This window comes from Pseudomonas sp. (genome assembly GCF_035512415.1).
Lineage (GTDB): Bacteria > Pseudomonadota > Gammaproteobacteria > Pseudomonadales > Pseudomonadaceae > Aquipseudomonas.
In genome coordinates, this window is sequence record NZ_DATKDZ010000038.1 from 114,852 (window position 1) to 172,060 (window position 57,209).

Genomic DNA, 57,209 nt, shown 5'->3' on the forward strand with positions numbered 1-57,209 from the left:
CGGCCCATGTCGGCGCGTCACTGCACCCACTTAACTGGACAGGAAGACAGCGCATGTTACTTGCCACCGATCTCGATGGAACCTTTCTCGGCGGCGATCCCAAGGATCGCCTGAGCCTCTATCAGACCATCGCCGCCCACCCGGAAATCCGCCTGGCTTATGTCACCGGCCGCAGCCTGGAGTCGGTGCTGCCACTGCTGGCAGACCCAACCCTGCCGCAACCGGATTACATCATCTCCGACGTCGGTGCCAGCCTGGTGCATGGCGACAGCCTGCAATCGATTCAGCCGCTGCAAAATGCGGTGGACGCCCTCTGGCCCGGCGAAAGCCAGGTCGCCAGCGCCATCGAGCGTTTTGCCCTGGAGCGCCAGGACGTACCGCAGGTACGCCGCTGCTCCTACTTCTGCAGCCCGGAAGAGGCGGCCAACCCAGCCCTGCTGGAAGCGGCGGACGCCCTGGGTTGCGACCTGCTCTACTCGGCCGAACGCTACCTGGATTTGCTGCCCAGGGGCGTGAACAAGGGCAGCAGCCTGCAAGCGCTGGTCGACTGGCTGGAACTGGACAACGACCAGGTGCTGACCGCCGGCGATACCCTCAACGACCTCTCCATGCTCAGTGGCCAGTTCAAGGGCGTTTGCGTGGGCTCCTCTGAAGAGGGCCTGCTGCAGGCCACCCGCCAGCACTCGCGGGTATTCCATGCCGAGCGCGCTGGTTGCGGCGGCATTCTCGAAGCCTTTGTGCACTTCGGCTTTCTCGGCAAGCAGGGTATCGCCGCCGAAGGCAAGCAAGTCGCCGAGCCGGGCAAGGCCGACCTGGTGATGGTTTACCACCGCCTGCCCTATGAGGAATTCCGCGGTGCCGACGGCAAGCTGCAGCGCCGCCGCCCGACCTCGCCCAACGGCATTATCCCGACCCTGCTGAGCTTTTTCGGCGATGGCCGTTCCGGGTCCTGGATCGCCTGGGCCGAGCATGACGAAAACAGCGGCGAAGCCTTCGACACCCACACCACGGTGGATGCCGAACGCTACCCCAAACTGACCGCCGCGCGGGTGGCGCTGAGCAAGGAAGAAGTCGACATCTTCTACAAGCGCTTCTCCAAGGAAGCCTTCTGGCCGACCCTGCACACCTTCTGGGAGCGCGCGCAGTTTCGCGAGGACGACTGGCAGGTATTCCTCAAGGTCAACCGCGCCTTTGCCGAGCGCACCGCCCTGGAAGCCGCCGAAGGGGCCATCGTCTGGCTGCACGACTACAACCTGTGGATGGTGCCCGGTTACCTGCGCGAACTGCGCCCGGACCTGCGCATCGCCTTCTTCCACCACACCTACTTCCCCTCGGCGGATGTGTTCAACGTGCTGCCCTGGCGCCGGCAGATCATCGGCAGCCTGCTGCAATGCGACTACATCGGTTTCCATATCCCGCGCCAGGTGGAAAACTTCGTCGATGCCGCCCGCGGCGTGATGCCGTTGCAGACCATCAGCCGGCAGAACTGCGCACCGCGCTTTATCACCTATGGCTGCGCCGTGGGCCTGGAGCGCATGACCACCGCCGTGGACACCGGCAGCCGCGTGGTCAAGCTCGGTGCCCATCCGGTGGGCCTGGATATCGAGCGGGTGCGCAACGCCCTGGCTGCGCCGAAGATCAAGGAAATGATGGAGCGCCTGCGCGCCGAACTGAGCGGCGTCAGGTTGATTCTCTCGGTGGAACGCCTCGACTACACCAAGGGCATCCTGGAAAAACTCAACGCCTACGAACGCCTGCTGGAAGAAAACCCCGAGCTGCTGGGCAAGGTCACCCTGGTCACCGTCTGCGTGCCGGCAGCCAAGGAAATGACCATCTATGACGAACTGCAAGGGCAGATCGAACAAGCCGTGGGCCGTATTAACGGCCGCTTCGCGCGCATCGGCTGGACGCCGCTGCAGTTCTTCTTCCGCAGCCTGCCGTTCGAGGAAGTCAGCGCCTGGTACGCCATGGCCGACGTAATGTGGATCACCCCGCTGCGCGACGGCCTCAACCTGGTGGCCAAGGAATTCGTTGCCGCCCAAGGCCTGCTCGGAGGCAGCGGCGTGCTGGTGCTATCGGAATTCGCCGGGGCCGCCGCCGAACTCAAGGGTGCCCTGCTGACCAACCCCCACGACCCCATGGACATGGCCCAGACCTGCTACCTGGCCCTGAACATGCCCAGGGACGAGGCCCAGGCGCGCCTGCGCGAGCTGTTCGATATCGTCAGTTACAACGATATCCGCCGCTGGGGCGACGAGTTCCTCGCCGGGGTCAACGAACTGGGCGAGGACCGGCTGGAACAGGCCCTGGGCCTGGCCAATATGTAGGGTTTCAGGAAGGCTATATACCCGTTACGTGTTGAAGCCTGTGAACCGCAAGATGATGTCTAGAGTGCGCTGACTCGTAGGGTGGGTCGGGCCGCGCAGGTTAGCGACGCCCCAACACCGTCCGAAAATCCACCCGCGAAAGTGGCGCGGCGCGTAACCCACCAGCCAATGCAACGCGTTGCGCCGATGGTGGGTTACGCCGCGTGCCGGGTGATGTGATGCTTGGCAATCCCCACATGCGGCTAACCCACCCTACGAAGGCTGCTTGCAACAAGTAATTGGGACATAGCCTTCAGGAAGGCGTGACGGCCCGCCGTTGTAGGGTGCGCCGTGCGCACCAAGTACCCGCAGTTTTTGACTAGTAGCCGCCTGCACCATAGGAGCGGCGCAGCTTTGCGTATTTTCTGTTTCGACGCGGCATGCCCGCCCAGAAAAGCAGCGGGCACCTCTATCGGCGCAGCCTAGGGGCACTTAGCCCATCTGGCTGTCCACCTCGCAGTTGATCATCCAGGACACCCCGAAACGATCAGTGAACATGGCGAAAAGCGTGGCCCAGAAGGTCTGCTGCAGCTCCATCTGCACCGAGCCGCCAGCCGATAGCGCGGCATACAACCGCTCAGCCTCGGGGACGTTGCCCACCTGCAGGGAAATCGAGCAGCCCTTGATCCCTTCATGGGGGTGCATCGGCAAGCTGTCGGAGGCCATCAGCAACTGGTCGTCCACCTTCAGGCAGGCATGCATGATGCGCTGCTGGTATTCGGCTGGAGCTTCCATATCCTCCGGGCTGTCGGCGTAGCGCATCATTTCCAGGGTGCCGCCCAGGCACTCGGCGTAGTAATTGAAAGCGGCCTCACATTGGCCGTCGAACATCAGATAGGCATGAATCTTCATCGCAACTCTCCTTAGTTTTCGCTGCTAATGCGCGCACGAATACGTTCTTCCTGCTCGCGCAATTCGGGGGTGAATTCGGTACCGAAGTCCTCGGCCTCGAAGATCTGCCGGATCTCGATTTCCGAGTCGCCGGGCATGGGATTGGGGCAGCGCCTGACCCACTCGATGCAGGCCTCAAGCGACGCTACCTGAAAGATCCAGAAGCCGGCGATCAGCTCCTTGGTCTCAATAAAAGGGCCATCGACCACCGTGCGCTGGTTGCCGGAGAACTTCACCCGCGCGCCCTTGGCGCTGGGCTGCAGCCCTTCGCCGGCGAGCATCACGCCGACCTCCACCAGTTCCTCGTTGTAACGGCCCATGGCCGCCAGCAACTCTTCGCTGGGCATCACCCCGGCTTCTGAATCCGCAGTGGCCTTGACTATCACCATAAAACGCATCGCCTTTCTCCTTGTTCGGCTCGAAAAACCGCAAGCAGGGTGCGCTATGCGCCCTACTGCAGACAGCGAACCCGTGGCAGGGTTCTAAACCATAGTCGAGCGAGCGACGGAGGAATCGACAGTCGTCGGAAAAATCTTTCAGGCGAGTTGCAGTGCGGCTTTTAGCGCAGAGAGAAAAGACCCAGGTTGCTCCAGCATCATCAGATGGCCAGCGTCGGCGATCAGCGTATGGCTGACGGCGGCCTGCTCAGCCCATTGCGGTACATGCCAGCCGGCGCGCGAACGCACCCCGGCCAGCAAGTGCACGGGATGACTGACGAAGACCCGGCGCAGGGCAGCCTGATAGCTCGCCGGTGCGGTCAGCTCGACCACCGAGCGCGCCATGGCCTGCAGCGTGCTGGCCGGCTGCTGGGCCAGCCAATGCTCGGCAATCGCCAGGCTGCGAGCATCGGCGTTGACCCCAGCGCGCTCCAGCCAGGCGGCCGGCTCGGCGCGATAACCCTCGAGCATGACGCAGGCTTCGGCCGCCGGCATACGCGCCACCGCAGCCGACCAGAAGGCATCGTCGAGACTGAAGTTACCCTCCACGCTGACCAGGCTGCGCACCTGCTGGCCATGGGCCTGGGCGAACAGCATCGCAACCACCCCACCCACCGAATGGCCAACCAGATGCACCGCCTCGCCGGGGAAATGCCGCTCGATCAGCCGCTGCAGATGCTCCACCTGCGCCGGCAGATCGATAGCCTCAGGCGGCACCTCGCGCTGCGTACCATAACCGAGCAGATCGGGGGCCAGCGCCCGCCCCGGGGCGAAGGCGGCGGTTATATCGGGTAGCTGTAGCGTGCCGATCAGACCGTGGATAAAGACGACGGGGCTAGACATTAGAGAATCCTTTCAGGGCCAGCAGACGAAATAGCGAGCTTACATCCGCAGCCTGCCAGCAGGACACAGAACGCGCACCCAGAATATGCCACGCGGCAGGCGAGACGCTCAGCAGTTAACCCCCATTAATACTGCTGAGCGGCGGCCGCGGAGATCAGCCTCCGCTCCACTCTACCCAGGGCTAAACTCCGAAGTCAGCCCCACTCGTGGAGACTCAGGATGACCAGCAAAAACACGATCTGCCTCTGGTATGACAGCAGCGCACTGGAGGCGGCGACCTTCTATGCAGAGACCTTCCCGGACAGCACAGTGGTGGCCGTCCACCACGCCCCTGGCGACTACCCCGCCGGCAAGCAGGGCGATGTACTGACGGTCGAATTCAGGCTAATGGGCATCCCCTGCCTCGGCCTGAACGGAGGCCCTGCGTTCCAACACAACGAGGCGTTCTCGTTCCAGGTCGCGACCGATGATCAGGCCGAAACGGACCGCTTGTGGGGCGCAATCATCGACAATGGCGGCCAGGCAAGCGCATGTGGCTGGTGCAAGGACAAGTGGGGAATCTCGTGGCAGATCACCCCACGTATCCTGACCGCCGCCATAACCAGCCCAGATCGAGCGGCAGCCAAGCGTGCGTTCGAGGCCATGATGGACATGACCAAGATCGACATTGCAAAGATCGAGGCGGCGCTAAAGCCCTGAACGCCGATGCTTGGAGCCATATGTGCGGGTACGTCGAAAGGCTGACCCGGGCCCGTTCCGGGTGCTTGCAGGTCGGTGACTGGCGAGCCGTTTTGGCCCTTCGTGACGGGTAGAAAGGGGCCAAAAGCAGCCAGTCGTATCTGGTGGTTTCCGGCCAATCGGGTATGACCAACGTTGTTAAAACTAGCCACTGTCCATGGCTACCAGATTCTTTCTCAGGAATTCCAAAAAAGCCCTTACTTGTTTCCGCGTTGTGATTAAAGGGCTCTTAGATCCATTTCGGCCTGCGCCTTTCTGTTAAAGGCAACTTGTAGGCGCTCATTGTGGCGACGCTGTGTGTTGTCGACCCGCGACTTGACGCTCTGGAGCTTGTGCAGCCCGTCTCGCATCTTGCGCTCGATGTCCTGTCGGATCGAAACGTACTTCTGCTGGATCTTGCGCCGGTCCACATCGGTCACGCCGTGAGCTGGATTGAACTTGAAGACCCGCTCTTTCTCCTTGCGCCAGTCGACCAGGGTACGGGTGAGCACTTCGCCGAAGCCGCGAATCTTAATTATCCGGTTCCACTCAATGTCGGCAGCCGTCTCGATGCCGAAGCTGCGCAGGGTCGTCAGTTTCGTCTGCCCTATGCCATTAAGCTTGGCCTTGTCGATGTAATACTTATCGAGAAACTCATTTAGCTGGCGCTGGTGCGCCTGCTTCGGCAAGTCAACCAATGCTCTTTGCTCTTCGGCGGCTACACCATCGAAGCGATTCTTGAGTTTGCCCACCTCTGCGATTATGTGACGCGCCTCTGTAATGCCTGCCTCACGCTCCATTTGCTCGATGATGTTTTTCAGTTCGGCTTCAGCAGCGGAAAGCTCCTGGCGGCGTCGCCGGCGTTCGGCATTTACGGCTTCCTCCCCAAAGTTTGCGATCTGGTAAAGCAGGAACCCGCCAATTATCAGCCATAGCATAATGAGCTTCGGTGCCTCATCCGCAATGGCAAAGAACGCAAAAACCACCCCAGCATAGCCGATCCACTTCAGCGGCTTCTCGATAGCACCCGGGGGCGAAGCTGCGGGTGTAAGCGTTCGCGCATGAGCCGGCGGCGAGAAGATTGACGCTGGAAGCTGTACCGCCTGGATAGCAGCCCAGAGCTTGTTCATATCGCCGGTGAAGATCGGTATCGGACCTCCTGCGGTTACAGCGACGGTGAAGTAGATGACGCCCTGAGTATCAAGGGAACACCAGGGGCAGGTATGTAGATCCTTGTAGTAGTGATGTTGCTTATGGCTAGAACAGACCTTTAGGTTATCTTTGAGATGGTCCATGGCATCGACCCACTCTTTGGCGGTGGGACGACGAGCATTTCGGCCTTCCTCTGTGAAGGCAATATCGAACATCTTAGCGATGCCAGGCGGGACGATGGACAGCGGGATCGATCGCGGTGGCGGTAGCAGGTGGCGATTGTTGGCGCTGGGGGAGTAAGCAAAGCGCAGTTGCTTGATGCTGTCCTCAAGTGAGTCCCCCACACCGTTCTTCTGCGGAACGCCAGCGAACGGGTGACGGCCGCCGAATAAAATATGGAAGATCAGCAGAGCCAGGCCGAAGCAGTCATGGTTCGGCGAACGGACCACGCCCTTGAACGATGAGATGCCCTGTAACTCCGGCGGAGTGAAGTGCGCGACCCCGACTTCACATAAGTGCTTGTGACCTAGGAAATCGATTTGATAGGAGTCACAGTCGATCAGCACCACCTTGCTCTTCGCACTGACGAACGCGTTCCCTTGGTTTACGTCACCTAGGACATGACCGTGTTCGTGAACAGAGTGGAAGGCTGCAGCGAGGTTTCGTGCAACGTAGACTAGGAAGTTCCAGCCCCACTCGGGGTGGTCCTGACGCCTGTGGGCCGGACTATAGACCTCGTGTAGCGGTGTCATACCCGCCACCTTGGGCATGAGAAAACCCGCGACCTTACCGCTCTTCTGCTCGGTCAAGACCTGCATCGGCCAAGTAGCAAAGTTCAGAAGTTTGGCATTACCGCATTTCACCATCTCCCGGATCTTGTTTTGCTTCGAAGTATCCGGCGCTTGGTGGTAGATCTTAGCTACCACATCATTACGGCTGGTTACCTCGAATACCGATCCTTCACCACCTTCCCCTAGCTTGGTGCCAAGGCGTAGCGAGTTTCCTTGAGAGTCTACAACTACTGGAACCATCTCATCCCCGCCAGACAGCAACAACCATCGACTTGTCGTCGTCTGTCCTCATGTTGACTTGCTCGCTGCTGAGGAACCGGACTAGCGCTGGTTCAAGCTGGGATCGTTTGGCCTCATCCATCGTGGTCAACACCCCGAAAAAAGGTGCAAAGAAGGGTTCATGAGGCTTCTGATCAACTAGGTTGATGGCCAGTCGCTGAACCCCATCTGAGAAAACGGCTGCACGCTCAACATGGCCTACAAATGGCTTAGTTTCGAGATGATCAATGGCATCTTCATCAGTCACGAAGTAGGTCATGTTTGCATACTCACCGCCCATAGGGGAGATTGCCAACTCCAGTCCGTTGCCGATATCCAGGACGATGCCGCCGTCACCGATCTGGAAGGTCAGTGTGCCCAAGTCAGAACTGATCAGGCCGAGAAAGGTGCAAGCAAAGTCGCGGGCAGTCTTTCCTTCAGCTGCCGCAGCCGAGTAGATTCGCTCGCGAATGGTCTTAATGAACTCCACGGCTAGAAGGTCGGACAGACCGAACTCTGGCTCATGCATCAGAGTGTCGAAATAGGCCTGCGCCGCTTCGATAGCCATCTCCGCACCTTGCTCGGCGCACTCTGCACTGCCAGCCCCATCGGCCACGAATATTGCCAACCAGGGGCGGGAGTCCTGGTAATTTATGGAGGCAACACATCGATCCTGACAAGGCATATCTGCCTCGATGTGGGACGTGCCTGCTACAGAGGCGCTGACATGTTCCCAGCTCAAACGGAGGCCCACCCGGCCGGTGAGGTCAGAGGCACCTCAGTGCCAGGAGTGGACTGAGAAACGGACTTCATGGAGGCGGACAGCCACTTGAACAAGTCGCGAAACTTTAGGCCCTGCAACTGGAGAGGTTCGCGAACGCTGATTTGGCTTAGAATCTCAATGTTCGCACCCTGTACGCCTACAGCGAAGAAAGCGAACTTTTTGTTTTCCTCACCATCGCGCACACGCTGGGCCGCGGAATGCCACTCATCGGTGGGGCCGCCGTCAGTGATCAGGAACACCCATGGGCGATAAAACGGAACACCGTTGGCACGGTACTCAGACTTACGCTGCTCGATCATGTCTAGGCCCACTCGGATGGCCTCGCCCATTGGGGTCTGGCCCTGAGCATGCAGGGACGGTGCGTTGAAAGCGCCGGCGGCGGTAAAGGGGGTCACCATCTGTACCGGGCCGAAAGTCACGATGCCGACCTCAACGCGCTTCATGGCCAAACTGTCGACAGCCAGCTCATCCTGGAACTGCTGCAGGCCAGCATTTAGTTCATTAATGGGCTGTCCATTCATGGACCCCGAGACATCGAGCAACAGAAGGCAGGGAACGCGGGGCTCCGCGTTCATGGCGAAATCGTTGACATTGAAATCCAGTTGGTCAGTCATGGCTCTCTCCTTGGAAAATCCGGGGAGCACCTATCAAGCGCTCCCTGCTCAGCTGATCGCGGATGGTAGTCATAAATAGAGCGCACGTACATTTCAAATGACTGCCCTACTAGAATTCAGCTCTAAAGGCTGTGGCCATTCATTAAGTGGTTTTTTGGGGGGGGTACGGTAGTAAGCACAGACGCCGTAATTAATGTTTGAGTCGGCCTTAGTTTTTTAGATATGTGTGACAGACCGCTTTTGGCCGATTCTGTTGAAAAAGTCGGTTTCAGAGAGAACTACTTTTCGGGGGCTCAAAAACGCTCGGTTTCGGCGTTGCTACGTGAAAACCAAGACAGCTCCGTCTTCTGCGCGAACCAGATTTCAACGTCGCTAACGCTCTTTCATGGGCAAAAGTCGCGACGGGACTTTTTCAACAGAATCGGCCGCTTTCTGCCTGGCGAGCTCAGCGCAATCTTCAGCGCCCAACCAGATTGGTTCCCGGTAGCTGCCACCCCCAACAGCAAGCAGCACCTCATCCATCGCGCCGATCAGGCCGAGGCGCTGCAGGTGCCGATACCGTGGGGCGCGGCGCGAAAGGACGGCAGGCGTTCGGCGCGTGCCGAGAGCTCGGCCAACGCCGGATACTGCACCGGTTCGATCAGCTCGGGCAGCATCTGCACTGCGAACTGCCAAGCCACCGCGGTGGTCAATACTGCCTGGTCGATAGTCGCCTCGTTCAACTCAGGCACCCGCCCCGCCCACTCATCCTGCAGCGCCTGGCAAGCCGCCCGCAGCTGGCCGACCACCCGATCCAGCCAGGGCTGGTGCAATTTTTCCTGCGGTCGCAGATTGTGCTCGTAAACCACCTGCACGCTTTTCTCACAGGCGGCCAGCGCCAGGCCGATGATGCGCAGCGTTCGCACTCTGTCCGCCAGCCCACTTGGCATCAGGCTTCGGGGAGCGGCCAGGGTTTCGGCGTAGTCGAGAATCAACCCGGAGTCCATCAGCACGGTGCCGTCGTCGCAGATCAGCGTCGGTGCCTTGACCAGCGGGTTGATCCGCTGGAACTCGGCGAAGGTGCTGAACACCGAGAGCGCCCGATGCTCGAAGCGCAGTTCAAGCAACTGCAGGGAGATCGCCACACGGCGGACGTAGGGTGAGTCGAGCATTCCGATCAATTGCATGGTGGCTCCTTGCGCACAAGAGGGTAGCGCCGCAGCTTACCCCGTAGGGCACGCCGCGCGCACCACTGCTCCTGGCCCTGGCACACGCGGTCTCCACGCCCCTGGTCTCAGCCGTAGATCGCCGGCTCGCGGTAGTGCCTTGGGCAGGCCTGGCCGTTGGCGCGGAACAGGTGGCATTTGCTGGCCATCAGGCCGGCGGCGAAGGTCTGCCCGACCGCGACCCGCAGGTTGCCGTCGCCGCGGACCGTGACCATCTCATCGACCCCTTCCAGGGTCAGGTAGATCAGGTTGTGGTCGCCCAGGCGCTCGGCCACGGCGACCTCGCCGTGGAAGGCAAAATCGGCCTGTTCGGGGGCGACGAAGTGCTCCGGGCGCACGCCCAGGGTCATCTCCTCGCCGACTTCCACGGCGCTGCCGTCGACCAGTACCGGCATGCGGTAGCCGCCGGGCATCTCGATCTCCACCGCCTCGCTGCTGGCACTGAGAGCCCTGACCTTGAGGAAGTTCATCTGCGGCGAGCCGAGGAAGCCGGCGACGAACTGGCTCTGCGGATAATGGTAGAGCTGCAGCGGCTGGCCGATCTGGACGATCTCTCCGGCGTTGAGCACGACGATCTTGTCGGCCATGGTCATGGCTTCGACCTGATCGTGGGTGACGTAGACCATGGTGGCCTTGAGGCGCTGGTGCAGGCGCGAGATCTCGATGCGCATCTGCACCCGCAGGGAGGCATCGAGGTTCGACAGCGGCTCGTCGAACAGGAACACCTTGGGCTCGCGCACCAGGGTGCGGCCGATGGCCACTCGCTGACGCTGGCCACCGGAGAGGTCCTTGGGCCGGCGTTCGAGCAACTGGTCGAGCTGCAGGATGCGCGACACCTCGTCGACCTTGCGCTGAATCACGCCCTTGTCGACCTTGGCCAGCTTGAGGCCGAAGGCCATGTTTTCGGCGACCGTCATATGCGGGTAGAGGGCATAGGACTGGAACACCATGCCCACCGACCGGTCCATCGGCGGCAGCTCGTTGACCCGTTGGCCGTCGATCAGCAGGTCGCCGGAACTGATGTCCTCCAGGCCCGCGATCAGCCGCAGCAGGGTCGACTTGCCGCAACCGGAAGGACCGACAAAGACCACGAACTCGCCGTCCTCGATGTCCAGATTGATATCGCGGGTAATCGCGGTGCCGTCGTAGCTCTTGCAGATATTGCGCAGGGTGAGACTAGCCATATGATTTCTCTCGAACAGGGCCCGGCCGAATCGCTTCGGCCAGACCGGAACCCTTTATAAACGTGCTGGAGCCAGCTTGCTGGCGATCTGTCGTTCTGATCGCCAGCCAGGACTAGGCGTCCCCCTGGCTCCTACATACATAGCCGCCATCACCCCAGCAGGCGGGCGAAACCGAAACCGTGAGCCGGCAAGTTTACCCAGCTGCCGAGAAACTCGGCAGCGCTGGCCGGCACCCCTTCCAGGGGTTCGACCATCAACGGCAGGTCGTAACGGCGCGGCGCGGCACTCATATTGAACAGACACAGCCAGGCTTGCTCACCCAGCCGGCGCTCGAACACCAGCAGGCCGTCATCGTGATAGCGCATGGTGATCGAGCCTTCGGTCAACAGCGGCTGCTGCTGACGCCAGGCGAGAAACTGCCGGTAGCTGTTGAGCATCGACTGCGCATCCTGCTCCTGCACATCCACCGCCAGCGCTCGATGACTCTCGGCCAGCGGCAACCAGGGCTGCTGCGCGGAGAAGCCGGCATAGTCGCCCTCACGGGTCCAGGGCATCGGCGTGCGGCAGCCATCGCGGCCCTTGAAGTCCGGCCAGAAGCGGATGCCATAGGGGTCGACCAGGTCCTCATAGGCCAGCTCGGCTTCGCCCAGGCCCAGCTCCTCGCCCTGGTACAGGCAGACGCTGCCGCGTAGCGACAGCAGCAAGGCCATCAGCATGCGCGCGCGCGCCTGGCTTTCCTCGCCGGCCAGCGCCCAGCGGCTGATTACCCGCACCACGTCGTGGTTGCCCACCGACCAGCAAGGCCAGCCGTCGCCCAGCTCGCGCTCGATATTCTCCACCGTGTGGCGGATAAACGCCGGGCTGCACTGGGCGGTCAGCAGGTCAAAGGAATAAGCCATATGCAGGGTGTTGCCGCCGCCGGTGTAGGCGGCCATGGTGCGCAGGGAATTGTCGCAGCCGATCTCCGCCACCGTGGCCGTGCCCGGATATGCCTCCATCAGCGCACGCAGGCGGCGCAGAAAGGAGAGGTTTTCCGGCTGGGTCTTGTCGTACAGATGGCGCTGGTAGGCGTAGGGGTTGTCGGCGCGCACACCGATGCCGCCTTCGCGGATATCCGGGTTCGGCGGATTGCTGCGCAGCTGCTGGTCATGGAAGTAGAAGTTGGCTGCATCCAGGCGAAAGCCATCGACCCCCAGTTCGAGCCAGAAGCGCATATCGTCGAGCAACTGCTGCTGCACCGCCTCGCAATGAAAGTTCAGGTCCGGCTGGCTGGCCAGGAAGTTGTGCAGGTAGTACTGCTTGCGCCGGCCGTCCCAGCTCCAGGCGGAACCGCCGAACACCGACAGCCAGTTGTTCGGCGGCGTGCCGTCCGGGTTGGGCTCGGCCCAGACAAACCAGTCGGCCTTGGCGTTGTTGCGGCTGCTACGGCTCTCCTTGAACCACTCATGCTGATCCGAGCAGTGGTTGAGCACCTGATCGATGATGATGCGCAGGCCGCGCTCGTGGGCGGCGGCGACCAGCGTCTGGAAGTCCTGCAGAGTGCCGAACAGCGGATCGACCCCGCGGTAGTCGCTGACGTCGTAGCCAAAATCCTTCATCGGCGAGGTGAAGAACGGCGACAGCCAGATGGCATCGACATTCAGGCTGGCGATGTAATCGAGCTTGAGCAACACACCGGGCAGATCGCCGACACCGTCGTCGTTGCTGTCGTAGAAACTGCGCGGGTAAACCTGATAGATGACGCCACCGCGCCACCAGTCCTTGCGGATAACAGCCATACATCAAAGCCTTATATGTTCGTAATGACGGCTTCACTCTAGGCAAGCAGGACTTCCGTCACATCCTCCCCGCCGGGCTTTTCACGGGCGTAGCTTGCGGACGCCGAGGGGGAGGAGTTTTTGCCCCGTAGGGTGCGCGCCCCGATGGGAAAATTGCGGTGGGTCCAGAACCCTCATCCGAACGCGGCCCGCCCCAACCCCTCTCCCGGAGGGAGAGGGGTGCCTCTATTACTCGCCCTGAATCTTGCTCAACAAACTGCGCGCCAGCTGCACCGCCTCGCTGCGCTGGGTGATGGCAAGCTTCTGGTAGAGGCTGCGGATATGGGTCTTGATGGTGGTTGGGGCGACGTTGAGGTGCTCGGAGATCTGCTCGTTGGACAGCCCGGCGTGGATCAGGCTGAGCACCTGCCATTCGCGCCGGGTCAGCGGTGAATGGCGGATCAGCTCCGGCACGTCGGGGCGGTTGATGATGTCCTGGATCACCGCCTCGTCGAGGGTGATGCGGATCGCCCGGCTGAAGTCGCGCTGCTGCTGGGCCAGCTGGATCAAGCGGTCGGCGCGCTGGCTTTCCAGCTCGTCGAGCTGGCGTTCGTGCTGCAGGCCCTTGAGCATCGCGATCAGCGGTTTGCCGATGCGCAGGAAGCTGCCTATCACCCCGGTGCTGCTGGCCAGGCGCAGAGCCTGGTGCAGATGGTCGAGGGCCGCCTGGCGCTCTTCGCGCTGCCAGAACAGCTGGGCCTGGAGGATATGGTTGCGGTTCTGGTCCATCACCAGCTGATGGCGTTCGGCATCCACCTGCAACTGGCGCAGGATCGGCAGCGCACGCTCGCCCTGGTTCAACGCCAGGTAGGCGCGCACATGGTTGCGCGCATTGCCCTGGGCGAAGTGGTTGGCCCCAGGTTTGAGCGGCGGCGCGGTGCTCAGCCACTGCTGGATGCTGTCCTTGTCCTGGGTCGAGTCCCAGTAGGTGAGCATCACCGCATGGGCATTGGCCAGCCAGTCGATATGGTAGTTGTCGCCGGCCAGCAGACTCTGGATCTTGCCGATATAGTCGGCGCACACGCTCTGCTGGCCACGGGCGTGGGCGACCCGAGCGAGCAGCACATAGCACTGCAGAAACCAGTGATCGCCCACCGCATCGAGAATCTCCAGGCCCTGCAGGGCGCACTGCTCCACCGCATCCAGATGGTGCCATTCGAGCAACACCTGGCCACGTACGCGGTGGATAAATTCCATGATCGGGGTCACCGGCAGCTGTTCCTGCTCGATGTACTGCAGCGCCCGTTCCTGCAGGTTGTAGGCCTTCTGCAGATGGCCCTGGGCGATGGCGATTTCCGACAACTGGCCAAGACACCACAGCACCGGGTGAGTGGCATCGATCTGCTGCGCGCGGCGTACGGTTTCCTCGTGTTGCTGCTGAGCCTGCTGCAATTCACCCTGGACGAAATGCACCTCGGCCAGTACCGACATCGCCGCCACCCGCGAGGTGCGCATGGTCAGCGGCTCGAAGGCCAGGGAGTCACGGGCGAAGGCCACGGCCTGCTGCAGGTCGCCCTGATTGATCGCCACCTGGGCACGCACGGCCTTGAAATCGGCTTCGATGCGCTGCCACTGCCCCGGGGTGTGCAGGCCCTTCTGCGCCGCTTCGCCGGCCTGCAGCCAACGCTCGACCTGGTCGCTCTGGTACTGGTTCTGCGAGGCCCAGGCCTGCAACAGGGTGAACAGCGGCGACTCGGCGATGGCGCTTTCCGGCAACACCGCCAGGCAGCGTTGCAGCAGGGCCAGGCGGCCCTGGCGATAGAACTGGCGACCGTGGCTCTGCAGCACCTGGGTGATGCGCTGCGGATCATGGGCGAGTACCGCATGGCGCGCCGCCTCCTCCGGCATCTTCTCTTCCAGCAGCGCCTCGGCGGCGCGCAGGTGCAGTTCGGCGACCCGCTGCGGCTGGTGGGTGCTCAGCTCGTTCTGCAGAAAGCAGGCGAATAGCGGATGGTAGGCGAACCACTGGCGCAGGCTGTCGACAGGCTGGATAAACAGGCCGGCACGTTCCAGTGCCTCAAGCATCTCGCGGCCGTTACAGCTCTCGGTCAGACGGTCGGCCAGGGCCGCGCTAAAGCGCTCGAGCAGGCAGGTGGCCTGGAGGAATTCCTGGGTCGGCGCGTCCAGCCCGTCGAGCACCTGTTCGCGCAGGTAATCGCGGATATAGGGATGACCAAGCTGCAGGCTTTCGAGAAACAGGTCCATGCCGCGCCCGGTCTGCACCTCCTGCTGGGCCAGTTGCAGGGCGCAGGGCCAGCCGCCGATACGCCGGTTGAGGCGCTCGACCTGCTCGCGGTTGATCGCAATCGGCAGGCCCAGCGCCAGCAGTTGCTGCACCTCGTCGTGCTCGAAAGCCAGCAGGCCGGCATCCAGCGCCAGCAGCTGACGCTTGACCCGCAGTTCGGCGACGCCGAGCTCCGGCAGACCGCGGCTGCACACCAGCAGGGTCAGCCACGCCGGGCTGTTGCGCAGGAAGAAGCGCAGCGCGGCGATCAGCTCGGGGTTGTGCAGCACCTCGAACTCGTCAAGCACCAGCAGCAGCGGCGAGTGCTCGGCCGGCAACTCGGCGAGCAGGCAGGTAAGCAGGCCGTCGAGGTCCTCCTCGCCCCGCTCGGCACGGGCCAGGCTTTGCGCACAACCGCCGTCGAGGCGGGCATGCAGGGCGTTGAGCAGGTAGCGGCCGAACTGCCGCGGATTGTTGTCCTTGTCATCCAGGTTGACCCAGGCCACCACACCGGCAAAGGCCGCTGCCCACTGGCTGGCCAGCACCGTCTTGCCGAAACCGCTGGGGGCCTGCAGCACGGCCAGGCGAACCTGGGGCAGGCGTTGCAGCCACTCGTCGAAACGCGGCCGGGTGAGCAGCCCGGGATGCAGGGCCGGCGCACAGAGCTTGGCCGGAATCAGCGGCAGTGGTTGAGCTAATGCAGCATTCATACAATCACTCCCGTTAATTGTCGTTGTATCGGGTAGTGCGAAATCTTACCTGAGGTCGAGCGCAGCGGCAGCGCCGCTCGGGATGCGCCGCGGTATGAACTGTAGGAGCGGGCCATGCCCGCGAAAGCTCGACGGCTTCGCGGGCATGGGACTGGGCGTCGCCCCCGCCCCTACATAGAGATCAGCGAACGTAGGATGGGTGAAAACCCATCAATCGCGGTGATGGATTTTCACCCATCCTACCCCTTCACTCCGCCCGCAGTCAGGCCACCGACTATCCACTTCTGGCAATAGAGGAACACCGCGGTGATCGGCAGGCCGGAGAGCACGGCGGCGGCGGCGAAGTCGCCCCACAGGTAGTTCTGCTCGTAGAGGTACTGCTGGGCACCCACCGACAGGGTCAGTTTGTCCACGTCCATCAGCAATACCGAGGCAATCGGGTATTCGGTGATGCTGGTGATAAAGGCGAGGATAAACACCACGGCGAGGATCGGCACGCTCATCGGCAGGAGGATATGCACGAAGGCTTGCCAGGTGGTCGCGCCGTCGACGATGGCGGCCTCCTCCAATGAGGCGTCGATGCTCTCGAAGTAGCCCTTGATGGTCCAGATATGCAGGGCCATGCCGCCCAGCGAGGCGACTATCACCGCGCCATGGCTGTTCACCCCGAGCCAGCCGGCATGCTTGCCGAGCTGGTCGAACAGGGCATAGATGGCCACCAGCGACAGCACCGGCGGGAACATCTGGAAGATCAGCATGCCCTTGAGGATCGGCCCCTTGCCGGCGAAGCGCATGCGCGCGAAGGCGTAGGCGCTGGTGGTCGACAACATCAGGATCAGCAGCGAGCTGATCAGGGCGATCTTCAGCGAGTTCCACAGCCAGGTCAGCACCGGGAACGGCGGGTTGAGCACCGTGCCGTTGTCCAGGGTGTAGGGAATGCCCAGGGCCAGCGACCAGTGTTCCAGGGTTGGCTGGTCCGGCAGCAGGCTGCCGGTGGCGAAGTTGCCCTCGCGGAAGCTGATCGACACCACCATCAGCAGCGGAAACACGATCAGGGCGATAAACCCGAGCAGCCCGGCGTGGGTCAGCCAGAGGCGGTATTTCACGGATTGCGGTTGCACCATGGCCATGGCGGGCCTCCTCAGACTTTGACTTTCGAGAGTTTCAGGTTGAGCCAGGCCATACCGCCGACCACCAGGAAGATCAGGGTGGCGATGGCCGCCGCCAGGGCGAAGTTCTGCCCGGAGTCCTGGAACGCGATGCGGTAGGTGTAGCTCACCAGCAGGTCGGTGGTGCCGGCTGGGGTGGTCGCGCCGATGATGTCCGGACCGCCGCGGGTCAGCAGGGTAATCAGCACGAAGTTGTTGAAGTTGAAGGCGAAGCTGGCGATCAGCAGCGGTGCCAGCGGCTTGATCAGCAGCGGCAGGGTGATCTTCAGCAGGTTGTCCAGGGGCGTCGCGCCATCCATCGCCGAGGCTTCGTAGAGGTCGCGCGGAATCGCCTGCAACAGGCCCATGCTCAGCAGCAGCATGTAGGGATAACCGAGCCAGGTGTTGACGATCAGGATCATGCTGCGCGCCAGGGTCGGGTCACTGAACCAGTCCGGACGCACGCCGAACAGGCTGTCGAGCAGCAGGTTGATCTCGCCGAAGTTCTGGTTGAACAGGCCGCGAAATACCAGGATCGAGATAAAGGCCGGCACCGCATAGGGCAGGATCAGCATGACCCGGTAGAACGCCTTGCCGCGCACCAGGTCCCACTGCAGCAGGCTGGCCAGCACCAGACCCAGCGCCAGGGTAAAGAGCACGGTGAGGCCGGCGAAGGCCACGGTCCAGACGAAGATTTCGAGGAAAGGGTCGCGGATGCTCGGCTCGCTCAGCACCCGGGCGAAGTTGCTCCAGCCGGCATACACGGTGAAACCGGGAGCCACCTTGTTGCCGTGGCTGTCGATATAGAAGCCGCTGCCCTGATCGGCCTCCAGGCGCTCATTGCTGCGGGTATTGAGCAGGTCGCCGTTTTCCAGCAAACGGTACAGCGGCTTGACCGCCGCCACCTCGCGCAGACCATAGAGGCGCAGCAGCTCGCCCTGGGTGCCGCGCAGCACCCACTGTTCCAGTTCGGCGCGGCGCTGGATCACCTCGCGCAGCGGCAGGGCTTCGGCCAGGCTCACGGCGCTGTCCGGCAGCAGCTCCAGTGGTTCGCTGAGCAGCGGATCGCCCTGCAGCGGCGGCGAAACAAACACGCCCTGCTCGCCCTGGTCCACGCGCAGACGCAGTGCGCCGTCCTGATCAGGGTGTAGGCTGAAGGCAAAGCGCTCGCCGGCCAGGTAAGTCTGCTTCAGGTGATAACGCTGCACCTGCTCGAAACTCAGCAAATTGGTCGCGCTGTAGTTGGTAAAGCCGATGCCCACCGTGTACAGCAGCGGAAAGATCACAAACACCAGCATGCCCGCCACCGCCGGGTAGATATAACGGTGGGCATAGGCCTTCTTGCTGATAAACACGTAACTGGCGATACCCGTCACCACCAACCCGAGCAAGGCGAAGGCGACCTGCTGCTGGGCGTAAAGCGCCACCACCAGGTACAGCGCCAGGGCGTTGAACAGGCCCCAGACAGACCAGCGCAGGGGCTGACGCAGGTAGGCAAAAGCGGATGGTCGGGTCATGGCAGGGCTGACCGGAGCAATTGAAAATTCCAGGGCTGACATCTTGTTATAGCCTCAAGCAAGGCGGTTGCCGACGTTCGCCGTCGGCAACCGCCGGTTGTCACTTGGCGATACGCTTGGCAGCGTCATCCAGCGCAGCGTCCACGGTCTGACGACCGGAGGTGATATTGGTCAGCGCCGGGGCCATGGCCGACCAGAAGCTGCCCATTTCCGGGACATTGGGCATCGGCCGGCCCATGGCGGCGTTGTCGAAGGTGGCCTTGATCAACGGATCGTTGGCCAGCTCGGCCATATAGGCCTTGTTCGGCACCGCGCCCAGGGGCACATCGGCATTGACCGTCTTCAGCCCTTCGACCTGCAGCAGGTAGCTCTCGAGGAATTCCACGGCCAGAGCCTGGTTGGGGCTGGCGGCGTTCAGGGTCGCAGCCATCACCCCGGTAAACGGCCGGCTGGCGGCCTCGCCCACGGCGGGGATCGGCGCGACGCCGAAGTCGATGCCGCTCTTCTGGATATTCGACCAGGCCCAGGGACCGCTGATAAACATCGCCGACTCACCCTTGTTGAAGGCGGCCTCGGCTGCACTGTAATCCGCGCCTTTGGGCATCACCCCGGCATCGATCAATTCCTTGAGCACCGCCGCGCCCTGCTTGGCTCCGGCGCTGTTGACCCCGGTTTTGCTGACGTCGTAACCGCCGTCCACTTCGGCGAAGGCATAGCCGCCGTTGGCTGCCAGCAGCGGCCAGGTGAAGTAGGTGTTGTTGTAGTCCCAGAGAATCGCGCGCTTGCCGTCTTTGGCCAGCTCGACATTGAGCGCCAGCACCTCGGCAAAGTTTTTCGGTGGGGTCGACACCAGCGCCTTGTTGTAGATCAGGCCGGTGGCTTCAACCGCCATGGGGTAGCCCCACAATTTGCCCTGGTAGGTGACCGCATCCCAGGCGAAGTCTTCGATCTCGGCCTTGTTCTTGGCACTCGGGTTGATCGGCGCGATCAGCCCGCTCTGCGCCCACTCGCCGAGGCGGTCGTGGGCCCAGATAAAGATGTCCGGACCGTTGCCAGTGGCGGCGGCCTGCTGGAACTTGTCGGTGGCGCTGTCGGGGTGCGCCACCTCGACCTTGATCCCGGTGTCGGCGGTGAACTTCTCGCCGACCTGAGTCAGGCCCTTGTAGCCCTTGTCGCCATTGATCCAGATAACCAGCTTGCCTTCCTCGATGGCCGCCTGGGCCGCTAGCGGCAGACCCAGAGTGACGGCCAGGCCGATGGCAGCAGTAAGCAATTTTTTCTTCATGGGTGAGAGTCCTCGTGGCTTCTTATTGTTGATCCACAACCGCTGCAGGCCGGTGGATAGTCGCGCAGCCCTTGCATCCTCGGGCAGAAACACAAGCGCCACATCCTCCCCCGGCGCAGCTTGCGAGGGCGTAGAGACGGGGGCGTAGTCTGCCAGCCGCCAGCGAAAAAAAGTATGCGCACCGGCCCTGTCCCCGCCTGCCACAGGCGGCAAAAAGCGACTCCAATGGCGGCTCAACCGTACCGGGAGAAGTTTATGCGCCGCTCGTCACCGCTGCTCGCCAGCCTGCTTATCGCCCTGCTCAGCCCTCTCGCCCGGGCGGCCCCGCAGTTGCAGGCCTGGCTCGAGCAACAGCCGCTGCAGTTACGCTGGCAAAGCGAAGCCGGGCAGCGTTACAGCAGCGAACTGGAACTGCAGCCCGGTCTGCTGGCCCTGCGCGGCTCCGCCAGTGCCGAGCCGGCGCAGGCCCTGGCGCTCTATCAGCGGCAGACCTGGAATACCGACAGCCACCTGAGCCTGCAGGTGCCGACAGCCGGACGCTATCGCCTGCTGTTCCAGGACGGCGACGATGCGCACCTGCGCCTGCTGCCGATAAAGGCGGCGGCCGCCAGTCAGGTCGCCTGCACAGCCTGGCAGGGCCAGGCCCTGAGCGTCGACGTCAGTCGGGTATTCGCCGACGGCCAGCAGCTGCGCGATGCCTATAGCGGACAACTGGCAACGGTCGAAGACGGCCAGGTGCGGATGACCCCGGCTCCCCAGAGCGGGGGCCTGCTGTTGCTCGAAGCCGCTGCGGCGCAGGCCAAGCCGGACCACGACTGGCGCAACGCCACGGTGTATTTCGCCCTTACCGACCGCTTTGCCAACGGCGACCCGAGCAACGACCACAGCTACGGTCGCCAGCCCGACGGCGAGCAGGAGATCGGCACCTTCCACGGCGGCGACCTGCGCGGCCTGACCGGCCAGCTCGACTACCTACAGCAGCTTGGGATCAGTGCGCTGTGGATCAGCGCGCCCATTGAACAGATCCACGGCTGGGTCGGCGGCGGCGATCAGGGCGACTTTCGTCACTATGCCTACCACGGCTACTACGCCCTGGATTTCACTCGTCTGGACGCCAATATGGGCAGCGAGGATGACCTGCGTGAACTGATCGCCCAGGCACACGCCCGCGGCATCCGCGTGCTGTTCGATGTGGTGCTCAACCACCCCGGCTACTCGACCCTGGCCGATATGCAGGAACTCGGCTTCGGCGGCCTGCGGGGTGGCATGAGCCAGTACCTGCCGCAACGCTGGAGCGACTGGCAGCCAGAGAACTACGAGAACCTGCACGCCTACCACAACCTGCTCGACTACCAGCACCCGGACTGGAAGCAATGGTGGGGCAAGGATTGGCTGCGCGCCGGCATCGCCGACTACGACAGCCCGCCGAGCGTGCTGGTCGATCCGCTCAAGGGCTTGCTGGCGTTTCTTCCCGACTTCAAGACCGAGAGCCCGCAGCCGGTGGCGCTACCGCCCTTTCTGCTGCGCAAGGCCGACACCCGCGCAGTGCCGCGCGAGGGCTACCGGGTGCGCGACTATCTGGTGGAGTGGCTGACGTTCTGGGTGCGCGAGTTCGGCGTCGACGGTTTTCGCGCCGACACTGTCAGGCATGTCGAACTGGAGAGCTGGGCGGCGCTGCGCCGGGCGGCCGATCAGGCCCGCGCCGAGTGGTCTGCCGCCAACCCCCTTGATCCCATGAGCGGCAGCCCGTTCTGGATGGTCGGCGAAGTGTTCGGCCACGGCCCCCAGGCCAACGTCTACCAGGACAACGGCTTCGACGCCCTGATCAACTTCGCCTTCCAGGGCGAGCTGGCGGCCAAGGCCAGCGACTGCCTGAGCAAGGCTGATAGCGGTTACGGCGAATACGCCGGGCTGCTGCAGAACAACCCCGGGCACAACTTTATGAGCTACGCCTCGTCCCACGACACCTCGTTGTTCTTCGCCGAGCAGAACAACGATCTGGCGCGCCAACAGGGCCTGGCCGCGGCCCTGCTGCTCAGCCCCGGCGCGGTGCAGATCTACTACGGCGACGAAAGCGCCCGCCCTCTCGGCCCCAGCGGCTCCGACCCGTATCAGGGCACCCGCTCGTCGATGAACTGGGCGGCGCACCAGCAACCGCCCATCGCTGCCCTGCTCGAGCACTGGCGCATCCTCGGCCAGTTCCGCGCGCGCCACCCGGCCATCGGGGCCGGCAGCCATCAACGGCTATCCAGCCAGCCCTATGCCTTCGCCCGCCGCCTCGGCGACGACAAGGTGGTGATTGTTCAAGGGCCGTGAGGCACACAGCAACCCGTAGGGTGCGCTGTGCGCACCAGCTCCCCCAGAGGTGCCGATATGACCCCGGAACAACAACGCCAACAGGCCCAACTTGCCTTCGCCGCGAGCCACGCCGATATCCAGGTCGGCCAAACCACCGACTGTCCGCTGCCCATCGAACAACTGCTGGCCACCGAGGCTACCAGCCCCTGGGTACGTCGCCACTTCGCCAGCGGCCTGACCGCCGAGGTCTACCAGATCGAGGCCGACGGCAGGCTCTGGACGCTCAAGCGCGCGCGGGCGCACTGCAAGGTGCAGAACCTCAATGGCCAGACCTCATTTCTCAACGAAGTGCAGCGCCGCGCCGAACTGCAGGCCTTGAAACAGCAGCCGGCCTGGAATGCGGCGCTAAGCGGGATAGTCGCCACCCAGTACGCCAGCTACCGCCAGGGCCTGCTGCTGTCGCCCTGGATCGCCGGCGAAGCCGTACAGGAGTGGGACGAACGCCGCCTACTGCAGCTGTTCGCCAGCCTTTCGGCGCTGCTGCAACTGGGCTTCTTCGACTGGGACCTGTGCCCCGGCAACCTGCTCGACGACGGCCAGATCCGCCTGTTCGACTTCGGTTATATGTACCGCTTCGATCCCTTGCATGCCTGCAACAGCAACGGCCTGCTCACTCCGCAGTACCACGCCGCCGAACGCTTCGAAACCCGCAGCTACTACGCCTACCTGCTCGGCCTGGAACAGCGCCAGGGCAGCGCCGCCGCCCTCAGCGCCCTGGAACTGGAAAAACGCATCGCCCTGGAGTGCTACCAGCACCTGCGCCAGACCCTGGCTCAGCGCGGCGCGAGCCACAACGTATTGGCCTGGCTGGATGGCATTATCGGCGACTGGCAACAGGCCCTGCGCCACGACCTCGCCCGCCTCTACCTGCGCGAAGCCTGGCGCTCGCACTGGAGCGACCTGGACGACGACCTGCAGGGCCAGACCTGCACACCCCTGACCCTGCAACGCCTGGATTGGCTGACGGAATGCCTGGACGCACAAGCTACGGACTTGCAACGCCTGGACCTGCTGCAAGACAGACCCGTGACTGCCTGGCGGCAACAACTCGAACAGGCCCGGGAACAGGCCATGGCCTGGCAGATCGGCATTTAACCCTGGTGCGCACAACCTAGGCGGCCCCGCACGATGCTGCACTCGTAGGGTGCGCCGTGCGCACCGCGGCTTACGCGGTTCTTCGCCACATGCATCTCCCGCCTACGACAACCGCCTGACCGGCCACTCGCCTGACAGATCAGCGTTTAACCCCGGTGCGCGCGGCGCACCCTACGGGACTCTTTAAACCCCGGCACGATGCCGCACTCGTAGGGTGCGCCGTGCGCACCGCGGCTTGCGCGGTTATTCGCCAAATACATCTCCCTCCAACGACAACCGCCTGACCGGTCGTTGGCCCGGCAGATTGGCGTTTAACCCCGGTGCGCACGGCGCACCCTACAAAAGCGTCGCGCCCGCAACTTGCGCGGTCACTCGCCGAACGTGCCCTCTGCTTCCCCGGTTCCGCCCCAATCCGCCGGGTATATGCCTTCGCGCACCAGGCGGTGATAGCTCGACCAGGGCCAGTCGGCTACCTGCTCGACCAGCCCATGGCGTACCGGGTTCCAGTGGAGATAATCCAGGTGCCGGCGGTAATCCTCTTCATCGCGGATGCGGTGTTCCCAGAAGCGCCGCTGCCATAGCCCGGACTCACGGCGCAGGCTGCGGCTCAGGCTGATCGCCCCTGGCGCTTGGGGCAGCGCTTGGCTGGTAAGGCGTTTGATCAGCGACCAACGCAGGCCGAAATCGGCATCGCCCGCAGGCAACTGCCATAGGCAATGCAGGTGATCGGGCAATAACACCCAACCCGCAATAGTGAAGGGATAACGCTGACGCACCTGGACGATGGCCAGGCGCAGGGCTTCGCGCAGCCTCGGCTGGGTTAGCACGGGCTGGCGTTGCTCGGTCGTCAGCGTAAAGAAATAGCAGGCACCCTGCTCCCGGGCGCGGCGATAGTCGGACATTCCCTGTCTCCTGAAAGCGTGTCGCCCGTTCAGGATAGCCGCTGGTGCGCGCAACGCACCCTGCGGGACAACTGGCCCCGGCACGATGCCGCCTTCGTAGGGTGCGCCGTGCGCACCGCGGCCGCAGCGGTTATTTGCCCAACGCGCTCTTGTCACCCGCCACGCCATCCAGCGACAACGGCTCAACCCAGGTCGGCAATAGAGCGAATGCGCGCGGCACTCCAACAAGGTGTGCCGCACGCGGCTGGTCAGAAGCTGCCCGAGGTGCTGACTCCTGCGCTGACGGTCAGGCTGTTGTTGGTACCCGACTGCCAGGTCTTGACCTGGGTCGGGTTGCTTTCATTGCGGATGATGCACTTCCACTCCACCTGTTGCTGGGCCGGCAGGCTGATACTGCCCTTCCAGGTCGGGTAGGCGCTGGTGTCGGTCAGGCGCACGGCAGCGGCCGGGCTCCAGTTGCCCAGCTGGCTGTTATTGCCCACCGCATAGACGCTGTCACCCGGCTGGGTCACGCCGTTGTCGCAGCGAAAGTTCACGCTGACCAGATCGCCGTCGCCACCACTGCCGGTACCCGTGCGCCAGATGCGCACCTGACCGTTGTCGCTGTTCAGCGCCTCGGTGAAATTGCCACTGGCTACCTGGCCGGGCGAGGACAGGTTCGAATCCAGGGCTATCAGCAACTGCTGATCGCTGCCGCTGACAGTCGCCACCAAGCCGCTGAAACCCGTGTGGAACTGGATCGCCGAGTCGGCCTTGATCCCCGCCGTACGGCGGATCTGGATCAGCTGGCGAATAAAGTCGCCGTAGCCCCAGTCATACATGTGCGACCAATAGACCACCGGTGTGCCGGGGCTGGCGAGGATATAGGCATAGGCCCGCTTAAGCAGGTGATCGGGCAACGGCCAGTGGTGCTGACCGCCGTTCTGGCCGGGCGAATAGCCGGTGTCATGGTTGTCGACAAAGGTCACCGCCACCTCGCGCCAGCGCGGATCGGGGTTGCCGTTCAGGCCATAACGCCAGTCGCTGACGCTGCCGTTCTGCATGCGTTCCTTGAGGGCGAAGTCGAAGATGGTGCACTTGGCCCGGTCCGACCAGTCCTTGAGGATCTGCTGCCAGCTCGCGCCGTTGCGCCAGTCCCAGCTCGGGTACTCGCCCGGGGCCTTCCACAGCTCGCCGACGCAGAAACCGTCGTCCTGGGCCTGGCCCATCCAGCTGTCGACCCGCTCGCCGGCGTAGCCGCGAACGAAATCGAAGCGCAGCCCCGCGCCGCCGTAGTTGTTGCGCAGGTTGGCGAACTCCTGCTGGAACATCGCCAGGTTCTGCGGGTGGCCGGTGTTGAGGTCGGCATCACCGCCGACAAAGCGGTCGCCGTCGTCGCAGTCGTTGGCGTAGTTGCCTGGATCGGCGCAATCGTTGCGCCACAGGCCCTGGCCCGCCGGCAGGTTGATTTCCTTGTTCGGATAACCGCGGTTCATATGGTTAGGCACCACATCGTAGATCGGCTTGACCCCGGCCCCGTTCAGCGCGCTGGCGGCCTGCTTGAGCTGGTTTTCGCTGCCGTAACGGCCGTTCTTGTTGAAGTCGTGCCAGAAGTAGCCCTCGCCGCCGCCCGAGGTGCCGTTGCTGGCATCGCTCCAGCTGGAGAAGTCGCGCCACGGCACCGGCATCCAGATGGCGCTGAAGCCGTCCGCGGCGATGCTCGGAGCCATGCTCGCGAGGGTGCTGTACCAGTTGTTGGGGGCGGTGCGCACGACGTTCCAGTGAAAGCCTTGCAGGATGATTTCGTCGCCGCCGTGGTAGCGCACGCCATTGGGCGATTTGCCCGCGGTTTCAGCCGCCTCGAGCAGGCTGCCGTAGGGGTACGCCAGGGGCGTCAGTGCCAGGACCAGCCCGGCAAGTCGCAGGTATCGTTTCATCGTAGAGCTCCATTTTGTTGTTGTAGAGAGCATCCGACTACAGGGGATGTGGTGCTCGGGCGGACGCCTGGGTCCACTCAGCCGCGCCAGCTTGGCGCTGCGCGCGCTGGTGCCATACCTCCCCTGGGGACTTTCTTGCGGCGTAGCTGGCAGGCGTAGCCGCCACCTCACCCCACCCCCTACCCGCCTGCGCGGCGCTACGCCCCGGGCACTCAGCCTTGAAAAAAATGGCCGGGGAGGATGTGGCGCAGGTGGCCGATCCATGACGCTTGGTCCAGCCGCCGCCCTCGGTCACTCCTGGTGCGGTCGAGCCTGCGGGGCGAGTGTCGGCACGCCAACGAGGACGCCCTCCCCGCCGGTAAATGCCCGAACAGGCTGTGCGCAAGGCTCCGGCAGCCCTGAATCCAAAAACAAGAAAAGGTCCCACGATGAACAAGATCCAACCTGCACAGCTGTTTCGTCCCAGTGCCCTGCTCGCCGCCATGCTGCTGGCCAGCCCGGCCCTGGCCGTGGACTTTCATGGCTACATGCGTTCCGGTATCGGCGCGACTGCCGGCGGCGGCGACCAGGCCTGCTTCCAGGCAGCTGGCGCGTCGGCCAAGTACCGCCTGGGTAACGAATGCGAAACCTACGCCGAGATCGGCCTGGGCAAGGAAGTGTGGAAGGAAGGCGAGCAGAGCTTCTACGTCGATAGCATGATTGCCTACAAGTCCGACCAGGCCAACGACTGGGAAGCCACCGACAGCGACAGCAACCCCTACGCCAACGGCACCAGCTCGATTCGCCAGTTCAACGTGCAGGCCAAAAACTTCCTCCCCGACACCCTGCCCGGTGCCACCCTGTGGGCCGGCAAGCGTTACTACAAGCGCCATGACGTGCATATCAACGACTACTACTACTGGGACGTTTCCGGGCCGGGTGCCGGCATCGAGGACATCGACCTGGGCTTCGCCAAGGCCCACGTGGCCTGGATGCGCAACACCGATGGCGACTGGACCTATAACGGCGCGGGCACCGGCACCAACGTGGCCAACGACACCCTGGATTTTCGTCTCAACGACATCGAGTTCAATACCGACGGCAAGCTGGAGTTCGGTTACAACTACGGCAAGGCCAACCTCTCCGATATCCAGGAAAAAGATCCGGGCTATAGCGACCAGAAAGGTCATCTGGTCACCGTCGAGCATGTCCAGGGCAACTGGTTCGGCGGCTACAACAAGCTGGCCCTGCAGTACGGCACCGACGGCATTATCGGCAGCACCGGGCGCAACACCACCGGTAACAGCAACGGCAGCATGGTCCGTCTGGTCAACCAGGGCGTGGTCAGCCTGAGCGACAACATCGAAATGATGTACGTGCAGATCCACGAAGACAAAGACTTCGACAACGACTCCGGGCAAGCCTGGACCTCCTTCGGCGTGCGCCCGGTGTACAAGTGGAACGACACCATGAGCACCGCTCTGGAATTCGGCTACGACTACATCGACCCGCAGGCCGATGACGAAAAATCCCGCGATCTGAAGAAGGTCACCCTGGCCCAGCAATGGTCCGCCGGCCGCAGCTTCTGGGCCCGTCCGCAAATCCGCGCCTTCGCCACCTACGCCATGTGGGACGGCGGCCGCTACAACGCCGCCAGCGAATCCATCGAGCCAGGCGACGACAACGGCCTGACCTTTGGCGTACAGGCCGAAGCCTGGTGGTAACCGAATCGGGGCCCGTTGCATCCGGGCCCTGAACGAAGTTGTAACGCTGCTCCTGTGGTTATTTGCCCCGGACCTGCAACAGGCCGGGGCCCTTTTACAGGCGTGAACAATAAGAGGAATAACACATGCCGCATCATCGACTCACCGGCCTTGCCCTGCTCGGCCTGCTGCTGACCGGCTGCGCTGGCGAACCGCTGCGCCGCATCGACGTACTGACCCAGACGCCTGCACCGCTGCAGACCTCCCAGCAGGACGGCCAACGCGCACTGGCCGCCGCCAAACCTTGCTGCAGCAGCCTGCAACAACTGCCCTATGTGCCGATCCCGGCCAATTTCTCCGGCGATGTGGTCATCGACCCCAGCGCCCCGGCTTTCGAATTCCAGAGCGGCAAGAGCTTTCTGCGCGCCTTCGCCCTGCCGAGCAACAGCCGCTCGTTCGAAATCCGCCTGTACAGCCAGGCCGGCAAGACCGTGCTGGCCCCCAGCGCCATGCTGCTCGACAGCCAGTTCCGTCTGACCCGCCTGCTCGGCAGCGAGGATTTCGTCTACGAACCGGCCGCCGGTCTCAAGGGCGACAGCCTGGATGCGCGCCTGCGTATCGACCGCCTCTATCATGACAACCCCGGCAACGAGCAGTACCTGATCCTGTTCACCAGCGAGCGCCAGCTGGCCGGCCAGACCGTCCTGCAACACCCGGCCAAGGCCCATGCCAAGGCCCACGGCAACGAGCCGCCAAATATTCCCGACCCCGTCGCCCGGCATGCCCCGGTGGGGGTGCTCAAGATGGTGCTGATCGAGGACGGCAGCGCCAGCCAGCAGGCCAATAGCTATGTGCCGCCGCGCAGCATCGGCATGGAAATGGGCAACCGCCTGCCCACCACCCCAGTACCGGCCGTGCTGCCGGAAACCCAGGCCTACTACCGCCAGGGCATCGACGCCGCCCTGGCCGGTCAGGATCTGGAGCGCGCCCTACGCCTGGCCGATGAAGCCGCCCGGGTCGGCGACGACAGCGCCAAGGCCTACCTGCTCGAGCGTATCCAGATCAAGTGAAGCCAATCCCTCCAGGGATATTTTCGGGCGGCCTCTGGCCGCCTTTTTTTCGCCTGCCATCCCTGCCCCCCAGCGTCCATGGCTTCGAGAAAGGCACGCTGGCCATCTGGATTAACCCGGACAAGGGCCACGACGGCCTGCGCCAAGTCGGCGAACGCTTCACCCGCGACACCGGCATGCCACCCATCGCCCTGGCCGCGGTTCCCGGCCCCAGCGCCGAGCAGCCGGGGCGGTCCTTTATCGGCTGTCGGCTTTATCCCCTCACCCAGCCCTCTCCTAGCCGGCCGCGCCCTGAGAGGAGAGGAAGCTGAAAGGCGGTGACTGTACATCAGTGCTTGCAGGCAAAAGCCCATTCACCAATAGCCGCACAGGCAGCCGATGGCGCGCACACCGGGGGGGGGGTAAATCTCTTTAGCCGATAGCCCTGACCGCAACGCTGCCAAGCCTTATACTGCGGCCCCCTTTATCTGAAGGCCCCAAGCTCGTGGCTAACAAGAGATACGCCTGCATCGGCCTGTTCAACCCCAAATCTCCGGAAAACGTCGGCGCGGTGATGCGCGCGGCGGGTTGCTACGGGGCGGCTTCGGTGTTCTATAGCGGCAAGCGCTATGAGCGCGCCCGCGACTTCGTCACCGACACCCAGCGCATCTATATGGATATTCCGCTGATCGCCGTCGAAGACCTGCAGAAGATCATCCCCCTGGGCTGCACCCCGGTCGCCGTAGAGCTGGTCGAGGGCGCGCGATCACTGGCGGAATACACCCACCCGGATCGCGCCCTCTATATCTTCGGCCCGGAAGACGGCTCACTGAGCAAGGAAGTCCTCGGCTGGTGCGAGGACGTGATCTATATCCCCACCCAGGGCTGCATGAACCTGGCGGCCACGGTCAACGTGGTGCTCTACGACCGCATGGCCAAGGGCATTAACACCAAGTCCGGGCCCAAGTTCAAATAGCCGACTACTTCAACAGCTTGCTGTCCAGCACCTTGGACGGACCGCCCATAACGTTCTCGCTGATTTCGATAAAGTCCTTGGTGCTGGCCTTTTCCAGGCGCATCAGGCCGCGGGTCACGTCATCCAGTGAACGCGGCTGGGTGCTGCCCTTGGTCTTCTGGCGCAGCTCGCGATCCAGTTCCTGCAGCAGCAATACCGCCTGGGCGGTAACCGGACCGCTGGCATGGGCAGTGCGCAGGCTCTTGACCGGTTTGCTCCACTCCACTAGGTGCTCACGCACCTTCTGATAACGGTCCTCGCTCAGGCCGCCAGCACGGCGCATCAACTCGATCGCGTAGTACTCGGCCAGGCCTTCGGTGATCCAATCGCTGCGATCGCGCGACTGGATACGGCTGAACACGTGGACCAGCTCATGCACCAGGGAGCTGGTGCCGTTTTCGCTGACCAGCGGCCGGTCGCTGTGCATATAGTAGGAGTTGGCGGCCGACAGCCCACCGCGCCACATGGGGTCACCGGCACCGACGATCAGCAGCTTGCCCGGATCGCGGGGAAACACCGCCTGGGCCTCGGGCCAGACGAAGGTCAGCAGGGTGAGGATGTCCATCCGGCGCATGCCCTCGCCGACCGGCGCGGCGATGGTCACATCGGTATCCCCCAGCTTGGCCCGACGAGTGCCTATCTTGCCGGCGATGATCCAGCCGGTCGGGCGGTCGAACTTGCGCTGCGGGTTGTCGATGCGAAATTCATGTGTGCCGATGCGTGGCCAGCCGGTTTCCACGCTTTTCCAGCCCTTGGGCAGGTCGAACTTCAGACGCGCCACCAGCTCGGTATCGTTCTTCTGGCGCAACTGCACGGCGGGCACCAGATCGTCGCCGCGCAGCAGCGCCCAATCCTCGGTCATGCGCGCGTCAAAGCGACCGGCACTGCGTTCATGGTTGATGCGCACCCGGTAAGTCAGCTTGGCCTTGCCCTTGGCCGGCTGCCAAACCCCGCGCTGCGGGCTTTCCTGGGTCCACTCGCCGTCGCCGGCGAAGTCCGTGTAAAGGTTCTCGTCGCCCAGGTTGAAGCCCAGGCTCAGCACCCGCTCACCCTGCTCCAGGCTCAGGCTGACTTCAGCCTGGTCACTGTCCGGCAAGAACTTGACGCGATAATCCAGATCGACTTTCTGCGCAGCCCACAACTGGGCACTCAGACAGAGCAAGACTGCGGGTAACAGGGCACGGTAAATCGACATGCGCAAAGCTCCAGTATGAGACGGACCAATCCATAGACCCCGGGGGCCTCTGTCGTTCCATCCTAACTGCGAATAAAACGACAATAGGCCTTAGCCGGCACGAAAAATCAGGTGTTCTTCCCAGTCATCCTCGGCCACGCTGTTCTCGCTGAGCATGCGCCCAGCCTGAGAAATGCGCTGAGTATGTACCTGTTGTGGGTCACCGCAGACCAGATGATGCCAGAGCAGCAGGTCCTTGCCCTCGCTGACCAGGCGATAGGCGCAGGTCGGCGGCAGCCACTGGAACTGGTCGGCCTGGGCCGGGGTGAGCTGAATACAGTCAGGGACGGACTGCCGGCGATTGGCGTAATCGCTGCAGCGGCAGGTGTCCATATCCAGCAGTTTGCAGGCGACCCGGGTGTAATAGACGCTGCCGTCGTCCTCATCCTCGAGCTTTTGCAGGCAGCACAGGCCGCAGCCATCGCACAGCGACTCCCACTCGTCCTGATCGAGCTGGGCGAGGGTCTTGCGTTTCCAGAAGGGTTCGACTTTGGCGGCCATGGCGAGGGTACGGTGAGGGGCGAAAAGGCCGGCAGTCTAGCGGCTAGGCCAACTGCGGCCAAGGGCGGCGAGCCGAATGGTCAATTATTGAGCAATACTCAAGCCAAGCGGATGGAAGTAGGTAGGGTGCGCCGTGCGCACCAGCGCAGCCAATAAGCTCTCGGTGCGCACAGCGCACCCTACAAGTGCGAGCGCGCCTCAACGCCGGCGACTGAGCGCAACAGGGTAAGACCGCCGATCAATAACCCCGGGCAAAATCCACCAGGCCGCGCAACTCATCTCCCGCACGCCAGCGCGCCAGGTTATCGACAAACAGCTGCACCAGCAGCCGCGGGTCGGTGGGGGCCGAGCTATGTCCGGTCAGCAGCAGGCGCGGTGCGTTCCAGAAGCCATGGTTGGCGGGCAACGGCTCTTCGCGGCAGACATCGATCACCGCAGCGGCCAACCGCTCCTGCTCCAGCGCCGCAATCAGGTCGGCATCAACCACCGCGACGCCGCGCCCGGCATTGATAAACAGCGCGCTGGGCTTGCAGCAGGCAAACAGCGCGGCGTTATAGATATCGCGGGTGGCCGGGGTATCCGGCAGCAGGTTGATCAGGTAATCCGCCTCCCCGGCCAGACGCGGCAAGGCATCGAGCCCGGCCACTTGGCGAAACGGCGGCTGTGAACGCGGGCTGCTGGCCACGCCCAGCAGCTCGATGCCGAAGGGCGCGAGAAACTGCGCCAGACTCAGGCCGATATCGCCCGTGCCGACAATCAGCGCCTTGCGCCCGGCCAGGCTATGCGGCATACGATTGTCCCAGCGCTGCTCGACCTGGGCGGCCAGGCGGGCGAACAGTTGCCGTTCATGGGCCAGCAGATGGCACAGCACATACTCGGCCATTACCTGACCGAAAATGCCCACCGCGCGGGACAGTGAATAGTCCCTGGGCAGATCGGCGGCCAGCAGCGGCGTGATACCGGCCCAGGTCGACTGCAGCCAGCGCGGCTTGTGGCCCTGGCGCAGCAAGACGGCGAGCAGATCGGGTTGGCCCAGCCATAGCGGGCAACTGGCGGCGTACTCAAGCAACTCGTCCGGCCGGGCACTGGCTACCAGCTCGAGTTCGGGAGCCTGCTGGCGCAGCAACTCGGCATAGCGGGCGTGATCATTTTCGGCAATCAGCAGGCGCATGGGCCCTCCACGGAACGGTGCAGGTCGCCTACATGGGGTCGTTGCGACGCAGCAACTCGTCCGGCAGATGCTCGATATATTCGTCTTCCGGTGGCGGCATCTGCAGGTGGTAGCCCTGCTCGTCGAGATTGGCCAAGACCTTGTGGATGTCTTCCTGGGCCAGGGTACGTTGCGGCGTCAGCACCATTTCAAACGCCAGGGCCGGCGGACCAAAGGCGAGCAGAAGGTTTTCCGGCACGCGCTTGAGGGCTTCGCTGCGCAGCACATAGAGGTACATGCCGCTTTTACGCGGGCTTTTGTAGATCGAACAGATACGTTTCACGCCGACTCTCCGCTTGCGGCCAGGCAATCAAGCAGCGCCTGGCCCATCAATTCACGCCGCCAGCCACGCAGGGAGTCCGGTAGCTGGTAAGGGCCCTTGGGGTACCCGGTCTTCAACAGGGCTTCGAGGGTCTTCTTGCGCAGCATCAGCTCGGGGGCGATGTTCAGACGCTCGCCTTCGCGCTGACCGATGGCGCGCAGTTTCTTCAGTAGCGACGACGCCTCAAGCGGCAGAGGCTCGGGCAGGGCCGCTGGCCAATCCGCCGCCGGGCTGGCCGCCGCCTGCCTGATCATCTGCAGAATCAGCTCGCCGTCCTGGCGCACGGTTTTCGGGTGCATATCCTCGATCCGCGCCAGGGCCACCAGGTTGTCTGGCTGGGTGCGCGCCAGGGGCCACAGAGAGTGTTCGCGGATAATCCGGTTACGCGGCTGGTTGCGCGCACGGGCTTCGCGTTCGCGCCAGGCGCACAGCATCTTGAGCACCGCCAGCTGTTGCGGCGACAGCTTCCACGCCAGCTTGGCCTCGCGGTAGGCCAGCTCGGGGTCAAGCTCACGGCCCAGGTTGGCCACCAGCTCGGCACCGTCTTCCAGGACCCAGCGGTATTTATCCGCGCTCAGCTGCTCCTGCAACAGCAGGTAGACCTCGGCCAGGTGCAGCACATCTTCCGCCGCGTAACTGACCTGGGTGGCGGACAACGGCCGCTGCAACCAGTCGGAGCGGGTTTCGCCCTTGGGTAGTTCGATATTCAGCACCGCCTGCACCAGGCGCGAATAGCCCATGGAGAAGCCAAGATTGAGGTAACCGGCGGCCAGCTGGGTGTCGAACAACGGCGACGGTAGGCTGCCAGTCAGGCGCAGAAAGACTTCCAGATCCTCGCTGCAGGCATGTAGCACCTTGACCACGGCCGGGTCCTGCAACAGCTCGGCAAAGGGCGTCCAGTCGCCGATCAACAGCGGGTCGATCAGATAGGCGCGTTTGCCCTCGCTGACCTGTAACAGGCCGGCAATCGGGTAAAAGGTGTCGACCCGCATAAATTCGGTATCGACCGCCACAAAGGGCAGGCTGCGCCAGCTGGCGCAATGCTGTGCCAGGCTGGCGTCATCACCAATCCACTGAATATCAATCGTCACGCGGCGCTCCCCTCAAGAATGCCGCGCAGTATATATCGCCCCGGCCTATTGCCGGGCATTTGCCGCCATGGGCTCACAGATGCGCATGAACCCTGTAATCTGGCGCGCGCTGCACATGCTCAACTTCAGACAGGGAATAACAACAATGAAGAAACTACTTGGCCTACTTGTGGCCCTGATTGCCGCCGTGGCCATCTACCTCGCCGTCACGCCCAGCCCCATCGACCCGCTGGCCTGGGACGCGCCGCAAGCGCCGCTGATGACCGGCGTGCTGGAACCCAACGACACCCTGATGAAGGCCGAACTGCTCGGCCGGGGCCAGGTGCATGGCCCGGAAGACACCGCCGTGGACAGTCAGGGCCGGGTCTATGCCGGCCTGCATAACGGCAGCATCGTACGCATCGAGACCGACGGCAGCGTCGAATCCTTCGTTGACACCGGCGGCCGGCCCCTGGGCATGGCTTTCGCGGCCGACGGCGCGCTGATCGTCGCCGATGCCTACAAGGGCCTGCTGCGTATCGACCCTCAGGGCAAGATCGAGGTGCTGGCCACCGAGGCCGAGGGCGTGCCGTTCAAGTTCACCGATGACCTGGATATCGCCAGCGACGGCACCATCTATTTCAGCGACGCCTCATCGCGCTTCGAACAGCCGGATTATCTGCTCGACCTGCTCGAAGCCCGTCCCCATGGCCGCCTGCTCAGCTACAACCCGGCGACCAAGGAAACCAGGGTACTGCTCAAGGACCTGTACTTCGCCAATGGCGTGGCGCTGTCGGCGGCCGAGGATTTCGTACTGGTCAACGAAACCTACCGCTACCGCATCACCCGCTACTGGCTGAGCGGCGAAAAGGCCGGCACGCACGACATCTTTATCGACAACCTGCCCGGCCTGCCGGACAACCTGCAAGGCGACCGCAACGGCACCTTCTGGGTCGCGTTGCCGACGCCGCGCAAAGCCGACGCCGATATGCTGCACCGCTCGCCCTGGGCGAAAGCGCAAATGGCCAAGCTGCCACGGGCGTTCTGGCCCAAGGCGGAGCGCTACGGCTTCGCCCTCGCCCTTAACGAGCAAGGCGAAATCACCCAGAGCCTGCACGATACCAGCGGTAAACACCTGCGCATGATCACCTCGGTCAAGCCGGTGGGCGATTACCTGTACTTCGGCAGCCTGGACAATGACCGTATCGGCAAGCTGAAGATTCGCTAACAGCGGTCACGTAGCCCGGATGCAATCCGGGGCATCGGTGGTGGCCATAAGACCGATCCCCGGATTGCATCCGGGCTACAAAAGCGACGCTTATTGATCGCCAATCAGGTCCACCGCACGCAGATGCTCGGCGTCCCATAGCCGGGCGATCTGTGCGGCGCGGCCGAGCGGTAGCTGTTGGTTTTCGAAATCTACCACCACACAGAAGTCCGCATGTCGCGGGCGCGCAGGCAACTGGCTGAAGCGCCCGTCGCTAAGCAACCACAGGCCGATCTTCTTGCCGGGCGCGGCCTTGCGCACCTTGGCCAGGGTTTGCTCGGCCAGCTGCACAGCGTTGACCGCTGGCGAGCCGCCGCCACCGCCTATCGCGGCTATCCAGGCGTCGTTGTAGGGCACGGCTTTTTGCGGGGGTTGCAGCAGGCGCGCCTGGTTGCCGGCAAAGCCGATCACCGCCAGTTCGCCGCGTTGCCGGTAGATCTGTTCCGTCCAGCGCAACAACAGGCCCTTGGCCAGGGCCAGGTTGCTGCGTTTAAGCATCGAGCCGGAACAATCCAGCAATAGGCAATGCAGCAGGCCGTCCTCGGCTGCTTGACGATGGAACTGCAGATGCTCCGCCAGCAGCGGTGCGGTGGCCTTGTTCAACAGGGTGTGCGGCCAATGGATGCGTGGGCTCGCTGCCGTACCCGTCGCCCTCACCCGCCCAGCCTGCTCACCCCTCCCCGCCAGCGGCCCGGTTGCGGGCCGTTGGCTCAGGGCTTTTTTAGCGGCAGCGGCCTCGCCCCGGCGAGGCTCTGGGTCGGTACGGGCTGCGGCGGCATCTCGCCCCAATCGCTGCCGCCATTGGCTGGCGGTTGATCATTGGCGGCACCGTTACCCGGATTGTTCTGGGCAGGCGATTGCGGCGCATCTGGCGAATTTTTGCGTCTATGCGCCAGTACCAGCTCGGCTACCGCCTCGACATCCGCCGCGCCTATCTCATCCTGCTGCTGCCAGGCGGCATGGGCGCAGGCGGCGCGCAGCAGCACCAGATCGGCGCGCACCCCTTCCACCCCGGCGGCGTAGCAGAGCGCGCTGACCTGACAGTGCAGCGCGTCGCTGAACTCCAGACGTGCCACCGTCGCCCGCGCCTGTTCCAGACGTTCGCTGAGGCGCTGCTGTGCATCGCGTTGCGCCTCGACAAAGCCTTGCGGATCACGGTCGAACTGCAGGCGGCTGCGGACGATGCGTTCGCGGGTGGCGGCGTCTATCTGCTGGCCAAGACGCACGAACAGGCCGAAGCGGTCGAGCAGCTGCGGGCGCAACTCACCCTCCTCCGGGTTCATGGTGCCGACCAGGGTGATCCGTGCCTGGTGCTGATGGGAAATGCCGTCGCGCTCGATACGGTTGACCCCGCTGGCGCAGACATCCAGCAGCAGGTCGACCAACGCATCGGCAAGCAGATTGACCTCGTCGACATAGAGCACGCCGCCATCGGCGCGGGCCAGCAGGCCGGGCTTGAAGGCGACGCGACCGTCCTGCAACGCCGCCTGGATATCCAGCGAGCCGACCAGTTGTTCCTCGCTGCTGCCCAGCGGCAGATTGATGAAATGCCCGCTCGGCAACAGATCGGCCAGGGCACGGGCACTGGTGGATTTAGCGGTGCCGCGCGGGCCCTCGATCAGTACACCGCCGATCTGCGGGTCGATGGCGGCGAGCAGCAGCGCCAGTTGCAATTGCGGCTGGCCATGCACGGCGGAAAACGGAAAATGCGGGCGATTGCCTGGGTTCATCGGCTTATTCCAATTGCTGTTCGGCGGCCAAAAGGTGCTGTTCGATCTGCTCGAGGTAGTCGCCCGGCGTTTGCCACAGACCGCGCTGGATCGCCTCGAGCAGACGCTCGCTGATTTCCAGCAGGGCGTCGGGGTTGTGTTGCTGGAGGAACTCGCGGGTCGCCGGGTCGTTCAGGTAGGCGTCGGTCACACTGGCGTACTGATCGTCGCGCACCACGCCGGTAGTGGCGTCGAAGGCAAACAGATAATCCACGGTCGCCGCCATCTCGAAGGCACCCTTGTAGCCGTGGCGCTTGACCCCGTCGATCCACTTGGGATTGCTCACCCGCGCGCGCATTACCCGGCTGATTTCCTCGGCCAGGGAACGGATGCGCGGTGCCTGCGGGTTGCTGTGGTCGCCGAACAGCAGGCTCGGCTGCTGGCCGCTGTAATGGCGCACTGCGGCGGCCATGCCGCCCTGAAATTGGTAGTAGTCGTCGGAGTCGAGCAGGTCGTGTTCGCGGTTGTCCTGGTTCTGCACCACCGCCTGGATCTGCGTCAGGCGCTGGGCGAAGGTATCGCGGCGATCCTCGCCGTAAACCTTCTGCCCATAGGCGTAGCCGCCCCAGTTGAGGTAGGCGCGGGCCAGGTCGCTGTCGTCCTGCCAGTCGCGCGAGTCGATCAAACCCTGCAAGCCGGCACCATAAGCACCGGGCTTGGCACCAAAGACGCGGAAACCGGCCTGCTGGCGCGCGCTCTGCGCGTCCAGGCCCTGGGCTTGCAGTTCGGCGCTCTCACGGAGGATGCGCGCGCGGATCGGGTTGACCTCTTCGGGTTCGTCCAGCTCAGCGACCCGCTGCACCGCGGCGTCGAACATCTGCATCACATTGGCGAAGGCATCGCGGAAAAAACCCGAGACACGCAGAGTCACGTCGACCCGTGGGCGGTCCAGGCGCTTGGCCGGCAACACCTCGAAATCGCTGACCCTGTGGCTGCCGTCGGCCCACTTCGGCCGCACCCCGAGCAGGGCGAAGGCCTGGGCGATATCGTCGCCACCGGTGCGCATGGTCGCGGTGCCCCATACCGACAGGCCGATGCTGCGCGGGTAGTCGCCGTGATCCTGAACGAAACGCTCGACCAGCAGCGCCGCGGATTTCTGCCCCAGGGCCCAGGCGGTCGGCGTGGGGATCATCCGCGTGTCCACCGAGAAGAAGTTACGCCCGGTCGGCAGCACGTCCGGCCGCCCACGCGACGGCGCGCCACTCGGCCCCGGCGGCACAAAACGCCCGGCCAGGCCGCGGCAGAGTTGATACAGTTCCTGCTCACCGCAGGCCAGCAGACGTGGGCGCAGGTCGTCCTCGACCCGCTGCATCACCTGACGTGTACAGGGCCAGTTCGCATCGGACAGGCCCTGTTCCAGCAGTTGCAACGCCAGCAGTTCGATACGCTCGCGGCAATCGCCGAGTGTGCGCCAGGGCCTTTCGCTAAGCGCCGCCAGCGCCGCGGGCCGCGCGCCCTGCCAGGGCAGCGCCCAATCGGCGTCCAACGGGTCGAAACCGGCATCCGCCAACAGGTCCTCGGCCAGCGCGCGCACCAGGCTGGCATTGCTGCCCAGGCCATCGCCAACCCCATGACGGGCCAGGGCCAGCAAGGTGTCGCGTTGCAGGCGACCCTGCGGCGACAGGCCGAAAATATGCAGGCCATCGCGGATCTGGCTTTCCTTAAGTTCACACAGATAACTATCCGTGCGGTTAAGCAGCAATTGCTCCTGTTCTTCGTCGGCTGGCGCTTCGAGGCCCAGATCGGCGTGCAGGTTGTGCTGCACGATCAGCGCGAGAATCTGCTTGCGCAGCAAGGTGGCGCGGCGCGGGTCGAGGCTCAGCGCTTCATAGAATTCATCGACCAGGCGCTCCAGGTCGCGGGTCGGCCCGTAGCTTTCGGCGCGGGTCAGCGGCGGCATCAGGTGGTCGATGATCACCGCCTGGGCGCGGCGCTTGGCCTGGGTGCCCTCGCCCGGATCGTTGACGATAAAGGGATAGAGGTGCGGCATGGGGCCAAAGATCAGCTCCGGCCAGCACTGCTCGCTAAGCGCCACGCTCTTGCCCGGCAGCCACTCCAGATTGCCGTGCTTGCCGACATGCACAATGGCGTCGCTGGCCCAGCTCTGCCGCAACCACAGGTAGAACGCCAGGTAGAAATGCGGCGGCACCAGGTCCGGGTCATGGTAGTTGGCCTTCTGGTCGAGCTGGTAGCCGCGCGCCGGTTGGATGCCGACGAACACCTGGCCGAGACGCACGCCGGCGATCATAAAACGGCCCTGGCGCAGCATCGGGTCCTGCTCCGGCGCGCCCCAGCGCTCGGTGATGGCCTCGCGGTTGGCCTGAGGCAGCGTGGCAAAAAACGCCAGATAATCGTCCAACGCCAGGCTTTGCCTCGCCGGACGCAGTGCCCATTGCTCGGGGTCGTTGGTCACGCCCTGCTTGAGTAGGCGCATCAGAGCGTCGCCGTCCGCAGGTATCTCGTCGACGCCATAACCCTGCTGTTGCAGGCGGCGAAGGATTTCGATCACCGAGGCCGGGGTATCCAGACCGACGCCGTTGCCCAGACGGCCTTCGCGGGTCGGGTAGTTGGCCAGCACCAGGGCCAAGCGCTTGTCCGGGTTGGCCAGGCTGCGCAACCGGCACCAGCGCCGCGCCAGCTGACTGACAAAGGCAATACGGTCGCTCAGCGCCTGGTACTGCACCACATCGCTCTGGGTCAGTTCGCAGCGCTGGCCGAGGCCCTTGAAGCTGATGGCGCGGCTGATAATGCGCCCGTCCACTTCCGGCAGCGCCACGTGCATGGCCATATCCCGCGGTTGCAGGCCCTGGGGATCGGCGCGCCAGCTCTGCTCATTGCCGCCGGAGAGGATCAGCTGCAGCACCGGAATATCGCCGGCCAGGGCGTGATCGCCGGGGTCGTCCATGGCCGACTGGGAAAACGCCGTGGTGTTAAGGATCAGCGCCACCTGATGCTCGACGCACAGCTCGCGCAAGGTCTGCAGGCACAGCCCGTCCTTTAGCGACAGCAGCGCAAGCGGCAGCGGATTGAGCCCCTCGGCCAGCAAACCCGTACACAGCTCGGCGAACACCCGGGTGTTGCCGGCCTGCAGATGCGCCCGATAGAACAGCACCAGCACGCAGGGCGCGCCTGCAGTCCATTGCTCGCGCCAGCTATCGACCGAGGCATCGGCCTGCTGCGGATGGAACACCGCCACCGGCGGCAAGGGCCTCGGTGGCCTTGCCTGCATGGGCAAATCGAAGAAGCGCGCGCCTATAAAACGGTAGAGCTCGCAGGCATTGGCTGCGCCGCCTTCGCGCAGGTAGCGCCAGAGGCTGTGGCAACAATCGGCGTCCACCGTGCTCTGGCGGGTCAGGTTGGGGTCCTCCTGCATATCGCCGGAGAACATCGCCAGGGCGATGCCCTTGCGCCGGCACAGCGCGACCACCTGCTCGGTGCCGTAGGGCCAGTAGCTTTCGCCGCCCAGGTGATCGATGACTATGAGCCTGGCGTATTGCAGCACCTGATCCAGATACAGGTCGATGGAAGCGTTCTGCCGCAGATGCAGCAGATTGGTCAGGCGTACCGACGGATAGGCCAGCGCCGCGCCGCCGGGCTGGGCCTGCGGATGGGCGGCGGCCAGCAACGCCAGGGTGGTGTCGGCGGCGCTGAGGATGATGATATCCGCCGGGTCCTGTTCGACCACGGTGATGGTCGCCCCGCTTTCGTCGATATAACCACCGGGCAGCGCCGACAACATGTGCATCGCTTAGGCCTCGATCAGGGCGGCTTGCAGGGCGCGGGTCAATAGCGGTGCATCCAGCTCCTGGCCGATCAACACCAGATGGGTGCTCGGCGTTTCACCGGGCTGCCAGCGGCGGTCGAAATAGCTGTCGAAACGCTGGCCGACGCCGTGCACCACCAGGCGCATGGGTTTGTCCGCCAGGGCGACGAAGCCCTTGATGCGGAAGATTCTGTGCTGCTCGACCAGCGCTTGCAGGCAGGCCAGCAGGCGCTCGCGATCCACCAACGGCAGCTTGACCACCACCGAATCGAACTGGTCATGGTCGTGCTCGTGTTCCTCGTCGTCGCCGTGATCGTGATGGCTTTCGCGCAGGTGGATGCTCTCTTCCGAAGCATGGGACAGGCCGAGGATCAGGTCGAGGTCGAGGCGGCCACGGTCGCTGGCCAGCACCTTGACCTGGGCCGGCAGTTCCTCGCGCACCAGGGCGATAACCCGCTCGACAGCGGCGGCATCGACCAGATCGGTCTTGCTCAGCACCACTAGGTCGGCGGCCAGCAGTTGGTCCTCGAACAGCTCGTGCAGCGGCGATTCGTGATCCAGGTTGGGATCGGCGCGGCGTTGCTCGTCGACCGCCTGCGGGTTGGCGGCGAACAGGCCGGCGGCGGTGGCCGGCACGTCGACCAGGGTCACCACCGCATCGACGGTGCAGGCATTCTTGATTTCCGGCCAGTTGAACGCCTGCACCAGCGGCTTGGGCAGCGCCAGACCTGAGGTTTCGATAAGAATATGGTCGAGCTCGCCACGGCGTTCGATCAGCTCGCGCATCACCGGGTAGAACTCCTCCTGCACGGTGCAGCACAGGCAACCGTTGGACAGCTCGTAGAGCTGGCCAGCCGCTTCCTGACCGTCCTCGTCGCAGCCGATGCCGCAACCACGCAGAATCTCGCCGTCGATGCCCAGCTCGCCAAATTCGTTGACGATCACCGCGATACGCCGGCCGTTGGCGTTCTCGAGAATATGCCGCAGCAGCGTGGTCTTACCGCTGCCGAGAAAGCCGGTGACTATGGTGACGGGGATTTTGGCCGACATGGAAATACTCCGATGGTTATGGGTCTGCGCGCTTATTCGAGCGGCGGGATGCGGGCAATAAATTTGCCTTTGATACCGGCCGGCCAAGTACGAAACGGCACCTGGCCGCTGTCCGACTGCTGGTATTTGCGGCTGTAGTCGAGCAGCGCCTCGGCTGCTTCGCGTTCGGGCTGAAAGTCGCCGAGCACATAGGCGATCTTGCCGGGGGCCTGCAGCAACGCGGTGCAATGCCGTTGGCAGGCCATCAGGCAGCGCGTGCGCTTAATCGATAAGGGCGGCGCGCCGGTGGCAAGTTGCTCCTGCAACAGCCCCTCGACCTCCGCGGCGAATAGCTCGCCTTTGCGCACGGCGCTGGGCGCGGCAGCATCGGTGCCGCAGGTTTCGCAGAGCAGCAGCGTGGTGGTCATAACTGTTCCTGAGACTTCGGGGTTTGCGGGGTTTGCGGACGGCAGGCCCAGGGCAGCACGAAGCGCTGCTGCTGGTGCTCGCCGAGCATCGCCTGAACCTGATAGACCTGCTGTAGATTCTTCGGCGTCAGCACCTGGCGGGTGGTGCCGCAGTCGACCATCCGGCCCTGGTCGAGCAGCAGAATGCGGTCGCAGAAGCGGCTGGCCAGGGTCAGGTCGTGCAGCACCACCAGCGCGGCCTTGCCCTGGGCGCATTGCTGGCGCAGCAGCTCCATTACATTCAACTGGTGGAAGGGATCGAGCGCCGCCACCGGTTCGTCCGCCAGCAACAATGGGCTGCCGACCGCCAGGGCGCGGGCCAGGCGCGCACGGGCGCGTTCGCCGCCGGACAGCTGATCGAAACGCCGCTGCGCCAGTTCGCCCAGGTGCATCTGCGCCAACGCCTGATCGATGGCCACCTGGTCGCTTCCATCCAGGCGCTGCAATATGCCCCAGTTACCCCGGTGCGGCAGGCGGCCGAGGGCGACATAGTCGCGCAGGCGCAGCGGCCAACTGCTCTGATCGCCCTGGCCCAGGTAGGCAAGGCGCAAGGCGCGCTGGCGCGGCGACAGGCTGCTCAACAGCTCGCCATCCAGGCGGATCTCGCCCTTGTACGGCAGCAGATGGGCCAGGGCTTTGAGCAGGCTGCTCTTGCCGGCACCGTTGGGCCCGATCAGACCAAGCAGTTCGCCGCGGCGCAGATCCAGCGACACCCGGTCTACCAGACGCCGGCCGTCGATCTCGACGCAGACCTGCTCCAGGCTCAGCATGCCGCCCCCAACCGCTGACGCAGCACCAGCAGCAAAAAGAACGGCGCGCCTATCATCGCCGTAACCACCCCGAGCATCAGTTCCTGCTCGCCGCTGACCAGGCGCAGCAGAATATCCGCCGCCAGCAGCAACACCGCGCCACCGAGGGCGCTGCTTAGCAGCAGGCGCGAGGGATGGTAAGCGACCCACTTGCGCAGCAGGTGCGGCACCACCAGGCCGATAAAGCCGATGGCACCCGTCACCGCCACGCTGGCACCGACGCACAGCGCGGTGCCGACGATGATCTGCACGCGCAGCCGCGGCAGGTTGACGCCCAGGCTGCTGGCTTCGTCTTCGCCGAGAGTCAGCGCATCGAGTTGCGGGCCGCAGGCGAACAGCAGCAACAGGCCGGCGGCTATAAACGGCAGGCACAGGCGAATATCGGCGAAGCTGCGGTCGCTCAGCGAGCCCATCAGCCACAACACTATGTCCTGCACGTCGGTGGGATTGGGTGCGAGGTTGATCGCCAGCGAGGTCAGCGCCGCGGTCAGCGACGACAGCGCTACGCCGGAAAGAATCAGGGTCAGGTTGCTCGCGCTGCGCCGAGCGATGGCGTACAGCACCAGAGTGGTCAGCGCAGCGCAGCCCATCGCCGACAGCGGCACCAGCCAAGCGCTGAGGCTGCTCAAGCCGTAATACAGGCAGAGCACCGCGCCCAGGCTGGCGCTGGAGCTGACCCCGAGCAGCCCCGGTTCGGCCAGCGGGTTGCGCAACAAGCCTTGCAGCGCAGCGCCGGCCGCGCCGAGCGACATGCCGACGAGGATCGCCAACAGCACCCGTGGCAAACGGATTTCGTTGACGATGACCTGCTGCTGCACCCGCACATCGGCCAGATCCGCGCCGGCCGCCGCCGAGGACAGCAGCGCGCGGCCGATATCGCCGAGGGCCAGCGGCACCGAGCCGATGCTTAGCGACAGCAGCAACAGTGTCAGCAAGGCCAGCATCAGCAGCAAGTTGAGCAGGCTCGGGGCAATCCGGCTCATGGTTGCGCCCCACTGGCAGGCTGTTGAAAAACTACCTGCGTTGCCGATGCGTCGTTAAAAACAGGCTCGGCAAGCCGCTTGCGGCTAACGCGCGGAAGCAGCGGCCCGTAGGGCGAGCGGAGCGAGTAATGCTCATTTACAACCCGTAAAGTCGAGTGCAACCCCAGCCCCTTCCTCGCCTGTTTTTGTGGGGCCGCCATCGGTATCGCCTCGGCTGCCTCGCCTACGTTTTTCAACGGCCTGCTAGCCAGGCTCAGCGCATCCAACTGCGCGGCCAGTTGTTCGGCGGCATGGATCAACTGCCAGTCGCTGCAGCCCCAGCGGTTGCCGCTGATGCGCAACACCGGGCGCGTGGCCATCAGTTGTTGCAGACGCTGATGGCGCGAATAGGCGGATTTGGCGTAACCGTTGTCGATCAACATATCGGCGCTGACAAACACGTCCGGCGGGCTGTCGACCAGGTCTTCCAGGGCATAACGGCTCCAGCCGGAACGGCCGAGGCTGGCCAGGTGATTGCGCAACCCCACCGCCTGGAACACCGTGTCGACGTAGGTATTGGCCCCGGCGCTGCCGCCGTTGGCGCGCAGGTAGAGCGCGCTGAGCGGTCGCGGGCGCTGCTGCAAACGCGCCAGGCGCGCCTGCACATCGGCGACCAGTGCGCTGCCCGCAGTCTCGCGGCCGATCTGCCCGGCAACCCAGCTGGTGCTGTCGAATATCTGCTGCCAGGTGGTCGGGTAAGGCACCACCAGCGTCTTGATACCGTGGCGGCTCAGCAGCTCGGCCTGGTTGTGCGCCTGCCAGCGCCGCGAGGCGAGAACGATATCCGGGTGCAGAGCAATGATTTCTTCCGCCGTGGCATCGTTCGCCGGGAATTCCTGGGCCAGCTCGGCCATCGAAGACTGGCGTGGGTCCTGGCTCTTGCGCGACACCGAGAGCAGCTGCGCGGGCGCGGCCAGGCTCAACGCCAGCATATCGGCGCAGAGATTGGTCGAAACCACAGTCGGCAACGCTGCGGCCCCGGCTAGCGGGGCACACAGCATCAGCAGCAGAGCGCAGGCGCGGAGCATCAGAAGTCGATACCGGCCTGGGCTTTTACGCCAGCGTTATAGGCGTGTTTGACGTCGCGGATTTCGCTGACCGTATCGGCCAGTTCGATCAGCTCGGGCTTGGCCGCGCGGCCGGTGACTATCACGCTCTGACTGGCCGGGCGGGCGCGAATCGCCTCGATCACCATCTCAGCATCCAGGTAGTTGTACTTGAGCATGTAGGTCAGCTCGTCGAGCAGCACCAGATTCAGGCTGGGGTCCGCGAGCATGCGTGCGGCATGCACCCAGGCCTCATCCGCGGCGGCCTTGTCGGCGTCCCAGTTCTGTGTGTCCCAGGTGAAGCCGGTGGCCATCGCGTGGTAGGCGACTTGCACGGCGTTCTGCCGCAGGTAGGTGACTTCGCCAGAGGCCTGGGTGCCCTTGATAAATTGCACCACGCCGACTTGATGGCCATAGCCCAGGGCGCGGTACAGGGTGCCGAAGGCCGAGGTGGTTTTGCCTTTGCCGTTGCCGGTGATCAGCACGACTATGCCGCGCTCTTCCTGGGCCTTTTCGATACCGGCATCGACCACGGCTTTCTTGCGCTGCATGCGCTCGGCATGGCGCTGTTTTTTCTCATCATCAATCATGAGTCACACTCCAGCCCCGGCCGAACATCGGCCATGGCAAATTCCTCGCGCAAGCGCGACGGCATAGTGCAACCACGGGGAGCTGGCGCGATGCACAGGCATCGAACCTTGATGACGACTACTGAGGGAAAACTGCCCGAAACGCGGGCATGCAACAGCACCGGCAACCACCCACACCCCGGGGTACGCACCTTGTTTCGATCAGGCCGGTCTTCTGGCTCACCTTCATCCGAAGTCCGCGCCTTCCCAGGCGGTTGGCCCAGTGGCGTGTTGCGGCTTCGTCAGGTTCTACAGCAGCGGGGGCTGCGCCGGAATGCTCGAGGAATTACCTCAGAGGTCACCGGACTTCCCGTTTCAGCCCGTAGCGCGATTGCGCACGGGGCACCTGTTCGTTGGCCGGCAGGGTAACCCAGTCGGCACCTTCCAGCAATTCGCAGCGGTTGACGGAACCAACACATCATGGTCAGCTAGCGGCCTGTTTCAGGTGTCTCGCACCAGCGTGTGCGAGGTGAAACGGGAAGCCGGTGGGTTCGATCCGCAAGGTTGAACGAGTCCGGCGCTGCCCCCGCAACGGTAAGCGTACTTGGGTCGTTATCGCCACTGTGTCTCAGACATGGGAAGGCTGCCCCAACCACTGTCAAATCGACAGTAGTCGCAAGCCCGGAGACCGGCCTGAAACCTGTTTGGCAACCTGCGGTGGGCGGGGCGCGCCGAAATCGGGTTTGTTCCGCTGTCCGCGCTCGCCCCGCTTTTGTGCTGCTTCCCTTCCTCGCGTCGCCGTTTTTCGACTCCCTGGAAGGTTCTTACATGTCAACCCGCACGCTGTCCGCCAGCCCCGCGCTCGCCCTGCCCCTCTCCCAACGTCTGATCCTTGCCCTCGGCAGCTGCCTGCTGGGCGGCGCACTGATTTTCTGCGCCGGCTTCGCGCCGATGGACGTGCTGCATAACGCCGCCCACGACGCCCGCCACAGCGCCGCTTTCCCCTGCCACTGAGGCTTTCGACATGCTTAAACGAATCGCCCAGACCGCAGGTTTTGCGGGGCTGCTGGCCGCCCTGTTGCTGACGCTGCTGCAGAGCCTGTGGGTCACCCCGCTGATCCTTGAGGCGGAGACCTATGAAAGCGCCGAGCCGGTAGCCGAACATAGCCATGCCCCCGGCGCGGTTGCCCATGAGCACCATCATGACGCTGACGCCTGGGCACCCGAAGACGGAGCCCAGCGCATCCTGTTTACCGGGCTAAGCAATCTGGTGGTGGCGGTCGGCTTTGCCCTGATGCTCGCGGGCCTCTACAGCCTGCGCGCGCCGGGCCGAATCTGGCAGGGGTTGCTGTGGGGGCTGGCAGGTTTTGCCACCTTCAGCCTGGCACCGGCCATCGGCCTGCCGCCTGAATTGCCGGGCACTGCTGCGGCCGAGCTGTTGCTGCGCCAGTACTGGTGGGTCGGCACAGCCGCTACCACCGCCGCCGGCCTGGCCTTGCTGGCCTTTGGCGGGCAGTGGTGGCTGCGACTCCTCGGCCTGCTCTTGCTGCCCCTGCCGCACATGGTCGGCGCGCCGCAGCCAGAGGTGCATGAAAGCCTGGTTCCGACAGCCCTGAGCCAGCACTTTATCGTCACCTCGTTGCTGGTCAACGCGCTGTTCTGGGCCGCCCTTGGCCTGATCAGCGCCTGGTTGTTTGGCCGCGGACAGCGGGTGAGCTGAGTCGCTTTTGTAGCCCGGATGCAATCCGGGAACGCCTATCGCCGCACAAATCGCCCCCGGATTGCGCCAAGGCTTATCCGGGCTACGGGCGTGCTCTTGTAGGGTGGACATGGCGAAGCCTTGTCCACCGTTGTCGCCTTTCACCAACAACATCGCATAGCGACCTTGTTGGGTTACGCGGCGTCCGACGGCGATGTCGCTGCTCAAGCCGCGATAAGCGCCGCTAACCCAACCTACTCAGCGACATTCCTACGCACGCAAGCACCGCAGGCCATACAGGCTGGCGTCGACCTTGCCGCAGTTGTCGAGTATGGCGATCTCGGCACCCAGCACCCGCAGACGCGTGTTGAGATCGCTGGCGAATAGCTGCTTGCGCCAGAGCCGGTAATCCACCTCCTGCCCCGCAGTCAGATAGCGATGCAGCTCGGGCAGGCTGAACGTCCAGTGGCCCGGCTCGCAGGTAAAACCGTAGGCGCGCAGCTGGTCGAGCATCTGCGCATCGCCGCGCAGCACCGCCTCGCAACAAGCGAAAAACCTCTGCAGCAAATCGTGCATGGCCGCTTACTTAAGCTTCTCAGCGATCCAGATGGTGTGCCGGGTGCCCTTGTTGCCGTGGGCGTAGACCTGCACTTCCTCGACCTTGAAACCAGCCTTGCGCACCTTCTCGGAAAACTGCCGGTCGGCGCTGGCCGACCAGACTGCCAGCACACCCTTGGCCCGTAGCGCCTGGTGGCAACGCTGCAGGCCCTGGGCCGAATACAGCCAGCCATTGCGTTTCTGGGTCAGGCCTTCGGGGCCGTTGTCGACATCCAGCATGATCGCGTCGTAACGCTGATCGGCGTTTTTCAGGCAGTTGGCGACATCGTCCTGAATCACCCGGGTGCGCGGATCAAGGATCGGATAACCGGCTTTGGCACCCAGCGGGCCGCGGTTCCACTCGACCACCCCTGGCACCAGTTCGGCCACTTCCACCTCGGCGGTCTTACCCAGGTTCTGCAATGCCGCCGCCAGGGTAAAGCCCATACCCAGGCCGCCGATCAGCACCCGCGAATCCGGTCGTCCGGCGACCTTCTTGCAGGGAATCGCCGCCAGCGCATCTTCCGAGCCGTGCATGCGGGTGTTCATCAACTGACCGCCATCGCCGCCGGCAATCTTGATCACAAAATCCTCGCCGTACTCGAACAGGCACAATGCACCGGAGCCATCGGGAATCGGGGCGGTATCGAGCAATACAAAACGCTTCATGGGGGCTGCTGCCTGAGTCGATAAAAACGGCAGGCAGCATGCACATAAATGGATCAAGTTGCAGCGCCCCATCGGCAAAAATTCTTACCACTGAGGCTTCTCGATAGCCTAGGCGCTGGGTTTATGATGCCACCTGCCCCTTTGCCCACAGGATCTCCGGCATGCCCCTCGCCCAATTGCTTAGCGCCTCGCAACTGCAGCAGCGCCTGGCGCAACCCGATCTGCTGATTCTCGATTGCCGCTTCGCCCTGGATAACAGCGCCTACGGTCAGCGCAGCTACGCCGAAGGCCATATCCCCGGCGCACAGTTCGCCGATCTGGAGCGCGACCTCTCCGGTCCGATCCACAAAGGCATCACCGGCCGCCACCCCTTGCCGGACCCCGCGCAACTGCTGCAGTGCCTGCGCGACTGGGGCCTGAACGACGACAGCGAGGTGGTGCTGTACGACGACGGCCCCGGTGCCTTCGCCGCCCGCGCCTGGTGGTTGCTGGCCTGGCTGGGCAAACGCGAGGGCGTGTACCTGCTCGACGGTGGCTTGAAGGCCTGGCGCGAAGCCGGTGGCGAGCTGACCCACGCCCTGCCCGCGCCCAACAGTGGAAGCTTTAGCGGCCAACCCGATGCCAGCCTGCTGATCAATGCCGAGCACCTGCAGCAGCGTTTGCACGATAGCCAATTGTGCCTGCTCGATGCTCGCGCCCTGCCGCGCTTCAGGGGTGAGGTGGAACCGCTCGACCCAGTCGCCGGGCATATACCCGGTGCCCAGTGCGCGGTGTTTACCGACAACCTCGACAGCGACGGTCATTTCCTCAGCAGCACAAAACTGCATCAGCGCTTTGCCGCGCAATTGGGCGAACGCCCGGCCAGTGGTCTGGTGGCCTACTGCGGTTCGGGCGTGACCGCCTGCCATAACCTGTTCGCCCTGTGCCTGGCGGGCTACCCCCTGGCACCGTTGTATGCCGGCTCCTGGAGCGAATGGATCACCGACCCAGTCCGCCCGGTGGCCACTGGCGACTGAGCCCGGCTGGGGCCTAAGCACCAACTGGAATATAGGCAATAACCGAAAGCTGAAAACAATTTAAAAACAGCCCTTTACAGTGCAAAGGTCGCACTAGACTTCAACACAAGCGGCTAAACCCGCTTCCGGTGGGGCCTTTTCACAACAACTAAGACGCTGCCAGCGCCCCGGCCCCATCGGCTACCTGTCGCGAGGGCTATATGGGAATTGCCGCCTGCGAGTTCAGTCAGTACGTTATTCGGCCCACCTTGATCTACCTGGGCCGCCATTCCAGCGCCGCCGAAGCCCTGCTCCTGGGTGCCGCCGCCAGCCAATCCGGGCTGGGCGCGGGACTCGATGATAAGCACGGCCACGGCCTCTACCGCATTGCCGCCCTGCGCCACCAGCAGCTCTGGGACCTGCACCTGGCCCGCGACCCGGACCTGGCCAGCCGGATCAGGGGGCTGGCCAGCCAGCATGCCTTTCTTGCCGCCCCGCACCTGGAGCTGACCGTCAACCTGCGCTATGCCACAGCCATTGCCTGGATGCTGATCGAGACGGACAGCAGCGAGTTGCCCGCCGCCGACGATCTGCTTGGCATGGCCCAGATATGGCAGCGGGTCTTCAGACCTCAGGGCCGGCCGCGGGACTTTATCGCCGCCTGGCAACGCTATATCGGCCGCGTCAGCCAGGTGGCCTGAAGCCTGGACAGCGACCGTGATTGTCCGACAACTTAACTGCAGTTAGCAGAAAATAGCCGCATGTTAAAGGCATAACCGCTCTATCTCGGGAACTTCAAAGGCTTGGCAAGGGTCAGGAAAAGTTGTTAGTTTCCGCCCCCGCTAAAACCTAGGAGTCCTCCGTGACTACGTCCGTGACCAGAAAAGTCGTCAAGACCTGCCTGTCCCTTGCCCTTGCTTCTGCCACCAGCCATGGCTTTGCCAGTGGTTTTGCCATCAACGAACAAAGCGTCAGCAACATGGGCACCGCCTTCGCCGGCCGCTCCTCCTCGGCCGATGACGCCAGCACCGTATTCGGCAACCCGGCCGGCATGGCGCGCATCAAGCGCGAACAAGTCAGCGGCGGCATTGCCCTGATCCACGCAAAAACCGATATCGACAACGCCAGTGGCTCCACCCGCGGCAGCAATGACGGCGATATGGTGCCGTTTATCGGCGCGCCCATGGGCTATTACGTCAAACCGCTGGACGACAACTGGAGCTTCGGCCTGGGCCTGTACGTGCCGTTTGGCTTGGTGACCGATTACGAGCGCAACTTCCAGGGCCGCTACCACGGCGACCGCAGCGAAGTGCGGGTGGTGACCCTGCAGCCGACCCTGAGCTATCGCTTCAACGAGCAACTGTCGATCGGTTTCGGCCCGACCATCAACCGCATCGACGGCGAGCTGACCTCGGCCATCAACAACCCGATTCCCGGCGCGGGTGACGGCAAGGTCGAAATCAAGGGCGATGACACCGCGCTGGGCTACAACGTCGGCGTGCTGTTTGAAATCACCCCGCAAACCCGTTTCGGCCTGACCTACCACTCCAAGGTGGATTACCGCCTGAAGGGTGACACCACAGTGTCCGGCCCGGGCTTCGTGATTGGTTCTTCCGCCGGCAGCTACGATGCGTCACTGGAGCTGACCACCCCGGAATCGGTGGATTTCTCGGTAACCCATGAGCTGAATGCCGACTGGACCCTGTACGCCGGCAGCACCTGGACCCGCTGGAGCCGCCTGGAAGAAATCCGCGCCGATAACAACGGTGTAGGTGGCTTGCTGGCAGGCAACCTCAGCAGCATCAGCGAGCCGCAGAACTGGCACGACACCTGGGCCCACGCCGTGGGTGCCGCCTACAAGCTGAACCCACAATGGACCCTGCGCGCCGGCCTTGCCGTGGACCAGTCACCGACCAACAATGTCGACCGTTCGCCACGCATCCCCACCGGCGACCGCACCATCCTCAGCCTGGGCACGGCCTGGAGCCCGAACGATGATATGACCATCGATCTGGCCTATTCCTACCTGATGGAAGACGACACCGATATCGAAAGGGGCGACTACCGCGCAACCTACAAAAACACCGCCCATGGTCTGGGCACACAAGTGACGTACCGCTTCTAATTCGGCACGGCCTTTGGGGTACACTCGCGCAGCGATGACAATTATAAAAATGCCGCGTGAGACAACCATGACTGCACTCTGTACTGCCCTGCCAGAGCGGCTCTGCCTGCTGCTGGTGGATGACCACAGGATCTTTCTCGATGGCCTCAGCCTGGCCCTCGCCCCGCTTTGCGCCGACCTGCAGATTCATACCGCAGAAACCGCCGCCGCCGCAGAAACCTGCCTGCAGCACGCCGATTTCGATCTGATCCTGCTGGACCTGCGCCTGCCCGATATGCCCGGCCTGGAGTTGCTGCAACGCTGGCAACAACAGGGCCGCATGACCCCGGTGGCGATTCTCAGTGCCAGCGACTCCAACCTGGACGCCCAGGCCGCACTGGCCGCCGGAGCCCTGGGCTTTATCCCGAAAAGCGCCAACAGTAACGAACTGCGTCAGGCCGTGACCCGCGTACTGCTGGGGGAAACCCTGCCCGCTCCCGCCGGGGCCGAAAAGGCTCAGCTGACGCCACGGCAGATGGAAATTCTGCGGTTACTCGCCGATGGCCTGCCGAACAAGTCGATCGGCCGGCAACTGGGGGTGGCCGAGGACACGGTCAAGACCCACCTCAAGACCCTGTTCCAGGAACTCGACGTGCACACCCGCACCGCCTGCGTCAGTGCGGCGCGTCAGCGCGGCTGGCTATAGGGTCCGTTGCGGTTTCGCCGCGAGCCGCCTGACGCGCCGGCAGCAGCACCGCCAGGGCCTGGCGCAGGCGCGCCGGCAACAAGGGTTTGCCGAGCAGGGTGATATGCGCCGGCAGGCAGCGCTCCTGCAATTGGCTGCTGATATCGGCGGTGATCAGCAGCGCCGGCAACATCAGCCCCGCCTCTTCGCGCAGGCGCTCGATGGCGGACAGGCCATCCTCCTTCGCCGCCAGGCGGAAATCGCTGATCAATAACTGCGGCTGCGCCTCGTCCAGGCACAACAGCGCAGCCTCAAGGTCGGCGCAGGCCCAGACCTCGCAACCCCAGCGTCGCAATAGCCCGGCCAGCGCTTCGCGCCCGGCCCCGTCGTCTTCCAGCAGCAATATCCGCCCACTCGGGGCCGCCACCGCCACCTGCGTTGCCTGCCGCTCGCCCGCCTCGGCGCGCGGCAGCTGCAGCACAAAGCGCGCGCCCTGACCGGGGCTGGAATGCAGCCGCAGCGGATGCTCAAGCAGCTCGGCCAGCTGTTTGACGATGGCCAGCCCCAGGCCCAGGCCGCGCTCGGCATTGCGCCCGGGGTTATCCAGCTGCTGAAATTCCTCGAACACCCGGTCCTGCTGTTCCACGCTCAGGCCGCGACCATCGTCGCCCACTTCAAGCAGCACCTCGCCCCCCTCTGCCCGTGCGCGCAACCAGACCTGACGTGCCTGGGCGTGGCGCAAAGCGTTGGCCAGCAGGTTGCGCAGCACCCGTTCCAGCAGCAGCGGATCGCTGTGCACCCAGAGTTCCTCGCACTGCAGCTGCAGGGTGACGCCCTGGGCTTGGGCCTCGGCCCGGCTTTCCTCGCTCAGGCGTGCCAGCAGCGGTGCCAGGGCGACCACCTCGAGCTTGACCTGCACCCCACCGGGCAGGGTCATGCGGCTGTAATCGAACAACGACTGCAGCAGGCGACTGAGTTGCTCCACCGAGGTCGCCAGGCGACTGCTGATGCGCTGCGTGCCGGCCTCCTGGCTCTGCTCCAGCAGGTGCTGGGCATACAGGCCCATGGCATTCAGCGGCTGACGCAGGTCGTGGCTAGCGGCGGCGAGCAGGCGCAGCTTGCGCGCGTCATCGGCCTCGGCCCGCTGACGGGCCAGGTCGAGCAGACGCAGGTTGAGCCAGGCCCCGCGCTGGCCATGCTCCTGCAAATAGGCACCGATACTGCCGATCAGGTTGGCGCAGATCAGAAACAGGCCCTGGTAGGCCAGCTCCGAACCGGCCTCGGTCAGCAGCAGGCCGAGGCCGAGAAACAGCGCGCAGATACCCCAGGCCGCGGCGCTGACGGCCCGAAACGACACCCCCAGCAGCACATAGCCGAACATCAGCACCAGAAACAGGCCGTCGTAGGGTATGGGCACGCCCATGCCCCAGCAGACATAGATGACCACCACCACGCTGGCCCCGTTGAGCCCGTAGGCGGCGGCATAGGCCAGTAGGCTGAGGCGCGGGTCGCTTTGCGCACGCCGACAATAGAGAAAGCCCAGCACCACGCCGAGCATCGCAAACAGCCGCACCGGCACGCTGGCCAGGCCCACCGCCAGGGGCAGAAACAGCAGATCGAGGACGCAGTAGAGCAGCTGGAAGATCAGCGCGGTGCTGACGATCAACAGCAGGCGGCGGCGAATACGCTGCACTCGATGGCTAACGAAGCCTTCTTCCAGCTCCGGCACAAAGCACAGACGGCTGTAGCCGCGGCGCTGCTGCGCCAGCAGCAGGCGCTCTTCCTGCTCCGGGGTCATGCCCATGGGGCTCCGGGGTTCGCCCTGGGCTTACAACCCCGAGGTTTCGCTGTCCTGCTGTTTGACGGCAATGGCGTCATAGGTTTCCACCCGATGCTGGTCTTCGGCGCTGAATAATCGCTGGCGCAAACGCTGCTGCTCGCGCTGCCGATCCGCAGGGCTCAGGCCATTGCCTTGCAGGCTGGCCAGTTCCTCTTGGTACTGGCCATAGCGTTGTTGCCAGGCCCGCTCGTTGCGCTGCTCGTCGAGCAAGCGCTCGACCGTGGGTGGATCATAGGTCAAGGCGAGGAACTGGCGCACCTGCTCCTCGCTCGCGCCCTCTTGCCACAGCTGCTCGCTGCGCGCCTGTTGCGCCTGCGCCTGGCTGTGGCGCTCCTCACTGGCGCGCATGGCCGCCGGCAGCTGCTCGCGCAGGCGTAACTGGGCCTGGGCCTTGCCCTCATCGCTAAGATCTTCGCGGGTGAGCAGAGCCAGGTTATCCAGGGTGTAGCGGGCATAGGCTTCTTCGGCGCCGAACAGGGCCTCCACCGCGGCCGTGGAAAAATGCCCACGGCGCAGCTCGGCCAGTTTGTCGAATGCCTGCTGCAGGGCGGCCAGCTGTGACTGCGGCTGTGCCTGCTCGGCAGCACTCAGCGGTTGTTCGAGCAGCGCCAGGCTGGCGCGCTTGTAATCCATATAGTCGCCCAGCAGGCCGATAAACTGCCCCAGGGCCGGCTCCGCCAAACGCTGGCTGGCATCGGCCAGCATAGCTTCGACGGCCGCATCCAGCCCGGCGCTGTCGGCGGCGCTAAGGAAGTAATCGAAATAGTCGCGCACCCCAAGGTTCAGGCGCAGATTGCCGGCACTGTCGCTGCCTAGCTCGCCGTCCACTTCGGTACCCTGCAACCCGGGCAGTTGCGCGGCAGCAGGCGAAACCACAGTGGCCGGCGCGGCGGATGCCAGCAAGGGGCTAGGCAGGCTGTCGGCACTGGCTGCGGGGGTGGGCTGGGGTTCGGCAAGCCGAGCCACGGGGGCAGGCTCCGACCATTGCCAGTAGAGGGTCAAGCCGCCGACGCACAGCACGGCGACCAACAACAGAAGAATATGACGCGAGGGAAAGGGCATGGCACCTCCTAGGAGCCTGTCGGACTTAACGCTGTCCTACTGCGGGAAAGCCCGGCAGGCTCCAAGGCGGGCCGCATGCTGCGGCCCGCAACAACCGGTCAGACGCCTTTGTTCTTCAAGCGGTTGGCATGCTGACGATACAGCGAGACTGGCTCGGTCCAGCCACGGATGCCGAACAGGTGGTTGATCGCATCCACATGGTTCATGTTGTAGTTGTCGCCCAGCACCTGGCCCAGGTAGGTGGAGCAGACGCCGACCAGGCCATCGTTTTTCTCGCTGCCGAAAGCCAGGCCGGTGATGGCCAGGAACGGATCGACCGCATCGAAAACGTTGGTGTAGGAGGTGTTACCGGTCCAGGAGAAGTAGCGAATGCTGTGCCCGCGCACGTTATGCACTTCGGTGGACTTGGCGCAGTAGCTGCTGTTGTTCACGCCCCAGGGGTGGCGACTGTTGAGCGCGGCGGTGCCGGCGGTGGTCAGGGTTTTCAGGGCGTCGATGCCACTCTGCGGGTTGCTGCTGCCGGACAGCAGATTGATCATCGCGCCCAAGGCGTTGGCCAGGGCATTGGCACCGCCTTCGATGACGCTGTTGGGCGGAATCGCACCGCGCAATACGTCGGCCACCTTGGAGCCCTTGTTGACGCCGTTGATTGAGGTCACCGAGGCGACCAGATCCGGCCGCAGCGAGGCCGCGACGCGCGAGGTTGGCGAACCCTGGCTGTGGCCGATCAGGTTGACCTTGCCGCCGTTGGCACCGGCCCAGGGCACGATCTGCTGGGCCAGCGCAGCACCGCGCTGCTCGCTGTCGTTGAGCGCCGAAACGCTGGCGACATAGACCTTGGCCCCATCACGCTCGAGGTTCCAGGGAATGGTATGGAAGTAGTTGATCAGACCGCCGATGGTGTTGAAGCCAGTCACCCCGTGCACCAACACGATGGGGTATTTAGTCTGGGTGTAGTTTGCCTGGGCTTCGACTGCGCCGAGCAGGGCGCAGGCAGCGAGAGCAGTTGAAATAACGCGACGCATGGGTGCCTCCTTGTTTTTATTGTGGGCACGCCGGGTAACTGCGTCCGGCGTGACAACACTTTAAGGAGGCGTGCGGGGCCCAACCATCGCCCAGATGGGTGAGTCAGGGTTGCGAAGCGATGGCCTGCTCGACCGCGGCAATCAACTTGGGATCATCCGGCAGGGTGCTACTGGAGAAACTGGCGATCACCCTGCCCTGGGCATCCACCACGTACTTGCTGAAATTCCAGCGCGGGGCCTGGCTCTGCGCGGCCAGCTCCTTGAACAACGGGATGGCCTGCTCGCCGCTCACCGGCTGGGTTTCACTCATGCTGAAGGTCACGCCGTAATTGACGTAGCAGACCTTGGCGGTCTCCTCGCTGCTGTCGGCTTCCTGGCGGAAATCATCCGAGGGCACGCCCAGCACCTCCAGACCCTGCCCCTTGTAGCGCTGGTACAGCGCCTCCAGCCCTTTGAACTGCGGAGTAAAGCCACAGAAGCTGGCGGTATTGACCA

The 57,209-nt window shown here is 63.9% G+C and carries 49 protein-coding genes and 2 riboswitches (1 of these 51 only partly in view); of the genes, 14 read left to right on the top strand and 35 right to left on the bottom strand.

The features are described from left to right. The first annotated feature begins 53 nt into the window (after window positions 1-53). On the top strand, window positions 54-2,327 hold the full coding sequence (gene ggpS, locus VMP31_RS17655) for a glucosylglycerol-phosphate synthase (RefSeq protein WP_325509013.1): 2,274 nt from the start codon (window positions 54-56) through the stop codon (window positions 2,325-2,327). 471 nt (window positions 2,328-2,798) lie between these two features. Here the strand turns inward: ggpS and VMP31_RS17660 are convergent, their stop codons facing one another. The 3 genes from VMP31_RS17660 to VMP31_RS17670 all read right to left on the bottom strand — a co-directional run bounded on the left by VMP31_RS17660 (window position 2,799) and on the right by VMP31_RS17670 (window position 4,537). Continuing rightward, window positions 2,799-3,218: a VOC family protein gene (locus VMP31_RS17660; protein WP_325509014.1), complete on the bottom strand. Its 420-nt coding sequence runs from the start codon at window positions 3,216-3,218 to the stop codon at window positions 2,799-2,801. A gap of 11 nt (window positions 3,219-3,229) precedes the next feature. Further along, window positions 3,230-3,655, bottom strand: coding sequence for a YciI family protein (locus VMP31_RS17665; protein ID WP_325509015.1), 426 nt, complete (start codon window positions 3,653-3,655; stop codon window positions 3,230-3,232). A gap of 138 nt (window positions 3,656-3,793) precedes the next feature. Beyond that, a complete protein-coding gene (locus VMP31_RS17670) occupies window positions 3,794-4,537 on the bottom strand; it encodes an alpha/beta hydrolase (protein WP_325509016.1) in 744 nt (247 codons plus the stop codon). A 219-nt stretch (window positions 4,538-4,756) separates the two neighbouring features. On the opposite strand from VMP31_RS17670, the gene VMP31_RS17675 reads away from it, so the two are divergent. Beyond that, window positions 4,757-5,236: a VOC family protein gene (locus VMP31_RS17675; RefSeq protein ID WP_325509017.1), complete on the top strand. Its 480-nt coding sequence runs from the start codon at window positions 4,757-4,759 to the stop codon at window positions 5,234-5,236. A gap of 257 nt (window positions 5,237-5,493) precedes the next feature. Here VMP31_RS17675 and VMP31_RS17680 read toward each other — a convergent pair whose 3' ends face one another. From VMP31_RS17680 to malE, 10 genes are all read right to left on the bottom strand, one after another. Beyond that, window positions 5,494-7,437 (bottom strand): hypothetical protein, encoded by a 1,944-nt coding sequence (locus VMP31_RS17680; protein ID WP_325509018.1) that lies wholly within the window; start codon window positions 7,435-7,437, stop codon window positions 5,494-5,496. 1 nt (window position 7,438) lies between these two features. Then, window positions 7,439-8,209: a PP2C family serine/threonine-protein phosphatase gene (locus tag VMP31_RS17685; RefSeq protein WP_325509019.1), complete on the bottom strand. Its 771-nt coding sequence runs from the start codon at window positions 8,207-8,209 to the stop codon at window positions 7,439-7,441. Then, entirely contained in the window at window positions 8,194-8,853 is a 660-nt protein-coding gene (locus tag VMP31_RS17690; RefSeq protein ID WP_325509020.1) for a vWA domain-containing protein, read from the bottom strand. The genes VMP31_RS17685 and VMP31_RS17690 overlap by 16 nt, the downstream gene beginning before the upstream one ends. 530 nt (window positions 8,854-9,383) lie before the next feature. Further along, window positions 9,384-10,019, bottom strand: coding sequence for a glutathione S-transferase (locus tag VMP31_RS17695; RefSeq protein WP_325509021.1), 636 nt, complete (start codon window positions 10,017-10,019; stop codon window positions 9,384-9,386). A gap of 107 nt (window positions 10,020-10,126) precedes the next feature. Continuing rightward, window positions 10,127-11,242 carry a maltose/maltodextrin ABC transporter ATP-binding protein MalK gene (malK, locus tag VMP31_RS17700; protein WP_325509022.1) on the bottom strand — a complete coding sequence of 372 codons (1,116 nt, stop codon included), beginning with the start codon at window positions 11,240-11,242 and terminating at the stop codon, window positions 10,127-10,129. A 149-nt stretch (window positions 11,243-11,391) separates the two neighbouring features. Further along, on the bottom strand, window positions 11,392-13,020 hold the full coding sequence (locus VMP31_RS17705) for an alpha-glucosidase (RefSeq protein ID WP_325509023.1): 1,629 nt from the start codon (window positions 13,018-13,020) through the stop codon (window positions 11,392-11,394). A 228-nt stretch (window positions 13,021-13,248) separates the two neighbouring features. Beyond that, window positions 13,249-15,993, bottom strand: coding sequence for an HTH-type transcriptional regulator MalT (gene malT / locus VMP31_RS17710; protein WP_325509024.1), 2,745 nt, complete (start codon window positions 15,991-15,993; stop codon window positions 13,249-13,251). A 239-nt stretch (window positions 15,994-16,232) separates the two neighbouring features. After that, entirely contained in the window at window positions 16,233-17,123 is an 891-nt protein-coding gene (malG, locus tag VMP31_RS17715; protein WP_325509025.1) for a maltose ABC transporter permease MalG, read from the bottom strand. A gap of 11 nt (window positions 17,124-17,134) precedes the next feature. Next, a complete protein-coding gene (malF, locus tag VMP31_RS17720) occupies window positions 17,135-18,658 on the bottom strand; it encodes a maltose ABC transporter permease MalF (RefSeq protein ID WP_325509026.1) in 1,524 nt (507 codons plus the stop codon). A 100-nt stretch (window positions 18,659-18,758) separates the two neighbouring features. Further along, on the bottom strand, window positions 18,759-19,943 hold the full coding sequence (gene malE, locus VMP31_RS17725; RefSeq protein WP_325509027.1) for a maltose/maltodextrin ABC transporter substrate-binding protein MalE: 1,185 nt from the start codon (window positions 19,941-19,943) through the stop codon (window positions 18,759-18,761). A 255-nt stretch (window positions 19,944-20,198) separates the two neighbouring features. On the opposite strand from malE, the gene VMP31_RS17730 reads away from it, so the two are divergent. Beyond that, entirely contained in the window at window positions 20,199-22,259 is a 2,061-nt protein-coding gene (locus tag VMP31_RS17730) for an alpha-amylase (protein WP_325509028.1), read from the top strand. A gap of 57 nt (window positions 22,260-22,316) precedes the next feature. Then, window positions 22,317-23,396: a hypothetical protein gene (locus tag VMP31_RS17735; protein WP_325509029.1), complete on the top strand. Its 1,080-nt coding sequence runs from the start codon at window positions 22,317-22,319 to the stop codon at window positions 23,394-23,396. A gap of 368 nt (window positions 23,397-23,764) precedes the next feature. Here VMP31_RS17735 and VMP31_RS17740 read toward each other — a convergent pair whose 3' ends face one another. Both VMP31_RS17740 and VMP31_RS17745 read right to left on the bottom strand, forming a co-directional pair. Beyond that, window positions 23,765-24,298 carry an REP-associated tyrosine transposase gene (locus VMP31_RS17740; RefSeq protein ID WP_325509030.1) on the bottom strand — a complete coding sequence of 178 codons (534 nt, stop codon included), beginning with the start codon at window positions 24,296-24,298 and terminating at the stop codon, window positions 23,765-23,767. Between the two features lie 248 nt (window positions 24,299-24,546). Next, window positions 24,547-26,214, bottom strand: coding sequence for a glucan 1,4-alpha-maltotetraohydrolase domain-containing protein (locus VMP31_RS17745; RefSeq protein ID WP_325509031.1), 1,668 nt, complete (start codon window positions 26,212-26,214; stop codon window positions 24,547-24,549). 428 nt (window positions 26,215-26,642) lie between these two features. Between VMP31_RS17745 and VMP31_RS17750 the strand changes: the two genes are divergently transcribed. The 3 genes from VMP31_RS17750 to VMP31_RS17760 all read left to right on the top strand — a co-directional run bounded on the left by VMP31_RS17750 (window position 26,643) and on the right by VMP31_RS17760 (window position 29,921). Then, complete coding sequence (locus tag VMP31_RS17750; protein WP_325509032.1) at window positions 26,643-27,917, top strand: maltoporin; 1,275 nt, start codon at window positions 26,643-26,645, stop codon at window positions 27,915-27,917. A 125-nt stretch (window positions 27,918-28,042) separates the two neighbouring features. Then, complete coding sequence (locus tag VMP31_RS17755; RefSeq protein WP_325509033.1) at window positions 28,043-28,966, top strand: MalM family protein; 924 nt, start codon at window positions 28,043-28,045, stop codon at window positions 28,964-28,966. A 484-nt stretch (window positions 28,967-29,450) separates the two neighbouring features. Next, window positions 29,451-29,921 (top strand): RNA methyltransferase, encoded by a 471-nt coding sequence (locus tag VMP31_RS17760; RefSeq protein WP_325509034.1) that lies wholly within the window; start codon window positions 29,451-29,453, stop codon window positions 29,919-29,921. A gap of 4 nt (window positions 29,922-29,925) precedes the next feature. Here the strand turns inward: VMP31_RS17760 and VMP31_RS17765 are convergent, their stop codons facing one another. The 5 genes from VMP31_RS17765 to rnd all read right to left on the bottom strand — a co-directional run bounded on the left by VMP31_RS17765 (window position 29,926) and on the right by rnd (window position 34,318). Continuing rightward, window positions 29,926-31,155 (bottom strand): hypothetical protein, encoded by a 1,230-nt coding sequence (locus VMP31_RS17765; RefSeq protein WP_325509035.1) that lies wholly within the window; start codon window positions 31,153-31,155, stop codon window positions 29,926-29,928. 90 nt (window positions 31,156-31,245) lie between these two features. Continuing rightward, a complete protein-coding gene (locus VMP31_RS17770) occupies window positions 31,246-31,695 on the bottom strand; it encodes a YcgN family cysteine cluster protein (protein ID WP_325509036.1) in 450 nt (149 codons plus the stop codon). A gap of 238 nt (window positions 31,696-31,933) precedes the next feature. After that, window positions 31,934-32,866, bottom strand: coding sequence for a D-2-hydroxyacid dehydrogenase (locus tag VMP31_RS17775; protein WP_325509037.1), 933 nt, complete (start codon window positions 32,864-32,866; stop codon window positions 31,934-31,936). Between the two features lie 28 nt (window positions 32,867-32,894). Next, window positions 32,895-33,188 (bottom strand): YcgL domain-containing protein, encoded by a 294-nt coding sequence (locus VMP31_RS17780; protein ID WP_325509038.1) that lies wholly within the window; start codon window positions 33,186-33,188, stop codon window positions 32,895-32,897. Then, window positions 33,185-34,318 (bottom strand): ribonuclease D, encoded by a 1,134-nt coding sequence (gene rnd / locus VMP31_RS17785; protein WP_325509039.1) that lies wholly within the window; start codon window positions 34,316-34,318, stop codon window positions 33,185-33,187. Before rnd ends, VMP31_RS17780 begins: the two co-directional genes overlap by 4 nt. A 145-nt stretch (window positions 34,319-34,463) precedes the next feature. Between rnd and VMP31_RS17790 the strand changes: the two genes are divergently transcribed. Next, entirely contained in the window at window positions 34,464-35,525 is a 1,062-nt protein-coding gene (locus tag VMP31_RS17790; protein WP_325509040.1) for an SMP-30/gluconolactonase/LRE family protein, read from the top strand. 90 nt (window positions 35,526-35,615) lie between these two features. On the opposite strand, the gene VMP31_RS17795 is transcribed toward VMP31_RS17790, so the two are convergent. The 9 genes from VMP31_RS17795 to cobO form a co-directional block, all read right to left on the bottom strand. After that, window positions 35,616-36,167, bottom strand: a complete 552-nt coding sequence (locus tag VMP31_RS17795; RefSeq protein WP_325509041.1) for a vWA domain-containing protein — start codon at window positions 36,165-36,167, stop codon at window positions 35,616-35,618. Window positions 36,168-36,274: 107 nt separating this feature from the next. After that, complete coding sequence (locus tag VMP31_RS17800; RefSeq protein WP_325509042.1) at window positions 36,275-37,294, bottom strand: ATP-binding protein; 1,020 nt, start codon at window positions 37,292-37,294, stop codon at window positions 36,275-36,277. Between the two features lie 4 nt (window positions 37,295-37,298). Then, the gene (gene cobN, locus VMP31_RS17805; RefSeq protein WP_325509043.1) at window positions 37,299-41,078 is read right to left on the bottom strand and encodes a cobaltochelatase subunit CobN; all 3,780 of its coding nucleotides are present in this window, start codon (window positions 41,076-41,078) and stop codon (window positions 37,299-37,301) included. Window positions 41,079-41,081: 3 nt separating this feature from the next. Continuing rightward, on the bottom strand, window positions 41,082-42,146 hold the full coding sequence (gene cobW, locus VMP31_RS17810) for a cobalamin biosynthesis protein CobW (RefSeq protein ID WP_414705471.1): 1,065 nt from the start codon (window positions 42,144-42,146) through the stop codon (window positions 41,082-41,084). A 32-nt stretch (window positions 42,147-42,178) separates the two neighbouring features. After that, window positions 42,179-42,553, bottom strand: a complete 375-nt coding sequence (locus VMP31_RS17815; protein WP_325509044.1) for a DUF1636 domain-containing protein — start codon at window positions 42,551-42,553, stop codon at window positions 42,179-42,181. Further along, entirely contained in the window at window positions 42,550-43,362 is an 813-nt protein-coding gene (locus VMP31_RS17820; RefSeq protein WP_325509045.1) for an ABC transporter ATP-binding protein, read from the bottom strand. The genes VMP31_RS17815 and VMP31_RS17820 overlap by 4 nt, the downstream gene beginning before the upstream one ends. Beyond that, window positions 43,356-44,384: an iron ABC transporter permease gene (locus tag VMP31_RS17825; RefSeq protein ID WP_325509046.1), complete on the bottom strand. Its 1,029-nt coding sequence runs from the start codon at window positions 44,382-44,384 to the stop codon at window positions 43,356-43,358. Before VMP31_RS17825 ends, VMP31_RS17820 begins: the two co-directional genes overlap by 7 nt. Beyond that, entirely contained in the window at window positions 44,381-45,451 is a 1,071-nt protein-coding gene (locus VMP31_RS17830) for an ABC transporter substrate-binding protein (protein ID WP_325509047.1), read from the bottom strand. Before VMP31_RS17830 ends, VMP31_RS17825 begins: the two co-directional genes overlap by 4 nt. Then, complete coding sequence (gene cobO / locus VMP31_RS17835; RefSeq protein ID WP_325509048.1) at window positions 45,451-46,059, bottom strand: cob(I)yrinic acid a,c-diamide adenosyltransferase; 609 nt, start codon at window positions 46,057-46,059, stop codon at window positions 45,451-45,453. Before cobO ends, VMP31_RS17830 begins: the two co-directional genes overlap by 1 nt. A 187-nt stretch (window positions 46,060-46,246) precedes the next feature. Beyond that, a riboswitch (cobalamin riboswitch) is annotated at window positions 46,247-46,463 on the bottom strand. Between the two features lie 61 nt (window positions 46,464-46,524). Continuing rightward, window positions 46,525-46,749, top strand: a riboswitch (cobalamin riboswitch). 117 nt (window positions 46,750-46,866) lie between these two features. Between cobO and VMP31_RS17840 the strand changes: the two genes are divergently transcribed. Both VMP31_RS17840 and VMP31_RS17845 read left to right on the top strand, forming a co-directional pair. Continuing rightward, on the top strand, window positions 46,867-47,052 hold the full coding sequence (locus tag VMP31_RS17840) for a CbtB domain-containing protein (protein WP_325509049.1): 186 nt from the start codon (window positions 46,867-46,869) through the stop codon (window positions 47,050-47,052). Window positions 47,053-47,062: 10 nt separating this feature from the next. Then, window positions 47,063-47,758, top strand: coding sequence for a CbtA family protein (locus VMP31_RS17845; protein WP_325509050.1), 696 nt, complete (start codon window positions 47,063-47,065; stop codon window positions 47,756-47,758). Between the two features lie 249 nt (window positions 47,759-48,007). Here the strand turns inward: VMP31_RS17845 and VMP31_RS17850 are convergent, their stop codons facing one another. Next, the gene (locus VMP31_RS17850) at window positions 48,008-48,313 is read right to left on the bottom strand and encodes a hypothetical protein (protein ID WP_325509051.1); all 306 of its coding nucleotides are present in this window, start codon (window positions 48,311-48,313) and stop codon (window positions 48,008-48,010) included. Between the two features lie 6 nt (window positions 48,314-48,319). Further along, window positions 48,320-49,003 (bottom strand): spermidine synthase, encoded by a 684-nt coding sequence (locus VMP31_RS17855; RefSeq protein ID WP_325509052.1) that lies wholly within the window; start codon window positions 49,001-49,003, stop codon window positions 48,320-48,322. Window positions 49,004-49,164: 161 nt separating this feature from the next. Here VMP31_RS17855 and VMP31_RS17860 point away from each other — a divergent pair, with 161 nt between their 5' ends. The 4 genes from VMP31_RS17860 to VMP31_RS17875 all read left to right on the top strand — a co-directional run bounded on the left by VMP31_RS17860 (window position 49,165) and on the right by VMP31_RS17875 (window position 52,808). Further along, window positions 49,165-50,019 carry a sulfurtransferase gene (locus tag VMP31_RS17860; protein ID WP_325509053.1) on the top strand — a complete coding sequence of 285 codons (855 nt, stop codon included), beginning with the start codon at window positions 49,165-49,167 and terminating at the stop codon, window positions 50,017-50,019. Window positions 50,020-50,219: 200 nt separating this feature from the next. Continuing rightward, window positions 50,220-50,699: a hypothetical protein gene (locus VMP31_RS17865; protein ID WP_325509054.1), complete on the top strand. Its 480-nt coding sequence runs from the start codon at window positions 50,220-50,222 to the stop codon at window positions 50,697-50,699. A 173-nt stretch (window positions 50,700-50,872) separates the two neighbouring features. Then, on the top strand, window positions 50,873-52,123 hold the full coding sequence (locus tag VMP31_RS17870; RefSeq protein WP_325509467.1) for an OmpP1/FadL family transporter: 1,251 nt from the start codon (window positions 50,873-50,875) through the stop codon (window positions 52,121-52,123). A gap of 67 nt (window positions 52,124-52,190) precedes the next feature. Beyond that, window positions 52,191-52,808 (top strand): response regulator transcription factor, encoded by a 618-nt coding sequence (locus VMP31_RS17875; protein WP_325509055.1) that lies wholly within the window; start codon window positions 52,191-52,193, stop codon window positions 52,806-52,808. On the opposite strand, the gene VMP31_RS17880 is transcribed toward VMP31_RS17875, so the two are convergent. The 4 genes from VMP31_RS17880 to VMP31_RS17895 all read right to left on the bottom strand — a co-directional run. Further along, window positions 52,777-54,591, bottom strand: a complete 1,815-nt coding sequence (locus VMP31_RS17880; protein WP_325509056.1) for a hybrid sensor histidine kinase/response regulator — start codon at window positions 54,589-54,591, stop codon at window positions 52,777-52,779. The genes VMP31_RS17875 and VMP31_RS17880 overlap by 32 nt on opposite strands. Before the next feature lie 24 nt (window positions 54,592-54,615). Then, a complete protein-coding gene (locus VMP31_RS17885; protein ID WP_325509057.1) occupies window positions 54,616-55,689 on the bottom strand; it encodes a lipase secretion chaperone in 1,074 nt (357 codons plus the stop codon). Between the two features lie 98 nt (window positions 55,690-55,787). Then, entirely contained in the window at window positions 55,788-56,714 is a 927-nt protein-coding gene (locus VMP31_RS17890) for a triacylglycerol lipase (RefSeq protein ID WP_325509058.1), read from the bottom strand. 103 nt (window positions 56,715-56,817) lie between these two features. Next, window positions 56,818-57,209 carry the 3' portion of a glutathione peroxidase gene (locus VMP31_RS17895; protein ID WP_325509059.1) on the bottom strand. It continues 157 nt past the right edge of the window, so the window shows 392 of its 549 coding nt (coding positions 158-549); its start codon lies beyond the right edge, outside the window; it ends in the stop codon at window positions 56,818-56,820.

Excerpts from the sequence above, each read along its gene's own strand:
- VMP31_RS17740 (WP_325509030.1), bottom strand. The coding sequence starts at position 24,298 with ATGTCCGACTATCGCCGCGCCCGGGAGCAGGGTGCCTGCTATTTCTTT.
- VMP31_RS17855 (WP_325509052.1), bottom strand. The coding sequence starts at position 49,003 with ATGAAGCGTTTTGTATTGCTCGATACCGCCCCGATTCCCGATGGCTCC.
- VMP31_RS17695 (WP_325509021.1), bottom strand. The coding sequence starts at position 10,019 with ATGCAATTGATCGGAATGCTCGACTCACCCTACGTCCGCCGTGTGGCG.
- VMP31_RS17840 (WP_325509049.1), top strand. The coding sequence starts at position 46,867 with ATGTCAACCCGCACGCTGTCCGCCAGCCCCGCGCTCGCCCTGCCCCTC.
- malT (WP_325509024.1), bottom strand. The coding sequence starts at position 15,993 with ATGAATGCTGCATTAGCTCAACCACTGCCGCTGATTCCGGCCAAGCTC.
- VMP31_RS17890 (WP_325509058.1), bottom strand. The coding sequence starts at position 56,714 with ATGCGTCGCGTTATTTCAACTGCTCTCGCTGCCTGCGCCCTGCTCGGC.
- VMP31_RS17775 (WP_325509037.1), bottom strand. The coding sequence starts at position 32,866 with ATGCGCCTGCTGATTGCCGAAAATGATCACGCCCGCTATGCCGAGTTG.
- VMP31_RS17850 (WP_325509051.1), bottom strand. The coding sequence starts at position 48,313 with ATGCACGATTTGCTGCAGAGGTTTTTCGCTTGTTGCGAGGCGGTGCTG.
- VMP31_RS17675 (WP_325509017.1), top strand. The coding sequence starts at position 4,757 with ATGACCAGCAAAAACACGATCTGCCTCTGGTATGACAGCAGCGCACTG.
- malF (WP_325509026.1), bottom strand. The coding sequence starts at position 18,658 with ATGACCCGACCATCCGCTTTTGCCTACCTGCGTCAGCCCCTGCGCTGG.
- VMP31_RS17660 (WP_325509014.1), bottom strand. The coding sequence starts at position 3,218 with ATGAAGATTCATGCCTATCTGATGTTCGACGGCCAATGTGAGGCCGCT.
- VMP31_RS17750 (WP_325509032.1), top strand. The coding sequence starts at position 26,643 with ATGAACAAGATCCAACCTGCACAGCTGTTTCGTCCCAGTGCCCTGCTC.
- malE (WP_325509027.1), bottom strand. The coding sequence starts at position 19,943 with ATGAAGAAAAAATTGCTTACTGCTGCCATCGGCCTGGCCGTCACTCTG.
- VMP31_RS17815 (WP_325509044.1), bottom strand. The coding sequence starts at position 42,553 with ATGACCACCACGCTGCTGCTCTGCGAAACCTGCGGCACCGATGCTGCC.
- VMP31_RS17680 (WP_325509018.1), bottom strand. The coding sequence starts at position 7,437 with ATGGTTCCAGTAGTTGTAGACTCTCAAGGAAACTCGCTACGCCTTGGC.
- VMP31_RS17830 (WP_325509047.1), bottom strand. The coding sequence starts at position 45,451 with ATGCTCCGCGCCTGCGCTCTGCTGCTGATGCTGTGTGCCCCGCTAGCC.
- VMP31_RS17885 (WP_325509057.1), bottom strand. The coding sequence starts at position 55,689 with ATGCCCTTTCCCTCGCGTCATATTCTTCTGTTGTTGGTCGCCGTGCTG.
- VMP31_RS17800 (WP_325509042.1), bottom strand. The coding sequence starts at position 37,294 with ATGAACCCAGGCAATCGCCCGCATTTTCCGTTTTCCGCCGTGCATGGC.
- ggpS (WP_325509013.1), top strand. The coding sequence starts at position 54 with ATGTTACTTGCCACCGATCTCGATGGAACCTTTCTCGGCGGCGATCCC.
- VMP31_RS17705 (WP_325509023.1), bottom strand. The coding sequence starts at position 13,020 with ATGGCTGTTATCCGCAAGGACTGGTGGCGCGGTGGCGTCATCTATCAG.
- cobW (WP_414705471.1), bottom strand. The coding sequence starts at position 42,146 with ATGTCGGCCAAAATCCCCGTCACCATAGTCACCGGCTTTCTCGGCAGC.
- VMP31_RS17845 (WP_325509050.1), top strand. The coding sequence starts at position 47,063 with ATGCTTAAACGAATCGCCCAGACCGCAGGTTTTGCGGGGCTGCTGGCC.
- VMP31_RS17735 (WP_325509029.1), top strand. The coding sequence starts at position 22,317 with ATGACCCCGGAACAACAACGCCAACAGGCCCAACTTGCCTTCGCCGCG.
- VMP31_RS17865 (WP_325509054.1), top strand. The coding sequence starts at position 50,220 with ATGGGAATTGCCGCCTGCGAGTTCAGTCAGTACGTTATTCGGCCCACC.
- VMP31_RS17745 (WP_325509031.1), bottom strand. The coding sequence starts at position 26,214 with ATGAAACGATACCTGCGACTTGCCGGGCTGGTCCTGGCACTGACGCCC.
- VMP31_RS17820 (WP_325509045.1), bottom strand. The coding sequence starts at position 43,362 with ATGCTGAGCCTGGAGCAGGTCTGCGTCGAGATCGACGGCCGGCGTCTG.
- VMP31_RS17665 (WP_325509015.1), bottom strand. The coding sequence starts at position 3,655 with ATGCGTTTTATGGTGATAGTCAAGGCCACTGCGGATTCAGAAGCCGGG.
- VMP31_RS17690 (WP_325509020.1), bottom strand. The coding sequence starts at position 8,853 with ATGACTGACCAACTGGATTTCAATGTCAACGATTTCGCCATGAACGCG.
- VMP31_RS17730 (WP_325509028.1), top strand. The coding sequence starts at position 20,199 with ATGCGCCGCTCGTCACCGCTGCTCGCCAGCCTGCTTATCGCCCTGCTC.
- VMP31_RS17860 (WP_325509053.1), top strand. The coding sequence starts at position 49,165 with ATGCCCCTCGCCCAATTGCTTAGCGCCTCGCAACTGCAGCAGCGCCTG.
- VMP31_RS17670 (WP_325509016.1), bottom strand. The coding sequence starts at position 4,537 with ATGTCTAGCCCCGTCGTCTTTATCCACGGTCTGATCGGCACGCTACAG.
- malG (WP_325509025.1), bottom strand. The coding sequence starts at position 17,123 with ATGGCCATGGTGCAACCGCAATCCGTGAAATACCGCCTCTGGCTGACC.
- VMP31_RS17825 (WP_325509046.1), bottom strand. The coding sequence starts at position 44,384 with ATGAGCCGGATTGCCCCGAGCCTGCTCAACTTGCTGCTGATGCTGGCC.
- VMP31_RS17755 (WP_325509033.1), top strand. The coding sequence starts at position 28,043 with ATGCCGCATCATCGACTCACCGGCCTTGCCCTGCTCGGCCTGCTGCTG.
- malK (WP_325509022.1), bottom strand. The coding sequence starts at position 11,242 with ATGGCTAGTCTCACCCTGCGCAATATCTGCAAGAGCTACGACGGCACC.
- cobN (WP_325509043.1), bottom strand. The coding sequence starts at position 41,078 with ATGCACATGTTGTCGGCGCTGCCCGGTGGTTATATCGACGAAAGCGGG.
- VMP31_RS17770 (WP_325509036.1), bottom strand. The coding sequence starts at position 31,695 with ATGGCCGCCAAAGTCGAACCCTTCTGGAAACGCAAGACCCTCGCCCAG.
- VMP31_RS17765 (WP_325509035.1), bottom strand. The coding sequence starts at position 31,155 with ATGTCGATTTACCGTGCCCTGTTACCCGCAGTCTTGCTCTGTCTGAGT.
- cobO (WP_325509048.1), bottom strand. The coding sequence starts at position 46,059 with ATGATTGATGATGAGAAAAAACAGCGCCATGCCGAGCGCATGCAGCGC.
- VMP31_RS17790 (WP_325509040.1), top strand. The coding sequence starts at position 34,464 with ATGAAGAAACTACTTGGCCTACTTGTGGCCCTGATTGCCGCCGTGGCC.
- VMP31_RS17875 (WP_325509055.1), top strand. The coding sequence starts at position 52,191 with ATGACTGCACTCTGTACTGCCCTGCCAGAGCGGCTCTGCCTGCTGCTG.
- VMP31_RS17880 (WP_325509056.1), bottom strand. The coding sequence starts at position 54,591 with ATGGGCATGACCCCGGAGCAGGAAGAGCGCCTGCTGCTGGCGCAGCAG.